General features: G+C 59.8%; 42 protein-coding genes and 5 pseudogenes (2 of these 47 only partly in view). 40 read left to right on the top strand and 7 right to left on the bottom strand.

What is annotated here, in order from left to right:
* The 7 genes and pseudogenes from ccoO to ccoS all read left to right on the top strand — a co-directional run.
* Window positions 1-499 carry the 3' portion of a cytochrome-c oxidase, cbb3-type subunit II gene (ccoO, locus tag ACVILL_RS03960; protein WP_456727947.1) on the top strand. It extends 236 nt beyond the left edge of the window, so 499 of the gene's 735 nt are visible here — the last part of the coding sequence; its start codon lies off the left edge, out of view; the stop codon is at window positions 497-499.
* A gap of 11 nt (window positions 500-510) precedes the next feature.
* Entirely contained in the window at window positions 511-675 is a 165-nt protein-coding gene (locus ACVILL_RS03955) for a cbb3-type cytochrome c oxidase subunit 3 (RefSeq protein WP_456727946.1), read from the top strand.
* 6 nt (window positions 676-681) lie between these two features.
* Window positions 682-1,554, top strand: coding sequence for a cytochrome-c oxidase, cbb3-type subunit III (gene ccoP / locus ACVILL_RS03950; protein WP_456727945.1), 873 nt, complete (start codon window positions 682-684; stop codon window positions 1,552-1,554).
* A gap of 74 nt (window positions 1,555-1,628) precedes the next feature.
* A complete protein-coding gene (gene ccoG / locus ACVILL_RS03945; protein ID WP_456727944.1) occupies window positions 1,629-3,098 on the top strand; it encodes a cytochrome c oxidase accessory protein CcoG in 1,470 nt (489 codons plus the stop codon).
* Between the two features lie 22 nt (window positions 3,099-3,120).
* Window positions 3,121-3,621 carry a FixH family protein gene (locus ACVILL_RS03940; protein WP_456727943.1) on the top strand — a complete coding sequence of 167 codons (501 nt, stop codon included), beginning with the start codon at window positions 3,121-3,123 and terminating at the stop codon, window positions 3,619-3,621.
* Window positions 3,622-3,633: 12 nt separating this feature from the next.
* A complete protein-coding gene (locus ACVILL_RS03935; RefSeq protein WP_456734156.1) occupies window positions 3,634-5,820 on the top strand; it encodes a heavy metal translocating P-type ATPase in 2,187 nt (728 codons plus the stop codon).
* Window positions 5,820-5,978: pseudogene (ccoS, locus tag ACVILL_RS03930) on the top strand (cbb3-type cytochrome oxidase assembly protein CcoS); the annotation flags it as partial. The gene ACVILL_RS03935 and the pseudogene ccoS, both read left to right, overlap by 1 nt.
* Window positions 5,979-6,109: 131 nt before the next feature.
* Here ccoS and ACVILL_RS03925 read toward each other — a convergent pair.
* Window positions 6,110-6,321: pseudogene (locus ACVILL_RS03925) on the bottom strand (transposase domain-containing protein); the annotation flags it as partial.
* A 252-nt stretch (window positions 6,322-6,573) separates the two neighbouring features.
* On the opposite strand from ACVILL_RS03925, the pseudogene ACVILL_RS03920 reads away from it, so the two are divergent.
* Window positions 6,574-7,741: pseudogene (locus ACVILL_RS03920) on the top strand (IS110 family RNA-guided transposase).
* Between the two features lie 627 nt (window positions 7,742-8,368).
* Here ACVILL_RS03920 and ACVILL_RS03915 read toward each other — a convergent pair.
* Entirely contained in the window at window positions 8,369-8,728 is a 360-nt protein-coding gene (locus ACVILL_RS03915; protein WP_456727942.1) for a hypothetical protein, read from the bottom strand.
* Window positions 8,729-8,803: 75 nt separating this feature from the next.
* Here ACVILL_RS03915 and ACVILL_RS03910 point away from each other — a divergent pair, with 75 nt between their 5' ends.
* From ACVILL_RS03910 to ACVILL_RS03895, 4 genes are all read left to right on the top strand, one after another.
* Window positions 8,804-11,320: a Ulp1 family isopeptidase gene (locus tag ACVILL_RS03910; protein ID WP_456727941.1), complete on the top strand. Its 2,517-nt coding sequence runs from the start codon at window positions 8,804-8,806 to the stop codon at window positions 11,318-11,320.
* Window positions 11,321-11,874: 554 nt separating this feature from the next.
* Window positions 11,875-13,389, top strand: coding sequence for an IS21 family transposase (gene istA, locus ACVILL_RS03905; RefSeq protein ID WP_456727940.1), 1,515 nt, complete (start codon window positions 11,875-11,877; stop codon window positions 13,387-13,389).
* Window positions 13,386-14,198 carry an IS21-like element helper ATPase IstB gene (gene istB / locus ACVILL_RS03900; RefSeq protein ID WP_456727939.1) on the top strand — a complete coding sequence of 271 codons (813 nt, stop codon included), beginning with the start codon at window positions 13,386-13,388 and terminating at the stop codon, window positions 14,196-14,198. Before istA ends, istB begins: the two co-directional genes overlap by 4 nt.
* A 367-nt stretch (window positions 14,199-14,565) precedes the next feature.
* A complete protein-coding gene (locus ACVILL_RS03895) occupies window positions 14,566-14,751 on the top strand; it encodes a hypothetical protein (RefSeq protein WP_076829490.1) in 186 nt (61 codons plus the stop codon).
* A 655-nt stretch (window positions 14,752-15,406) separates the two neighbouring features.
* Here the strand turns inward: ACVILL_RS03895 and ACVILL_RS03890 are convergent.
* Entirely contained in the window at window positions 15,407-15,958 is a 552-nt protein-coding gene (locus ACVILL_RS03890) for a MarR family winged helix-turn-helix transcriptional regulator (protein ID WP_456727938.1), read from the bottom strand.
* Between the two features lie 683 nt (window positions 15,959-16,641).
* On the opposite strand from ACVILL_RS03890, the gene noeE reads away from it, so the two are divergent.
* The 19 genes and pseudogenes from noeE (at window position 16,642) to ACVILL_RS03795 (ending at window position 40,254) form a co-directional block, all read left to right on the top strand.
* Window positions 16,642-17,901, top strand: coding sequence for a nodulation protein NoeE (noeE, locus tag ACVILL_RS03885; protein WP_456727937.1), 1,260 nt, complete (start codon window positions 16,642-16,644; stop codon window positions 17,899-17,901).
* 265 nt (window positions 17,902-18,166) lie between these two features.
* The gene (gene cysD, locus ACVILL_RS03880; RefSeq protein WP_456727936.1) at window positions 18,167-19,066 is read left to right on the top strand and encodes a sulfate adenylyltransferase subunit CysD; all 900 of its coding nucleotides are present in this window, start codon (window positions 18,167-18,169) and stop codon (window positions 19,064-19,066) included.
* Window positions 19,066-21,018, top strand: coding sequence for a sulfate adenylyltransferase subunit CysN (cysN, locus tag ACVILL_RS03875; protein ID WP_456727935.1), 1,953 nt, complete (start codon window positions 19,066-19,068; stop codon window positions 21,016-21,018). Before cysD ends, cysN begins: the two co-directional genes overlap by 1 nt.
* Window positions 21,019-21,059: 41 nt before the next feature.
* Window positions 21,060-21,257, top strand: coding sequence for a hypothetical protein (locus tag ACVILL_RS03870; RefSeq protein ID WP_076829230.1), 198 nt, complete (start codon window positions 21,060-21,062; stop codon window positions 21,255-21,257).
* Between the two features lie 476 nt (window positions 21,258-21,733).
* The gene (locus tag ACVILL_RS03865; RefSeq protein ID WP_456727934.1) at window positions 21,734-22,789 is read left to right on the top strand and encodes a HoxN/HupN/NixA family nickel/cobalt transporter; all 1,056 of its coding nucleotides are present in this window, start codon (window positions 21,734-21,736) and stop codon (window positions 22,787-22,789) included.
* Between the two features lie 1,370 nt (window positions 22,790-24,159).
* The gene (locus tag ACVILL_RS03860) at window positions 24,160-25,749 is read left to right on the top strand and encodes an FAD-dependent oxidoreductase (protein WP_456727933.1); all 1,590 of its coding nucleotides are present in this window, start codon (window positions 24,160-24,162) and stop codon (window positions 25,747-25,749) included.
* The gene (locus ACVILL_RS03855; protein ID WP_456727932.1) at window positions 25,749-26,072 is read left to right on the top strand and encodes a hypothetical protein; all 324 of its coding nucleotides are present in this window, start codon (window positions 25,749-25,751) and stop codon (window positions 26,070-26,072) included. Before ACVILL_RS03860 ends, ACVILL_RS03855 begins: the two co-directional genes overlap by 1 nt.
* 64 nt (window positions 26,073-26,136) lie before the next feature.
* Entirely contained in the window at window positions 26,137-27,408 is a 1,272-nt protein-coding gene (locus tag ACVILL_RS03850; protein WP_456727931.1) for an MFS transporter, read from the top strand.
* Window positions 27,395-27,787, top strand: a complete 393-nt coding sequence (gene queD, locus ACVILL_RS03845) for a 6-carboxytetrahydropterin synthase QueD (protein WP_456727930.1) — start codon at window positions 27,395-27,397, stop codon at window positions 27,785-27,787. Before ACVILL_RS03850 ends, queD begins: the two co-directional genes overlap by 14 nt.
* Before the next feature lie 664 nt (window positions 27,788-28,451).
* A pseudogene (locus ACVILL_RS03840) lies at window positions 28,452-29,980 on the top strand (S10 family peptidase).
* Between the two features lie 146 nt (window positions 29,981-30,126).
* A complete protein-coding gene (locus ACVILL_RS03835; protein WP_456727929.1) occupies window positions 30,127-30,261 on the top strand; it encodes a hypothetical protein in 135 nt (44 codons plus the stop codon).
* A complete protein-coding gene (locus tag ACVILL_RS03830) occupies window positions 30,258-30,551 on the top strand; it encodes a hypothetical protein (RefSeq protein WP_456727928.1) in 294 nt (97 codons plus the stop codon). Before ACVILL_RS03835 ends, ACVILL_RS03830 begins: the two co-directional genes overlap by 4 nt.
* 626 nt (window positions 30,552-31,177) lie before the next feature.
* Entirely contained in the window at window positions 31,178-31,312 is a 135-nt protein-coding gene (locus ACVILL_RS03825) for a hypothetical protein (protein WP_456727927.1), read from the top strand.
* Window positions 31,313-32,289: 977 nt separating this feature from the next.
* A complete protein-coding gene (locus tag ACVILL_RS03820; RefSeq protein ID WP_456727926.1) occupies window positions 32,290-34,701 on the top strand; it encodes a 2-aminoethylphosphonate--pyruvate transaminase in 2,412 nt (803 codons plus the stop codon).
* Window positions 34,702-34,732: 31 nt separating this feature from the next.
* Window positions 34,733-35,791 (top strand): dhydrorhizobitoxine desaturase, encoded by a 1,059-nt coding sequence (rtxC, locus tag ACVILL_RS03815; RefSeq protein WP_456727925.1) that lies wholly within the window; start codon window positions 34,733-34,735, stop codon window positions 35,789-35,791.
* Complete coding sequence (locus ACVILL_RS03810; protein WP_456727924.1) at window positions 35,788-36,618, top strand: gamma-glutamyl-gamma-aminobutyrate hydrolase family protein; 831 nt, start codon at window positions 35,788-35,790, stop codon at window positions 36,616-36,618. The genes rtxC and ACVILL_RS03810 overlap by 4 nt, the downstream gene beginning before the upstream one ends.
* A 149-nt stretch (window positions 36,619-36,767) precedes the next feature.
* Window positions 36,768-37,637 carry an EamA family transporter gene (locus ACVILL_RS03805; RefSeq protein ID WP_456727923.1) on the top strand — a complete coding sequence of 290 codons (870 nt, stop codon included), beginning with the start codon at window positions 36,768-36,770 and terminating at the stop codon, window positions 37,635-37,637.
* The gene (locus tag ACVILL_RS03800; RefSeq protein ID WP_456727922.1) at window positions 37,634-38,923 is read left to right on the top strand and encodes an ATP-grasp domain-containing protein; all 1,290 of its coding nucleotides are present in this window, start codon (window positions 37,634-37,636) and stop codon (window positions 38,921-38,923) included. Before ACVILL_RS03805 ends, ACVILL_RS03800 begins: the two co-directional genes overlap by 4 nt.
* Entirely contained in the window at window positions 38,920-40,254 is a 1,335-nt protein-coding gene (locus tag ACVILL_RS03795) for a glutamine synthetase family protein (protein WP_456727921.1), read from the top strand. The genes ACVILL_RS03800 and ACVILL_RS03795 overlap by 4 nt, the downstream gene beginning before the upstream one ends.
* Window positions 40,255-40,474: 220 nt before the next feature.
* On the opposite strand, the gene ACVILL_RS03790 is transcribed toward ACVILL_RS03795, so the two are convergent.
* Window positions 40,475-40,771, bottom strand: a complete 297-nt coding sequence (locus ACVILL_RS03790; RefSeq protein WP_456727920.1) for a hypothetical protein — start codon at window positions 40,769-40,771, stop codon at window positions 40,475-40,477.
* Window positions 40,772-42,632: 1,861 nt separating this feature from the next.
* Between ACVILL_RS03790 and ACVILL_RS03785 the strand changes: the two genes are divergently transcribed.
* From ACVILL_RS03785 to ACVILL_RS03770, 4 genes are all read left to right on the top strand, one after another.
* A complete protein-coding gene (locus tag ACVILL_RS03785) occupies window positions 42,633-43,826 on the top strand; it encodes a DUF932 domain-containing protein (protein WP_456727919.1) in 1,194 nt (397 codons plus the stop codon).
* A gap of 592 nt (window positions 43,827-44,418) precedes the next feature.
* Window positions 44,419-45,480: a DUF7146 domain-containing protein gene (locus tag ACVILL_RS03780; protein ID WP_456727918.1), complete on the top strand. Its 1,062-nt coding sequence runs from the start codon at window positions 44,419-44,421 to the stop codon at window positions 45,478-45,480.
* 376 nt (window positions 45,481-45,856) lie between these two features.
* Window positions 45,857-46,780 (top strand): DUF2493 domain-containing protein, encoded by a 924-nt coding sequence (locus ACVILL_RS03775; protein WP_456727917.1) that lies wholly within the window; start codon window positions 45,857-45,859, stop codon window positions 46,778-46,780.
* A 947-nt stretch (window positions 46,781-47,727) separates the two neighbouring features.
* Window positions 47,728-48,051 (top strand): DUF736 domain-containing protein, encoded by a 324-nt coding sequence (locus ACVILL_RS03770; protein WP_456727916.1) that lies wholly within the window; start codon window positions 47,728-47,730, stop codon window positions 48,049-48,051.
* A 138-nt stretch (window positions 48,052-48,189) separates the two neighbouring features.
* On the opposite strand, the gene ACVILL_RS03765 is transcribed toward ACVILL_RS03770, so the two are convergent.
* Window positions 48,190-49,515, bottom strand: coding sequence for a DUF3422 family protein (locus ACVILL_RS03765; protein WP_456727915.1), 1,326 nt, complete (start codon window positions 49,513-49,515; stop codon window positions 48,190-48,192).
* A 1,585-nt stretch (window positions 49,516-51,100) separates the two neighbouring features.
* Window positions 51,101-51,763, bottom strand: coding sequence for an effector protein NopP (locus tag ACVILL_RS03760; protein ID WP_456727914.1), 663 nt, complete (start codon window positions 51,761-51,763; stop codon window positions 51,101-51,103).
* A gap of 571 nt (window positions 51,764-52,334) precedes the next feature.
* Between ACVILL_RS03760 and ACVILL_RS03755 the strand changes: the two genes are divergently transcribed.
* The 3 genes from ACVILL_RS03755 (at window position 52,335) to ACVILL_RS03745 (ending at window position 55,770) form a co-directional block, all read left to right on the top strand.
* Window positions 52,335-52,535: a hypothetical protein gene (locus ACVILL_RS03755; protein WP_128970862.1), complete on the top strand. Its 201-nt coding sequence runs from the start codon at window positions 52,335-52,337 to the stop codon at window positions 52,533-52,535.
* 225 nt (window positions 52,536-52,760) lie between these two features.
* Window positions 52,761-53,027 (top strand): DUF3551 domain-containing protein, encoded by a 267-nt coding sequence (locus tag ACVILL_RS03750; RefSeq protein ID WP_456727913.1) that lies wholly within the window; start codon window positions 52,761-52,763, stop codon window positions 53,025-53,027.
* A gap of 781 nt (window positions 53,028-53,808) precedes the next feature.
* Window positions 53,809-55,770 carry a putative bifunctional diguanylate cyclase/phosphodiesterase gene (locus ACVILL_RS03745; protein WP_456727912.1) on the top strand — a complete coding sequence of 654 codons (1,962 nt, stop codon included), beginning with the start codon at window positions 53,809-53,811 and terminating at the stop codon, window positions 55,768-55,770.
* A gap of 322 nt (window positions 55,771-56,092) precedes the next feature.
* On the opposite strand, the pseudogene ACVILL_RS03740 reads toward ACVILL_RS03745, so the two are convergent.
* A pseudogene (locus ACVILL_RS03740) lies at window positions 56,093-56,525 on the bottom strand (IS701 family transposase); the annotation flags it as partial.
* Between the two features lie 202 nt (window positions 56,526-56,727).
* On the opposite strand from ACVILL_RS03740, the gene ACVILL_RS03735 reads away from it, so the two are divergent.
* A complete protein-coding gene (locus ACVILL_RS03735) occupies window positions 56,728-57,294 on the top strand; it encodes a hypothetical protein (protein WP_456727911.1) in 567 nt (188 codons plus the stop codon).
* On the top strand, window positions 57,291-57,671 hold the 5' portion of the coding sequence (locus ACVILL_RS03730) for a hypothetical protein (protein ID WP_456727910.1). It continues 222 nt past the right edge of the window; 381 of the gene's 603 nt are visible here — the first part of the coding sequence; it begins with the start codon at window positions 57,291-57,293; its stop codon lies off the right edge, out of view. The genes ACVILL_RS03735 and ACVILL_RS03730 overlap by 4 nt, the downstream gene beginning before the upstream one ends.

Genomic DNA, 57,671 nt, shown 5'->3' with positions numbered 1-57,671 from the left:
GCGTGACGAGGTCGAGCGCTACGGACATTACTCGCTGGCCGCCGAGAGCATGTATGATCACCCGTTTCAATGGGGCTCGAAGCGTACCGGCCCGGACCTCGCACGCGTCGGCGCGAAATATTCCGATGAATGGCACGTCACGCATCTGACCAATCCCCGGGCCATCGTCCCGCGGTCGGTCATGCCCGGATACCCGACGCTGGCGCACACCGAGCTCGACCTGACCGACATGGCCGCACATCTGCGCACCAGCCGGGCGGTCGGTGTCCCCTATACCGAAGATCAGATCAAAAACGCGGTCACTGACTTGAAGACCCAGCTCGATCCTGACAGCGCGGACCTCGCCTCGTTCCAGAAACGCTATCCGAAGGCGGCTGTGCGCAATTTCGACGGAACCGTTGGCAATCCGACCGAACTCGATGCGCTCATCGCCTACCTGCAGATGCTCGGTACACTGATCGATTTCAAGATCTACGACGAAAAAGCCAATCTGCGCTGAAGGATCTTGTGATGAAGGCCGTCATTTCCATCGAGAACCTGGCGTCAAGCGTCGTCGTGACCCTCTGGACACCGTTGTTCGTCGGCATCTTCATGGCCGTTGTTGTTTATGCGCTGTGGCCCAGCAACAAGCGGCGTTTTGACTCTGCGGCGCGCATGCCGCTGTGCCGGGATTGACAGACCATGACTGACCGCAATGACTTCGATCGAATCTCCGGCCGCTCCACGACGGGACACGAATGGGATGGCATAAAGGAGCTCAACACGCCGCTGCCGCGCTGGTGGATCTCGACCTTCTACGCCACCATTCTTTGGGCGATCGCCTATTGGGTCGTCTATCCGGCTTGGCCGCTCCTCTCTAGCTACACGACCGGCGTATTTCATTATTCGGCCCGAGCGAGCGTCGCCAACGATCTTGCCGGGCTCGAGAGGCTGCGGGGCGAGAAGATGGCGGTTCTCGGCAAAGTGTCTCTGACAGAGATCGAGACGGACCCGGCCCTGCTGGCACTGGCCCGTGCCCGGGGCAAGACGGTGTTCGCAGACAATTGCGCGCCATGCCATGGCAGCGGCGGCGCAGGTGCCAAGGGTTATCCCAATCTCAACGACGATGACTGGTTGTGGGGCGGATCGCTCGATCAGATCCAGCAGACCATCCAGTTCGGCGCACGGTCCGGGCATGCCCAGGCCCATGAGGGGCAAATGCTGGCGTTCGGCCGCGACGGCATCCTCAGGAAAGATGAGATCGCAACGGTAGCGAATTACGTGCGATCGCTGTCTGGCCTGTCAACAGTCGCCAATTTCGATGCCGCGGCCGGCGCAAGGATCTTTGCCGACAATTGTGCGGCCTGCCATGGCGAGAACGCCAAAGGCAACCAGGAGCTTGGCGCGCCGAATCTGACGGACCACATTTGGTTGTACGGCTCGGACGAGGAGACGCTAATCGAGACGATCAGCTATGGCCGCGCGGGCATCATGCCGGCCTGGAGCGGGCGGTTCGATCCCATCACGATCAAGGCGCTTGCGGTCTATGTGCACTCGCTCGGTGGTGGACAATAGATGAGATGAGCCGAGAAGCCACCGGCCCATCGACGAGGCTAAGTCAGTCACCCGTGCCAGATGTAAGGTCGGCCATGAAGCTAGCCCTGGACAAGACTGGTTCGCGCGATGACCCGCCGATCGGCGAAGATGGGCCTCTCTATACGGCTCATAAGAAGGTCCATCCGCAGAGCGTCTGCGGCACTTTCCGCACCATCAAATGGCGGCTGATGGTGGTGTGTCTCGGCATCTACTATTTGCTGCCGTTCGTGCGTTGGCGTCGTGGCTTAGGCGCCCCCGACCAGGCGGTGTTGCTCGATTTTCCGAACCGGCGGTTCTACTTTTTCTTCATCGAGCTGTGGCCGCAGGAGCTTTATTACGTCACCGGGCTGCTCGTGCTTGCCGCGCTGGCACTATTCTTGATGAACGCTCTGGGCGGACGTATTTGGTGCGGCTATCTCTGTCCGCAAACGGCATGGACCGATCTGTTCTATGCGGTAGAGCGTTGGGTCGAGGGCGACCGTCGCGACCGGCTGAGGGCCGCTGCACGCCCGATGACAGTGGAGCGGGCGGCAAAGCGCGTGCTAAAGCACGTGGTCTGGTTGATGATCGCTTGGTGGACCGGTGGTGCCTGGGTGCTCTACTTTGTCGACGCGCATACATTGGTGCGCGATCTGGCGACATTCCAGGCGCCCGCGATCGCCTATATCTGGATCGGGATCCTGACCGCTACGACATACTTGTTGGCCGGCTACATGCGCGAACAGGTTTGCGTGTATATGTGCCCTTGGCCGCGTATCCAGGCCGCGCTCACCGACGAGTGGGCACTCAATGTCACCTACAAATACGATCGCGGCGAACAGCGCTGCTCATTGAAGAAGTCATTCGATCTGCGCGCGCGGGGCGAAAAGATCGGAGACTGCATCGACTGCAATCAATGCGCGGCGGTCTGTCCGACCGGCGTCGATATTCGCAACGGCGCCCAGCTCGCCTGCATCCAGTGCGGGCTATGCATCGACGCCTGCGATGCCGTCATGAAGAAGATCGGGCGCGCAGGTCGCCTAATCGGTTACGACAACGACATCAATATCAGGCGCCGCATGGAAGGCAAGTCGGAGCTCTTCAAGCCGGTACGCCCGCGGACGATCGTATATGCGTCTTTGATCTCGGTCGTCTGTGCGATGATGCTTTATGGGTTGTTGTCCAGAACACTGCTCGACGTCAACGTGCTGCACGATCGTAATCCGATGGCGGTCAGGCTGAGCGATGGTTCGATTCGCAACGGCTACACGGTACGCGTGCTTAACAAGCTCGCCTTCGACCGCGTCATTGCAATCGACATCGATGGGCCACCTCAAACGTCCGTGCACGTCGTCGGCGTAGATTCTGTGACCGTGGAACGACCGACGATTGTCTTGGCTCGCGATACTACGACAGAATTGCGTTTATTGGTGACCGCCCCGGCCGACGACACGTCGGAACGGTCGATGCCGGTCACATTTCGGGTCACCGACATTGGCCTCGGTGAGGTCGCCTCCGCAACGGACCACTTCGTGTTCCCCTAAGATTACCGACGGGATCTTGCCAATGACCGCATCAATTCCAGTCGCGCGGCCCATCACCGGACGCTTTGTCCTGATCGCCATGCTCGCTTTCTTTTCGGTCGTGATTGGCGCCAATTTGATCATGATGCGTTTTGCCATCACGACGCTGCCGGGAACAGAGGTTGACAGCGCCTACAGCGCGAGCCTCGCCTATCAGCGTGAAATCCTGGCGGCGCGGGAGCAGAACGAGCGAAGCTGGCAGGTGCAGGTACATGTCCAACGGCAGTCCGATGGCCGGGCGGTGCTTGCGATCGAGGCACGCGATCGCGCAGGCGCGCCTCTCGTAGGAATGAATTTCCTGGCCCGGCTCGAGCGGCCGGTGGACCGCCGGGCCGATCGCGCGATCAATGTGGCGGAGGGCAGTGCTGGAACCTACCGCGGGGACGTCGAGGGGGTCGCTATCGGGCAGTGGGATCTCGTGATCGAAGGCGGCACTGACGGCCGCCGCATGTTTTTTTCGAAAAATCGCATCGTCTTGGACTGAGGGCATATGAGCATGCAGGATGACGTCGACTTTTCGCACTATTTGAAGAGGACAGGAACGGGCTTCATCCAACTCGACCTCGCGGTAGAAGGGATCAATTGCGCGGGCTGCATGGGCAAGATCGAGCGCAATCTATCGAGCATTCCGGACGTGATCTCGGCGCGCGTGAATCTCACCGACAACCGACTGGCGCTGGAATGGAAAGCAGGCGCGCTCGATCCAGCGCTGTTCATCAAGCGGCTCGCTGAACTGGGCTATCGGGCATATCCCTTTCAGCGGGACGACGCGGAGACACTGGAATCGGAGCGGGCGCGGGACTTGCTGCGGCGGCTGGGCGTGGCTGCTTTTGCCGCGATGAACGTGATGATGCTCTCGATCCCGGTATGGTCCGGCAATGTCTCGGACATGCTGCCCGAGCAGCGCGACTTCTTTCACTGGCTCTCCGCGCTGATCGTGCTGCCGGCCGCGGCTTATTCGGCGCAGCCGTTCCTCTCCTCAGCCTTTACCGCGCTACGGGCTCGCCGGGCCAATATGGACGTGCCGATCAGCATCGGCATCTTGCTCGCGTTGGCGACTTCGCTGATCGAGACTGTCGCTCATGCCGAGCATGCATATTTTGACGCGGCGATCATGTTGATCGCCTTCCTGCTCGCAGGCCGCTATCTCGACCAGAACATGAGACGGCGCACCCGCGCCTTCGCCGGGAATCTTGCCGCGCTCAAGGCGGAGACCGCCGCGAAGTTCATAGGCCCGACGGAGATCAGAACAGTTCCGGCATCAACGATCAAACCGGGGGACGTCGTGCTGGTGCGACCCGGCGAATGCTGTACCGTCGATGGCGACGTGATCGAGGGCCGCTCTGAGGTCGATCAAAGCCTCATTACGGGTGAGACCTCGCCCGCGCTCGTGGCGCCCGGCAGCGCAGTGTTCGCCGGTACATTGGTGCGATCGGGCACCTTGCGCGTCCGCGCGGTGGCTACCTCGGAGGACACGCTGCTCGCCGAGATTTCTCGGCTACTTGATCATGCCCTGCAGGCGCGCTCGCGCTACCTGCGCCTGGCCGAGCGCGCGTCGCGGCTCTATGCACCGATCGTCCATGCAACTGCCTTCCTGACGTTGCTCGGTTGGCTTGCCTCTGGCGCAACCTTCCATGATGCGATCGTCACGGCGGTCGCCGTCTTGATTATCACCTGCCCTTGCGCGCTGGGTTTGGCTATACCCGCGGTACAGACGGTAGCCTCCGGCGCGCTGTTCCGGTCCGGGGTGCTGCTCAACGCCGGGGATGCGATTGAGCGTATAGCGGAAGTGAACCGGGTGGTCTTCGACAAGACCGGAACGCTGACATTGCCGGAGCTCGATGTCGCCAATTTCGCCAGCATTCCCGACGATGTCGTCCAATTGGCGGGCCGGCTTGCATTATCGAGCCGCCATCCGGTCGCCGCTGCCGTGGCGCGAGCTGCCGGCGCAAGCGAGCCGCTGGCCGATATCGAAGAGGAGCCGGGGCAGGGTGTTAGGGGGTACTATCAAGGATCGGAGATCCGGCTCGGCCGCCCGTCCTTCTGTTTCGCTGACATCCTCGTTGAGGAGACTCTTTGCCGTGATCCAGAGGCTTCTATCGTCGCCTTTAGTCACGGCGACAGCAAGCATGTCTTCGCCGTCCGCCAACGCATGCGGCCAGACGCGCCCGAGGTCGTCGCAGCCCTCGCGAGCCTTGGGATAGAAGTAGAGATCGTGTCGGGAGATCGCGAGGCAGCAGTTCGGCGCACGGCCGCGACGCTCGGCATTCAAAATTGGCGCGCCGGCGTCTCACCGACGGATAAGGTCGCCCGGGTCGAAAGCCTGACAGGTGAGGGATACAAGGTACTGATGGTCGGCGATGGCTTGAACGATGCACCCGCGCTTGCAACGGCTCATGCCTCGATGTCGCCTGTTACGGCCACTCACATGAGCCAGGCGGTCGCTGATGCGGTCTTTCTCGGTGAGCGTCTTCGGCCCGTGATGACGGCAGTTATGACCTCGCGCGAGGCGCTGCGGCTGATGCGGCAGAACCTATGGCTCGCTGTCGTCTACAATGTCCTGGCGGTGCCGGTTGCGATCGCCGGTCTGGTGACGCCGCTGATTGCCGCCGCGGCGATGTCAGGTTCGTCGGTGCTGGTCATGCTCAATGCGCTGCGGGCGCGAAGGAGCGACGCAACCTGATGGAGGTCCTACTCTATCTGGTTCCACTCGCTCTTGCACTGGGCTTCGTTGGCCTGCTCGGCTTTCTGTGGTCGCTAAACAGTGGTCAGTATGACGATCTCGATGGCGCGGCTTGGCGCGCCCTCGCCGATGACGAGCCCGACGAGGCGCCGGTCCAAATAGTGCAGATGGGCCAGCGTGATTGCGACGGTCTCCGCTCTGAGGAGAAGTGCTATCTTGGCCGTTCCGGTGGTCCGCGGCGCAGCTGAGAGACGCACGGTTGCAAAGACATGCAGTGACAACTTGTTGATCAGGGCAATTCGTGCAGACGCGATGCGGGAAGATTGGCGATACGGGCGAGGACGTGGTCGAACCAAGCCTTGGGGGTGACCTCTTGAGGCGACAGGTCGTGATCGCCGTCAACATGATGGCGGCCCGGTTGGCGCAGCGCTGGCTGCCGGCGAAGGTCCAGTTCCACCTTCCCAAAACGATGCCTCTCAATGCACGCTCTGCACAATTGTTAAAGGGCATGATGTTTTCAGCGCTCAAACCCGGTGGAGAGGACTGGTCGTCCGGATTAGTCTGTCGAAGCCGGGATAGGGGCGCTGGAGCACGAAACGGTGGCGGGCCGCCATGACCATGAGCTGTGAGCTCGCTTTGTTACTTGGCCGCCCCCTACGACTTGCCCGGCCGCGCTGCGAGCGCAGATCCGTAGATGTCGTGCAAGCCACTGGCTCCTAAGACAAAGGAGAACCAAGCATGCAAATCGTTGGTATGGACATCCATCGATCGTTCGCCCAGGTGGCGATCCTGGAGGACGGAACAATAATCCGACAGCTCCGCGTAGATCTCATCCACGATCGGCTTGTCGCCTTCGCCAAGACACTCAGCCTCGAGGATGAGGTAGTCATCGAGGTGACGGGCAACAGCGCGGCGGTCGAACGTCTTCTGCGCCCGCACGTTAAGCGCGTGGCGGTCGCCAATCCGAGGCTCGTTCGGGCGATCGCCTATGCGCGGGTCAAAACGGACAAGGTCGATGCTGCGACCCTGGCAAAGTTGCATGCTGCCGGCTTCTTGCCGGAGGTCTGGGTTGCTAACGAGGGCACCTACAGCCGCCGGCGCCAGATGGCCGAGCGCGCTGGCGTCCTGGCGCAGATCATCCGGATTAAAGGACGCATGAAGGCTATCCTGCATGCCAACCTCATTCCGCCCTACAAGGGCTATCTCTTCGGCAAGCGCGGACAGCATTGGCTGGACAGTCTGCCTCTTCCTCCGGAGGAGCGTGCAATGCTCCGCGTCTGATCGCGGAATTCGAACGCGTGACGAAGCAACTGGCGGGATCGACAAAGTCGTGGCCCAGCAGGCTCTGGACGATCCACGGGCTCTCAAGCTGATGACGATCCCCGGCGTGAGTTCGGTTGTCGCATCGAGTGTACTGGCCTCCATCGGCGACATCGCACGCTTCCCGTCGCCGGATAAGCTCAGCAGCTATTTCGGGTTGACTCCGCGGGTTCGGCAGTCAGGCGAGCACTCGGCATGGCCGGATCTCGATGCAGGGCAACCGTGACGCCCGCAAGATGCTGGTTGAGGCGGCGTGGTCAGCCAAGACGGCGCCGGGTCCGTTGCGAGTATTCTTTAACCGCACGCAGAAAAAGCACGGGGCCGGGGGTCGCAGCCGTCGCGACGGCGCGCAAGCTCGCAGTCATGATCTGGCACGTCCTGACGACCGGGAAGGACTACGCTTACGCGCGGCCAGCGTTCACCGCGATGAAACTTCGGAAGGTGGCTCTGAAGGCTGGGGCTCCCCGTGCCTACGGGCCGGGACTATTGGATCAAAGAAATCCGCGAACGGGAAGCTGGTTACGTCGCACGCGTCGAGCAAGCCTACGAACGCATGGTGGCTGCCTGGAAGGAAAAACCAAAAAAAGTTGCCACGAACTGAAGGTAAGGACTTCTCAACACCATCCGTGGTCAAGCAGATCCTGCCTCCGTCGAGGACGCGGGCGAAATCGTGCCAGCGCCTGAGCATGTAATTCAGAGGTGTCACGACCTCGAAGGGCAGTGCGCTCTCCAACAATCGCTCAGCCGCATGCCAGTCTTCCTTCGCTTTCTTGTCCTCGCTCAGTCTCTGCAGTTCCGTTATCTCACCCCGATCAATGCGCTGCCAAATTGTTATCCGCTTACCGATGAACCTCTTAGCCAACCCATGCGACGGTAACCGGCGTCGAGATACGGCACGACAGGGAAGTCGTCCGGTAACACTTTTAGTGAGGCAATGCGCTCCTCGATGTCACGAGCAATACCCTCACTTTGGATAGCTGATGAGAGAGCGAATGAAGGAGGAAGGAATCGCGGAAAGGCTCCTGTGGCGCCGCCGTATGCCGCTTTTGCAACGAGAGCAATGACGAGTCCTCGGCTCCCATGCCCCGGAAGCTTCATTGACCGCGAGAAAGGTAGGTCCTGAAACCCATGAAGCTTGCGACGATTGAGAGCCGCGGGGGGATTTTCACTCTGCGGGTGTGGCGATGCATTGTTCCACAAGCGACGGCCTCGTCAGCTTCTGGAAAGCCTATCCAGATAAGATCAGCTCAATTGATTTCTTGGACGTGAGGCTGGCGTGGACCCGTATAATTCCGATCCATCCAATGTAACCGCTTGGTCCCAGGTGCAGCACGCCGTCTTGGAAGAGCACCAGGGCGGCCATGCCGGGCAAGCGGGCTTTGAGCAGCACTTGGCCGAGGCGCGCCCACCGGATCCGGGTCCTGTCTCCGGTGGCGGCCGCAACCACCATCCCCATCTCTCTGCAGAACATCGGGGCACTATCGATAAGGCGATTGCCCAATATGCGGATCAGAAAAAGCCAAACCCGAAGACGGTTAAGCGCTATACTCAGGCGCTTCGCCGACTTGGAAATCATCTTGGCGCTCATCGCCTAACGATTGTTCTGGGGGACCACGAGTCCTTGGTCCGTCACGTCAAGACTTACTTCCCAAAGGACGAGGACATGAAGAAGGGGTTGAATATCCTTCGTTCGTATCATGATCCGAGCTATGGAGCTTCTGGCGGGCGGCCGCGCACGATCCCCTCAGCGGAAGACGCGCCCCTCTCAGAGCGGCTTAATGCCAGCGGCATGACGTCGGGCAGCGCTGCTCGTCATGATCGTAGTCTTCGCAGATTTTCCAATGCGCTTAAACTTGCGGGCTACTCGATATCCGGGCTAGACCACGCTGCGCGCATTGAATTTGCTCAGAAGTTGTTCCCGAAGGACGAGCATCTATTGTTCGCGTTACGCAAGGTCGGCGATGCCGAGCACGTTTCCGGAGCGCGTGCGTCTCGGAAACCCCGCGGTCATGCTGTCCCGTCCCCCACATTGCATCTTTATCCCGATGACGCCCACATCATTGATAGCCTGGAAAAGGCAGAGCTGAGCCTGCTCAAACCCGAGGATACGAGCCGGAGAAAAGTTGTTCAAGATCTGGCCGGCAACCAACGAAGATTCGGTGCTTGGCTCCAAAGGAACGGGCGAGGGAGCATAGTGAGCCGGCTCACCGGCACCAGTGAGCAGCAAAAGTCGTTGAACGACGATCACACGGACTTTAAAAAAGCCAGTCGAAACGCTGACATGGGCTTCGATCGTCTTCGGAGCTACCTATGGCTCGTCAAGGCGAACGCAGCGCTGGGCGTCTCCCCTGAGCAGGCGGGTGGGGAGCCGCGGCGTGAGGAGTCGAGCTCAACGTGGTCGCCGCACCTGCCTCACGATTTTGAGTGGCCGACGCCGGAAGCGGTACCAGAGGGGTCGTCGGCGATCTACCGAGGCCTCGACTCTTTCGTTGACCTGCCATACACGTCGCCGGAAGTGAGAGACGATGCTCAGTCAGCGCCGGTGGGTGGGGCTGCCGCCAGACCGCCGCTCTTCACCGGACCATCGGACGCGCCGGTTCAGTCGGCAGACACCTTCCGCGGTCTTCAGTCTTTCGTTGATCTGCCGTACACGCCGCAGCAGATGCTTGACGATGCTCAGTCAGCGCCGGCGGGCGTGGCTGCCGCCAAACCGCCGCTCTTCACCGGACCATCGGACGGGCTAGCTCAGTCGGCAGACACCTTCCGCGGTCTTCAGTCTTTCGTTGATCTGCCGTACACGCCGCAGCAGATGCTTGACGATGCTCAGTCAGCGCCGGCGGGCGTGGCTGCCGCCAAACCGCCACTCTTCACCGGACCATCGGACGGGCCAGCTCAGTCGGCAGACACCTTCCGCGGTCTTCAGTCTTTCGTTGATCTGCCGTACACGCCGCAGCAGATGCTTGACGATGCTCAGTCAGCGCCGGCGGGCGTGGCTGCCGCCAAACCGCCGCTCTTCACCGGACCATCGGACGGGCCAGCTCAGTCGGCAGACACCTTCCGCGGTCTTCAGTCTTTCGTTGATCTGCCGTACACGCCGCAGCAGGTGCTTGACGATGCTCAGTCAGCGCCGGTGGGTGGGATCGCCGCCAAGCCGCCGCTCTTCACCGCACCATCGGACGCGCCAGCTCAATCGGGAGATACCTTCCGCGGTCTTCAGTCTTTCGTTGACCTGCCCTACACGCCGCAGCAGATGCGCGACGATGCTCAGTCAGCGCCGGTGCTCAGCCCTGCCGATAAACCCGCGTTCCTCGTCGGGCGGCCGGGCGTACGTCAGGCGCTTGAGGACATCGGACACCGAGTCGACGCGGATTGGCAGGATGGGCGTCAGCCGGTGCCGGATTTCTTTCGCAATGTTCGGGATAACATCGGGGTCCCGCCGCCCCAGTCCAGCGGCCCAACCCAGGTCTCCGTCAATGGTGAGACCCGCTCGATCCCATTGGGGCCGCTAGGACGCCGCGGTGCGCAGGTCATCCATCATCCTCGCCCGTCTCCCGTCCCGGGTGCTCAGATCGGCCCCTCGGCTACCGTTGCCTCTTCCGGCCAGCGTAGCGAAGCCGTGCTGGGCCCCACGCAGTGGCTGGGTGACGAGCATATCCACCGGGACTATGAGCTCCTGGCGCAGGAGTTGCTGCAGAACAATCCGGATCTCGCCGCCCGGACTCGGTTCGTGGATCCCCTGATAGCCCAAATGTTGCGATCCCCCTCCAAGGAGGTAGCCGAACGAGCATTAGGGTGGGTTCGTCATGATACTGCCGACTTCCTGTTTCTGCCGGTAAGCGATGCCAGCAATACGGATAGACATCAGCGCGGCAGTCACTGGTCGCTGCTGTTGGTTGATCGCCGCAATTGGGGCGGACCGGCCGCCTATCACTATGACTCCACCCAGGGATACAATGACAGGCCGGCAGCGGAACTCGCAGGACGGCTCGACGCTAACCTGCAACAGGCCCCGATAAGACAGCAGCAGAACGGTTATGACTGCGGCGTCTTTGTCGTGGACGGCACCCGTGAACTTGTAAGACGATTGGCAGCAAGACGGCCGGACCTGGACCTCACCGATCTTGTCATCAGTCGACCGGCACTGCGGGACAGACTAGGCGCTGGTGTCGGCTTCAGCTGAACAGGGCGCGCGCCTGTAAATGCGCTTCGCGCCGATCGAAAATCCGCAATCGGTGTGTTCGCAAAGCATCATAGTGTCTCACTTGAAGAGCTGAGTACGCAGACGACGAGACCACCTGATCGACGCATGAACGCGGGCACGGCGAGCTCCATGGATGGCATTGCGCGAAGGCAGGCGACCTGCTGATCGGCGGGCCTGTCGGCTCGGCGCAGGTCTGACAGTCTAGACAGCGCAGCGCGCCAAGCCTAGTAGGCCGACCGTGGTAGAGATTGCTACGATGTTTCACGGTCCTCGAGCGTTGAGCCTGCACGCTCAATACAAATCACGAACATGCCTGATTCGGAGTTTGTTCAAGCTTTGCGGCGCGGCAATCAGGATGGAAGTGGAGCGTCAATCAGGATGAGAGAGCTTCGCCGGGCTCGTGACGCAGGGAGGGCGTAGCCCGACCTGAGTTACGAGCCCGGCGACGGCGCGATCCACAGGGGACCGCGCCGTCTGGTGATCGCGGCCGGCTGGTTATGCAAGTGGTTCTTCCGCCAAGAGGAATCACTCGCGTGCCCGGCCGACACATCAATGATCACCAGATGAGGCTCTACATGAAGTACCGTCAGACCGATAGCCCGCCAGGGGCCGCTGCCAAGGCGTCGTTCAGTCCGTCAACCGCGTATCGGATCGAGAAGGATCCCCGCCTGCCATCGCAGAAGAAGGGTGAGCGCGGCCGTCGCCGGCCGGACCCGTTGGCCGATGTGTTTGAGACAGAGGTGGTGCCAATGCTCAAGGCCGCCCCCGGCGTGCGGCCGGTTGCGATCTTCGAGGAGATGTTGCGGCGCCATCCTGAGCTCGGAGCTGGAATCCGCCGCACGCTGGAGCGCCGGATCCGCGCCTGGCGGGCGATCCACGGCGAGGAGCAGGAGGTCATCTTCCGCCAGACCCACGAACCGGGCCAGGTCGGCCTGTCCGACTTCACCGACATGGGCGAGCTTGGGGTCACCATCGCTGGCGTGCCGCTCGATCATCGCCTCTATCACTTCCGGTTGGCCTATTGCGGGTTTGAGCACGCCCATGTCGTGCTTGGTGGCGAGAGCTTCGTCGCTTTGGCCGAAGGGCTGCAGAATGCCCTGTGGTCGCTCGGTGGGGCACCGCGGGAGCATCGGACCGACAGCCTGTCGGCCGCCTTCTGCAATCTCGATCGCAATGCGAGGGACGATCTGACCCGGCGGTACGAGGACCTCTGCGCCCATTACGGCATGCGGCCTTCCCGCAACAATCGCGGCATCGCCCACGAGAACGGGGCGATCGAGAGCTCGCATGGCCATCTCAAGCGGACGATCGCCGATGCGCTGCTGTTGCGCGGCACTGCCGACTTCGATGATCTCGCCGCCTACCGCGGCTTCATCGACGAGATCGTCAGCCGCCGCAATGCCCGCAACGCCAAGCGGATCGACCACGAGCGCGCCACCCTGCAGGCGTTGCCAGATCGCCGCACCTCGGACTACGAGGAGGTGATTGTCCGCGTGACGTCAAGCGGCGGCTTCACCTTGCGCAAGGTGTTCTACACCGTGCCGTCACGCCTGATCGGCCACCAGCTGCGGGTGCGCCTTTACGATGATCGTCTCGACGTGTTCGTCGGCGGCACTCATCTCGTCACCCTGCCGCGTGGGCGGCCGCATCCCAACGGCAAGCACGACCAGGTCGTCGATTATCGGCACGTGATCCATTCCTTGCGGCGCAAGCCGATGGCGCTGCTCAATCTGGTCTACCGTGATCGGCTGTTCCCGCGCGAGGCCTATCGTCGAACCTTCGACTCCTTGCGCGAACGGCTGCCGGACAAGAAAGCCTGCCGGCTCATGGTCGATCTGCTCGCGCTGGCGCATGAGCGCGGTTGCGAGGCCGACCTCGCCGGTCAGCTCGCGGCTGACCTTAACGCTGGCCAACTGCCCGACCTCGGACGGCTGCGCGCCCACTTCGCGCCCGATCCTGCCTGCGTGCCGCAGGTCATGGTGCAGCTTGCCCCGCTCGCCAGCTATGAGTGCCTCATCGGCGCCGGCCAGATCGGAGACGCCGCATGAACACGGCCAACACAGTCGACACTGGGCGCCTCAATCTGTTGCTCAACGAGCTGCGGCTACCCGCCATCAAGGTGCTATGGCCACAGTTCGCCGAACAGTCCGACAAGGAAGGTTGGCCGGCGGCCCGCTTCCTCGCCACCATCGCCGAGCATGAGATCGCCGAACGCGGCCGCCGTCGCGTCGAGCGCCATCTCGTCGAGGCGCGGCTGCCCGCCGGAAAGACCTTCGACAACTTCGACTTCGAGGCCGTGCCGATGATCTCCAAGGCGCAGGTGACTGCGCTCGCCGCCGGCGACAGCTGGTTGGGCAAAGGTGCCAATCTGCTCCTGTTCGGCCCGCCCGGCGGCGGAAAGAGCCACTTGGCGGCAGCCATCGGTCTCGCCCTGATCGAGAACGGATGGCGCGTCCTCTTCACCCGCACCACCGATCTCGTCCAGAAGCTCCAGGTGGCGCGGCGCGAGCTCAACCTCGAGGCCGCCATCAATCGTCTCGATCGCTTCGATCTCATGATCCTTGACGACCTCGCATACGTCACCAAGGATCAGGCCGAGACCAGCGTGCTGTTCGAGCTCATCAGCGCACGCTACGAGCGGCGTTCAATGCTGATCACTGCCAATCAGCCATTTGGCGAATGGAACAGGGTCTTCCCGGACCCCGCCATGACCCTCGCCGCCATCGATCGCCTCGTCCACCATGCCACCATCGTCGAGATGAACGTCGAGAGCTATCGCAGGCGCACCGCGCTCGAACGAAAGCGCGGTCCAGGACGGCCGCCTTCGCACGCGACACCCAAAACTGTCGCTGATTGACGCTCCGCGACAATCAGAGTTCAACAAAACTCTTGCGCGCGACAATCATCGCGGCAATCATCACCACGCCGCGACACCGACTCGCCATCCTGATCGTCGCGCGCTTCCCACCCAGATTGTCGCGCTATAAAGCTTACCGTGCCTGCTTGCTCACGTCCTTCCAGCAACATGTTGGTCTGCGGGCATAGCTTCGAATAACCAAGCGAAGCCTCTCAGGACGGCATCTGTTACTAGGTTTACAATAGTTGAGGTGCTTTGTCTTCTGAACACATATGATGGCGCGAGTTCCTATGATTGCCTCTTTTTTACAATCGTCGCTCCGAAAAAACTATGCTACAAGCCGCTCCTCTCAAAAGGAGCATTCACTGTGAAAAAAGCAACCAAGAAACGCGTTAAGCGGCGCGAGTGGACCAAGGCAGATATCAAGGAGCTCAAGGTCCATTCGAAGGCTCGGACCCCCGTCATAAAAATCGCAAAAATGACCAAACGCAGCGTCGGTGCGTTGCGCCAGAAGGCGCTAAATCTCGGAATAGGGCTCGGACATCAGCGATAGCTTACTTAGCAGGCTGGTGGCCGGCACAGTAGGGCGGCTCGCAGGCCGCCCTTTACGGCCGTTGAAACTTGTTTTGCAGGGCCTGCCAATTGCTGTGGATAGAGCTTTTCACGCGCTTGCTTTGTCACTGCAGTGCTTCGTCATCTTCGAGGTTAAAGGAGTACGACCGCGAAGGCCGCTTTGCTCTCACCGATCGAGAGCGAAGACAATCGGACGATCGGTCCTGCTTCGAATGTTTCCAGGCTGGAAAGGTTTCGATGGTCGCTCGTTCCCATTAAGGGTTCGAAGAATGTGAGGGATCGCTGTTAAGGGCCACGATTGTCCTCGGTGACGGCGAGAAGGGGAGCTCCAACTAGCAAGCCGCATCGCTGCAAGTCTTGACACCTGCGCCTCCGCTGTCGAAGCTCATGCTAGGCTAAAGCTTTGGCGTAAGCGGTGGCTGCGGACCTTGTTGATGAACTTGAGCTGCCAAGCGATAAGGCGCGCTCAGCAGCAACTGAAAAAGCGCTCTGCTGGCAGACGGCGGTGGAGCGATTGCGTGCTGAACCCATCATCACCTGCACGCCTTCGGCGGTGTGAAGGGACCATAACCACCTTCGACCGCGCCGCCTCACGAAATCTTCGAAGGCCGGGAGAGTCGGATGGTTAGCCAGCTTCATTTCTGACGATTGCTCGTTTTGGTCTTCCGGATGCCAGAGCGGGCCTTCTCCAAGCGGTGCCTCACTGCGGCCAGCCCGGTAATGAACTCGCTTGATCCGGCGCGACCGAATTCGTCAAAAGCCTGCACATCCAGCGCCTCCTCTCGAGGCGTCAACCTTGCGAGATGCTTGCGCGTTTTGGCGGTCAGCGACATCTCAACTACTCGCGCATCGGCTGTGGATGGCTTGCGCCGCAAGAATCCCTTTTTCTCCAAGATTTTTGAGTGGGTCGTGACGAAGGAAGGATCGACGTGCATCAAGCGTGACACCAGGTTGACGGACACACCTTTTTCTCTGCCCAGATAGTCCACTGCCATCAGGATCATCCACTGTGGCCCAGTGATGCCAAGCACATCGGCACGAAATTTGGCGAGTTCTTCGAGGCAGGCATTGATCGATCTGATCTCCCACATGAACGGCCGGAATATCTCCTGTCCGTCAGTGGAGATACGATAAGGCGCGGTTGCTGGACTAGGTAAATCCGGCGGCATCGTGGGCCAGGGTTCCATCCTTTACAGACTTCCATTAGCGCGGATTAGAAATCGGGACAACGCCGCAAGAACAAGCAAGTCAGATAGTTGGTACAGTTCGGACAGATGGGAGGCTTGCGACGGGCAGGTTGGTAGACGTGCAAAACGCTCATTGTGTTGGCCGAGCAGCGGCAGGCAGTTGCGCCGGGACCGATATCGCGCGCTGAAAAGATTTGATCCGACCTGCCATTTGAGATGCCCTCATTCTTTGTCCCGCTCGCCGGCCTGTCCGCTCTATTTGTCGAACTTCTCCGGTGTACGCCGAGCACCGGGGAAGTGCATGTTGCATTTACGTCTTCAATGGGCTGGCAAGCAGCATCGCGTCGACTGTATCTGATATCGCCCCATGCCCCGCGGTCGTTGCCCGGTAAACTTCCGTATAGTTCATTCCATCTTTCCCATATGCGAAGCAGACCTTCGTGCAGTTGCGCTGGTCCTTGACTTCGCCCTAACTGTGGAGCAATCGGGGTCGATCGCAGCTGTCAAACGCTTCTGCGATCCCCGCCCAACCGATTGAACTTAACGGCTCTCAAATCATGAGTGGCAGGCGAAATCCTCGTAGCAGTAACGCTTGGTATGCGAGCGGACGCCTCAACTGAGGCTACGGCCGGCTTTATTTCGCTCAATCGAACGCGGCTCGCTCTTCAAGAGGGACCAGAATTATGAGTAGTGCTTCTGGCCGTTCGCCTGCGGTCTGCTTTCTCCTCGGACTTCCACGAGCCGGGACGACACTCCTGGCGCACCTGCTCCAACGCCATCCAGACGTCCTGGCTCCGCCTGAACCTTGGTTGATGTTGGCACTTGAAGCTTTTGGAAGGGTGGATCAACGCCACCCGGCAGGACCCTCGTTGATTGAGGTCGCAACCTCCGAATTCCTGGGGCGCATCGATCGGACGATTGCCATCCGGGCTTTCGCCGATGCAGCATACGGTCAGTACCTGACAGCAGCAGGCAAGCGGATCATCATAGACAAAACGCCACGCTATTGGACGGCGCTCGAATTCCTTGAACGTGTCTATCCAGAAGCGCCACACATCCTTTTGCTGCGCAATCCTTATGCCATCGCGGCTTCACTGAAATCCACGTGGGGCGTCCCGCTTCGGGCCGAGAGCTCCTATTCGGTCAGCGTCTCCAGCCTCGCCGATCTCATGCTCCGGCTGCCCGATGTCATCATATCTTCACTTGCCGATTTGGTTCTGGGCTTTCCCAGGCTGGCAGCGCACCGCACGCGCGCGCAGACACAGCTGGTGCGATATGAACTCCTGGTGGCGCATCCGGATCAAGAGATTCGGCGCCTGCTATTGGGACTCGGCTGTGATCCGGCGGCCGCCGCATATGCGAGCATGGGACAAGTAGATTATCTTCGATCCAGCAGCTTCGGAGATCGAAAGATCCTGGAACGAAACGCGGTCGATCAACGCTCTCTCAAGACATGGCAATCCCAACTAAGCGTCGAAGAGATGCAAACCGTGACCGACCTGGTCGGCACCAAGCTTTTGACAGAACTCGGCTATGAGGGGGAACTGCTGCTTGCACAGCAAGCCGGAGTTGTCGATAGGGGACCTCATCTAACTGAACTCTATCGACAGATATTCCGAACCTGGTGGGATTTGCGAGCTGGCAAGGCGGCAGCATCGTCCGGGCCATCTCAATCCCAGCAAGTCCACACTGCTCGGCAGCTTCCAGAGAACTTTCGTGCCACGTGCGACATGTCCGTGATGCAGGCGCAAGACTTGTCCGCCCCCGGCTTTGCCGAAAATTTGCTGCTGGCCGATCCAATGAAAGCGCAGCTGCAACAGGCACTGTTGGCGTCAGAAGCTGATCGAGCTGCAGGGCTCGATGCTATTCGGACTCGCGACGCGGCTATCGAGATATTGCGAGGCGAGGTCGCTCGGCTTGAGCAGATCGTCAATATGGCTTAGGGTGATGGATGCTTGCGATCAAAACACGCTGGCTGATTTAGCCAGACTCCCTACCACTCAACGAGTTGATCTGCGCCAATAACGTGTGAGGCAGGCGCCGGCGGCACCACGGTGGAATGCGACATGCCCCGAGAGTGTCAGTCAGTCCGCTGCCCAACCGGCAGTTGATCGCTTGGATAGCGACGCGCACCGGCGAGCTCGCAGCCGACATTCCTCCTCTGGGCCGGGGCTGCAGAACCGGGATCCTGCATCGAAAAGAACACATATGCTGCCAAAACATCTGCGCCGGCTTGAAGCTGAATCGATCGAAATCATGCGTGAGGTGGCCGCCGAGTTCAAAAGGCCGGTCATGCTTTACTCGATCGGAAAAGACTCGAGCGTTTTGCTGCACATCGCAATCAAGGCGTTCTATCCGGCAAAATTGCCTTTCCCCCTGCTTCACGTCGACACGACCTGGAAGTTCCGCGAGATGATCAGCTTTCGGGACGCGACGGCCAAGCGGCTCGGCGTCGAGCTGATCGTCCATGTGAATGAGGAGGGCATTGCACGCGGCATCAATCCGATCGACTCCGGCTCGGCGCTTCATACCCAGGTGATGAAGACCGACGCCCTGAAGCAGGCGCTCGAGCTTTACGGATTTGATGCCGCGCTTGGCGGAGCCAGGCGTGACGAGGAAAAGAGCCGCGCCAAGGAACGGATACTGTCCTTCCGTTCGGCCGGACACGTATGGGACCCCCGCAACCAGCGGCCGGAGCTCTGGAGCCTGTTCAACACGCGGATACGCCAGGGCGAAAGCATGCGCGTGTTTGCGATGTCAAACTGGACCGAGCTCGACGTATGGGAATATATCATGCTCGAAAAAATCCCGGTCGTCCCGCTTTACTTCGCAAAGCAAAGACCGACGGTGCGCCGAAACGGCGCGGCGATCATGGTCGACGACAGGCGATTGCCGCTCAACTGCGATGAGACGCCGCAAATGCGCATGATCCGTTTTCGCACGCTGGGATGTTATCCCTTGAGCGGGGCCATTGAATCCGATGCGACGACGATCGAAGACGTCGTCGCAGAAATGCAGACTGCGTCGGTGTCGGAGCGTCAGGGACGCCTGATTGATGCCGATGAAGCCGCTTCTATGGAGAAGAAGAAGCGGGAAGGTTACTTCTGATGACTTCCATAGCAATATCGAAACCTGTCCACCCTAGTGCAAGGGACCAGCTGCGATTCATAACGTGCGGCTCGGTGGACGATGGAAAATCGACCCTGATCGGCCGGTTGCTGCACGACAGCAAGATGATCTACCAAGATCAGCTTGCGGCAGTGAAACGCGACAGCATCAGGCACGGCAGCGCTGACATCGACTTCGCGCTGCTCGTGGATGGGCTCGAGGCCGAACGGGAGCAGGGCATCACGATCGACGTCGCCTACCGCTTCTTCACGACGCCGCGGCGCTCTTTCATGGTGGCTGACACTCCCGGTCACGAGCAGTACACCCGCAACATGGCAACCGGTGCCTCGAATGCGCAGCTCGCAATCATCCTGATCGATGCCCGCAAGGGTGTGTTGGTTCAGACCCGCCGCCACTCCTTTATCTGTTCGCTGCTTGGCATTCGCCATGTTGTGCTGGCAGTGAACAAGATCGACCTTGTCGCATACAGCAAGGTTGCTTTCGATCGGATCGTCGCCGGCTATCTGGCCTTTGCCACCGGCCTTGGCTTTAGCTCGATTGTTCCGATCCCGATCTCTGCCCGCCATGGCGACAACGTCGTTGACCGGTCCGCTCATACCAAGTGGTATCATGGTCCATGCCTGTTGGAGCATTTGGAGAGCGTCGATATCCAGTTCGACACCGCAAGCCAGGCTTTCCGCTTTCCAGTCCAATGGGTGAACCGGCCCGACCCGGATTTTCGCGGCTACGCCGGATCGGTGGCTGCCGGCAGGATCTCGGCCGGCGACGAGATCGTTGTCGCCGCATCCGGACGGACCAGCCGAATCAAGCGGATCGTGACCCATGACGGCGACCTTGCCGACGCCGAAGCCGGCGATGCCGTCACCATTACGCTGGAAGACGAGATCGATATCGGCCGTGGCGATCTTCTGTCGCGGCCAGCCGAACGACCCAGCGTCGCCGACCAATTCGCCGCTTATCTAATCTGGATGGACAACGAGCCGCTCGCTCCCGGACGAAATTACATCCTGCGGATTGGCTCGCAGACGGTTGCCGGCGGCATTACCGCAATCAGGCATCGGATCGATGTCAACACATGTGAGCACCTGGCGGCCGAGACGCTTTCTCTCAATGAGATCGCGTTCTGCAATGTTGCGACTGCACTGCCCGCCGCATTCGATCCTTACGACGTCAACCGGAAAACCGGTTCATTTATCGTCATTGATCGTTGCACCAATCGCACGGTCGGTGCCGGCATGATTGCGTTTCCGCTGCGGCGGGCCAGCAATGTTCCCTGGCAGACGCTTTCGGTGGGCAGGGGTGAGCGCGCCGCGCTCAAGGATCAGAAGCCTTGCGTCGTCTGGTTCACCGGTCTGTCGGGCGCGGGGAAGTCGACGATCGCCAACATGGTTGATCAGAAGCTGTTCGCAATGTCGCGGCATGCCATGCTGCTGGATGGTGACGACCTCCGAAACGGATTGAACGCGGACCTAGGCTTCTCGAAGCCTGAGCGGGTGGAGAACATTCGGCGCGTCGGACACGTCGCCAAGTTGATGCTGGACAGCGGATTGATCGTGATCTGCTCGTTCATCTCCCCTCACAGGTCCGAACGAGACATGGTTCGCAGCCTGATCGGCAAGGACGAGTTCATCGAAGTCTTTGTCGATACGCCAATCGAGGAATGCGCAAGGCGGGATCCAAAGGGTCTCTACTCAAAGGCAAAAGCCGGTGAGATCAAGAACTTCACAGGCATCGATGCGTCCTACGAAGCTCCGATAAGGCCGGAAATTCATCTCAGGACGATGGAGCAGGCCCCAGAGCAAGCCGCGGAAGTCGTCGTCGACGCCGTGATGGCGCGCACTCCTCTGCGACGAGCAGCGATAAACCTGTCGCTTCGTCGTCGCGGATGCCGCTCACCAGCCTACTGGTCTGGCAAAGGCGACTCGGGTTAAGTGGGAGCATCGATCGGATTCGTCGATGCTGAAGGATTAAGATGGTTGCATCCACTCGTCGATTGCCTGCTTCCGGCTATGTGCTCGAAGTCGACGGTCAATTGAAAACCGAATTCGCGACAAGAGACGGAGCCTGGGCAGGAGCGCAAGAGCTCAAGAAGCGCCGTCCCATGCTCCAGGTCAGAGTCTATGACGCCATGACGAAGGACAGAGAGGAAGTCAGCCTTCCAGTCGCCTGAGTGTTTCAACCGACCTTTTTTCTGCGTGCGCGGCTAGCGCCGCGCCAGGTTCTCGTGCAGCGGAGCCGCGATGTCCTGGCGCCTCGATCTCGTCCGCAATCCGGGATTGAGAGGCAAAGCTACCTCTTTTTCCTGAGCCACTGTGTCTCACGATCTTCGCCAACGAGTCGCGCGACGTCGGCTGACGGCGGGACAGAAGCCGCACGAAGCGGCCCAGCACGTTAGCCCAGCAGAGCGGCACAAAACCTGCATCGCGAGGGGGCACCAGCCCTGAGATAGGAAATGCCACTCAACTCCACTGCCGTTGCGACCAGCGCGATTGTCCATTTCGTGCCGCGAATGGTGATGATCATCGAATGCTGTATCCGTCGGTTCGTCTTCAGCCTGAACGAACCGGCTTTGACGCGCGCGGCACTTATGAAGCGAGGGACGTTCGTGGTCGAACTCATCCTTGGATGCGCTGCCGAGGCAAGATCATGTTCGCATATCTAAAGCTTGCCATAGACGACGCATCGGTTGCCTCGCGTAGTCGGATCATCTCGCTCTATGCCTTCTGGTTGGCCATCAATTGCTTCGCCTGGACTTGGGCCATCGTGGCGCTGTCAGAGCGGCCGACGCTGCTGGCGACAGCGTTGCTGGCCTATGTGCTCGGCCTTCGGCACGCCGTCGATGCCGATCATATCGCGACCATCGACAATGTCGTTCGAAAGCTGATGCAGGATGGTAGACACCCCCTCGCGGTCGGACTTTTCTTCGCCCTTGGTCATTCCTTGTCGGTTGCAGTGGCGGTCGCCGCGATCGCAGCTGCGGCGCTCGCGCTGCAAAGCGGTTTCCAGGAGTTCCGGGCGGTTGGCAGCATCATCGGCACCGGTGCATCGGCCTTCTTCTTGCTGACGATTGCCGCCATCAACCTTGTGATCCTACGGGATGTCTGGCGGAGCTTTCAGCGTGCGCGGCGTGGCGAACACATCGGAGAGCATGAGTTCGATCTGCTTCTGTCCGGTCGTGGCTTGCTGTCCCGGCTCTTGCGCCCGCTGTTTCGCATGGTGACGGCGAGCTGGCAGATGTTCGCGATCGGTCTGTTGTTCGGCCTCGGATTCGATACCGCGACGGAAATCAGCCTTTTCACCGTCGCAGCCGGGCAGGCTTCGGGAGGGCTGGACTTCAGTACGGTAATGATATTTCCGGCTCTCTTCACCGCCGGCATGATGCTCGTTGATACGACCGACAGCGTCTTGATGGTCGGCGCGTATGGCTGGGCTTTCCTCAATCCGATCCGCAAGATCTGGTACAATCTGACCATTACGGCCATCTCAGTCGTCGTGGCGCTGCTGATCGGCGGCATCGAGGCACTCGGCCTGCTCGCCAACAAATTGGCGCTTGAAGGCACCTTCTGGAGCGCGGTGGACGATCTCAACGGGAGCTTGGCCAATTTCGGCTATCTCGTGGTCGGCATCTTCCTGGCCAGTTGGGCGCTGTCATTTGCGATCTATCGCTGGCAAGGACTCGAAAAGCCGCTCAAGCCGGGGTGAACTCATATAACCAAATGAGCTTCGGCACGCGGAAGCCTCCAAGCTTATGCGCGATCTGATGCGCGAAAGCATCTCGGTCGACGAGTCTCCGCTCGGCATGGGGACCTCCTGCATGATTCATCCCTCTAGTCTCAGACTTGACAGTTTTGTGGGAATAGGATTGTCGCTACAAGCGGGGCTGAACTGAGCCACGCCAGGTCCGGCGGAGGCCATTTGGCTCAACGAATGCCACAGCTGTCCCTCATCGTTGATAGCAGACATTATGTCTGGTGGCTCCCGAGCTGCAGGGGCACCGGTACAAACGACATCAGGCGGATGCGCGTTCCAAAGCCCAGCAAGGTAGATGGTTGGGTCGTGACGGTCGCCATAAAGAAAAATGGCTATGACAAACGGCTTCAAGCACACAAGCTGCGTGACTGGCGTCGCCGGCGCGACCGAAGCCGTGGCTGTCCAAGAAGGCGGGCATGCCAATGCCGCAATCCTCAGCGGTCCGATGCAAGAGGGCAACTGCGACGGTCCGCGTTCGGCCGACGCGACTATCGTTGCACGTGATGGACAAGATCGAGCTAATTATCGCGCGTTTTCGGCGTCATTAGCTCCGTGCGTCTGACATCGAACAATGTCGGGTTCAATACCACCGGCCCAAGCGACATCGAAATGGCCGATTGCAGGCGTTCAAAACTGCATTTGCGCTCCATGGCCAAGCGCGGTTAGTCCCGGTGCTCTACTGGTTTGCTTTGTCCGCAATCGCTGGCGGGGTGGCTTGGTTCTGCGACCAGAACCAGAAACCTCCGAAAATTGAGCTCGAAAATCGCCAATAAAAGAGCGGCAACACCTCCGAGGACATCAGTCATCGTCTGGCCTGCCGCACATCTGGGCTAGTCCGCTTCTCCGCCTTTCGATGTCGTGCAATGTTGGCATCGCTCTTGCTGGTGCACAACAGACTCAGTCGAATGCTTAAGAAGTCGCTCAATGGGCTCGTGCCGCGTGATCAACTGCTTCGTTTTCCGTCGAACGGCTTTACATGTCCGTCAAGCGCCTCAAGGAACGAAACGTCCGCGTCTTCGACGCGTCGAGCTCTGATCGACGGCTCGCTAATCGTCGCTAGAGGTGACCGGACGTTGGTTCATCAACTCAGGCGTACTGACCAGCTCCTGCATTTGAAGCGACCGCGGATCGGCCTGCCTACCTCAGGACTGCGGATAGATAGCTATTTTTTTATCGACGACGATCGACGCGGTACACGACCAATGTGGGAATGGGACAATCGAAGACGATCTCGGAGGCGCACCGCGGCAGCGCCGCCAGTCTGCGCTGCAGCGTGCGCACTTTCTCGGAACTGATCGCACGAGCCGGAGGGGTGAACGCCGGTGCAGAATGAATCTGTGATCAGGCGGCGGGATCTGCTGGCGCTGATCGGCACCATCGCCGGCAGTTCGGCGATGTATCACGCGATGACGAGCCTCGGCTTCGCATCCGAGTCCGCCTACAAGGGGCCGCTCAAGCTCGCGGGCGATGTCAAGGGCGCTTCCGTGCTGATTCTTGGCGCTGGGCTTGCCGGCATGACGGCGGCGCTGGAGCTGCGCAAGGCCGGCTACAAGGTCCAGATCCTCGAATTCAACAGCCGCGCCGGCGGCCGCAACTGGTCGATCCGCGGCGGGGACAACTTTACCGAGCTCGGCGGCTTCAAGCAGACCTGCCAGTTCGAGCAGGGGCTCTATCTCAATCCCGGTCCGTGGCGGATTCCTGGTCACCACCGCGCGCTGCTCGATTATTGCCGCCGGCTCAATGTGACGCTGGAACCCTTCATCCAGCTCAACCACAATGCCTATCTGCACGCGACGCGCGCATTCGACAGCAAGCCGCGGCGCTTTCGCAGCATCAAGGCCGATTTCCAGGGCGGCGTGGCGGAGCTGCTGGCGAAGGTCAGCCAGCAGGGCAGGCTCGACGATTTCGTCACCACGGAAGATCAGGAGATTCTGCTGCAGGCGCTGCGCGACTGGGGCGCGCTGGATCGCGACTACAAGTACAACGCCAACCTCGTCTCCGCCGAGTTCCGCGGTTATGCCCGCGATCCCGGCGGCGGCTTGATGGGCGATCCGTTGCCCAGCGATCCGGTCTCGCTGCAGGAGCTGTTGCGATCGCGGATGTGGCGCTATTTGCAGAGCTATGCGCGCTATGATTTTCAGACCACGATGCTCCAGCCGGTCGGCGGCATGGACATGATCGGCAAGGCGTTCGCGCGCGAGGTCGGCGATCTCATCCGCACTAACGCTAAGGTGACGCAGATCCAGCAGAGCAGCTCCCGCGTCACTGTTAGCTATGTCGACACGACCAGTCCATCCGTCGTGCAGCAGGCGACCGCCGATTGGTGCATCTGCACCATCCCGTTGTCGATCCTGAGCCAGTTGCCGATCGATGTCGGCCGGCCGATGAAAAATGCGATCGATTCCGTGCCCTACGTCGCCTCGGTGAAAATCGGGCTGCAGTTCAAACGCCGGTTCTGGGAAGAGGACGAGGCGATCTATGGCGGTATCAGTTACACCGACCTGCCGATCCAGCAGATCGCCTATCCGAATACTGGCTTCAACAGTGGCGGCCGCGGCATCCTGCTCGGCGCTTACATCCATGGGGGCGCCAATTCGTTCGAGTTCACCGCCATGACACCGGCCGAGCGGGTCGCCAGCGCGGTCGAGTTCGGTGCCGCAATCCATCCGCAATACAGGAACGAATTCGAGCACGGCGTCGCGGTGGCCTGGCATCGCGTGCCGTTCACGCTCGGCTGCGCCGGCCAGTGGACCGAGGCCGCCCGCGCACAGCACTACCGCAATCTGTGCCAGATCGACGGCCGCATCGCGCTGGCAGGCGAGCACGCCTCGCAGCTGCCATGGCAGGAGGGAGCGATCCTGTCGGCGCTCGACGCCATTACCCGATTGCACGAACGCGTGGTGAAGACGTGATGATGCGGGCAGGAACAGTTGTCGCTGCTGCGCTGGCCTTGCCGACGGCAAGCGCGACCCTTGGAGAGGATAACGCCACGGGCAAGTGCAGCTTCTCCTCGGACCGTGGATTTCTAACCAGCGATGACGCTGTCGACCTCCCTGAGGAGCTGGAGACGCGCTGGGTCGGCGATGGCTGCGACTGGCGTCCGTCAGGGAGCCTTGCTTGTCAATGTGACGTCGACAGTGCCGTCTACTGGGAAGGCAACTGGGCGCAACAAGATGAAGGGCAGGCGCGGTGTGCATTCATCGAGTATGGCCTGATCCGAACTGATAACGGCTAGCCGCTGTCTTTTCAAACCGTTCTCTTAAGGCACGTGCGCAATCGATTTCGGGAGGAATAGGCAGATGGGAAATCGTTACGTGCCACTCATTGGGATGGTTGCGTTGGCTAGTCAGCAGTATCTGGCGATCGCGTTCATCTATTCGGCCATTCCTGTGATCCTTCGGGGCAACGGTGCCAGCCTGGAACTAGTCGGCCTCTACGGCACCGCTTTCTTTGCATTCACCGTTAACTTCCTTTGGGCCCCGGTGGTGGATCGATGGAGCCTCAATCGTCTCGGGCTGAGACGTTCGTGGATCCTGTTGACCCAATTCGCCAGTACCATTGTGCTGGCAGCAATGGCATTCTTGAACCCGAAGACCGATTTTGTGTCGCTTTTTCTTGTCTCCCTGGTACTTGCGACCATCGCCGCCACGCAGCGGATCGCGACTTTGGGCTATATAGCCGAAGCTCTCGATTCCAGCGAACGGCCGCTCGGCGCAGCGCTGCTGGGTTGGGGCCGGGCCATCGGCCATGTCATCGGCGGCGCCGTCTGCCTCCAATTGATCGAGATGGTCGGCTGGCGTCCAGCGTTGTTGGGTTTGGCGATGCTGCTAGCCGTTTTCGCTGGTTGGGTGTTCGCTATTTCTGAACCGCTCCAACGCAGCGACCGATGCAGCTCGACGCAGCGCCTCTCGATCTCCGCGATCTTTCGCTACCATGGCCTGTGGACGACGGCCGCATTGATCGCGCCGGCGGTTATCGGGATCGCTGTGGCGTTCGCGACGGTTCAGTTACGGCTCGTTGACCTCGGCTTCGCCGCGGCAGACATTGGATGGATCGGAGCGCTTTCGAACGTATTGACGTACACGCTGGTAGCGCCGCTGACCAGCGCCATCATCGGCCGAATGGCACCGCAGCGAGGCTTGATCGGGGGCTGCGCAGTCATGGCGATAAGTTTCGGCGCACTTGCGATGGTTGATCGCTACGTCAGCGTTCGCGTAAGCGCCGTCGTGAGCGTCGGCATCGTGTTCGCGGCACTCGCTGTTCAACATGTCACGTTCACGAACTGGTTTCTCGGGCTCGCCCGGCCGGGCAAGGCGGGCACAGATGTCACGTTTCTGACTTCGGTAATGTCGGCGTCAGCGTTGGTGGGCTTCGCGGCGAGTGGGTTTGCCGTGGCAAGATTAGGTTACGCGGTCACGCTGATACTGCCGGGCCTCGGCTCTGCTCTCTCGGCCTTGCTCGGCCTGGCATTGCTCCGTCAATCTGATAAGGAAGGGCCGGCGAGAGTTAGCAGGCCCTTCTCTGCGGAGCAAATCGTTGGCGCGAGGGACTTACGGAATGAACGACGATGATGGAGTGATCACGCTCATTGGCCGCACCTATAGTTTTGAATCAGCTCATCGCCTTCCCAATCTCCCCGATGGCCATAAATGCAAGAACCTACACGGCCACAACTACCGTATGGAAGTGGTGATGCGCGGACAGGTAGACGCGAGAGGATTCGTGAGGGATTTCGCTGAAATGGATGCCGAGCTGGAGCCGCTGCTGAAGCTCGTCGATCACCGACTGATCAACGATGTCGACGGACTGGAGAACCCAACCGCCGAGATCATCGCCCGTTGGTTCTTTGATCGCATTCCCAATTGCGCGAGTGTGCGGATTTATGAGACTGCCGATTGTTGGGCGGAGGTTGCGGCTTGTGGCGGCAGTCCAAAACGCGCGCCGAGGTAGTCGAGGGCGCTGAAACGCCAATGCAAGAGCACTATGGATGCCGAGCAATGTGGCCGGTGCTCGGCGGCGTCCGCGCTTGCCTAGGCATGGAACTCGACCGATATTCCTCAGCTGCTGCTGATCCCCATTGGCCTGCCACGGTGGAAGAGTTCCCGCGCCCGGTCATCGGGCCGCTCATCCGGTCGAGATGCAGGTAGTCTGGGTCGCTGCTGACTTGTCTGGGATCGCGGCCGTCCACGCAACATTGCCCTGATGGCGTGACGCGGCGCCGACATCCCACTCGTAAATCAGCGAGCTGATTGGCATCCAACGGCCGGATACTGCGATTGCTCTTGAGCACACAGATCGACAATGCGCTTCACTGATGTCGCGTTACTCTCGAACTATTCTCGAAGCAGTTGCTCTGCCCATCGTCAATCTAGAGCCACAGCCTCGCTTTGTGCGCAATGTCCACGGGCATGACCATCGCCCTCTGGAGGCGCTTTGCTAAACCGTGACGCGTACTTCGTGGAAGTGTGTGGAATGACGAGTTTTTGCGCCTCGGGCGAGGGTGACGACTACTCGATCCGGTAGCTTTGTCGTTCAGCCGCATGAGCTAGTGGTTAGGGCCGTTTTGACAGACACGCCTCGCGCACCAAGGGCCGCGCCGGGCAGGGGAAACGCGATGAAATTGACCGCTCCGGGTCTCACCTCTCTTGCGCTGATCCTGTTTGCCTCTGGGGCGATGGGGAGCGCTTGGGCCAACAATCCGTCGCCCGCCCAGGTCACAATACCGGCCGGCCAGAAGGGTGGTGGCGGGCAAAACCTGGGCATGTCGTCGCTGACCGAGCAGCATCGCCTGCCGCCGGACTCCAGCACCAGGCACACGCTTGAGCTGCCTGGGCGGACGCTTTCTTTCGTCGCGACCGTCGGTTCCATCCGCCTGTTCGACGATAAGGGTGAGCCGCAGGCCGATATCGTCTATACCTCCTATCAGCTTGAAGGCGCTGATCTCGGCACGCGCCCGGTGACATTCTTCTTCAACGGCGGACCAGGCTCATCATCGGCTTGGCTGCAGCTTGGCAATGCCGGACCGTGGCGGCTGCCGATCAATGCTGACGAGGTCACGCCATCGACCTTTCCCGAGGCGAGTCCAAACGCGGAAACGTGGCTCGATTTCACTGATCTGGTGTTTCTTGATCCTGTAGGCACCGGCTATAGCCGTTTCGCGGCGACCGGCGATGACGCGCGCAAGTGGCTCTATTCCGTTGAGGGCGACGTCAACGCGCTCGCGCTGGTGATCCGTCGCTGGCTCGAAAAGCATGACCGGCTGTTGTCGCCGAAGTACATCGCGGGTGAAAGTTATGGCGGCATTCGTGGGCCAAAGGTCGTCGACCAGTTGCAGATGCGGCAGGGCATAGGCGTCAGGGCCTGATCATGGTCTCGCCAGTGTTCGACTACAGCGCCGGCAGGGCGTGCTGCAGTACGTCGCCACGCTGCCCAGCTATGTCGCGACCCTGCGTGAAGCCGAAGGTTCGGTAAACCGAGCCGATCTCGCCGACGTGGAAGCTTATGCGCGCGGCGAGTTTCTGGTCGATCTCATCAAGGGCCAGGCCGACAAGGAAGCAACTACGCGTCTGGCCAACAAGGTCGCGGTGCTGACCGGCATCGACCAAGCGGTCAGCAGACGGCTCGCCGGCCCGTTTCGAAGTCGCCGAATTCCGCCGTGAGTTCGACCGCAAGAATGGCAAGTTAATCGGCGGGTATGATGCCTCTGTGCGTGGCCTCGATCCATATCCGGATTCCGATTTCCAGCTTTCAGGCGATCCCTCAAGCGATACGCTGGTGGCGCCTCTGACCAGCGCCACTGTCGATCTCCTTACGCGCAAGCTTGGCTGGCGGTCGGAGGGCTCCTATGAACTGGCCAATCGCAAGGTCAGGGAGGCCTGGGATTTCGGCCGCAGCCCTCCGGAGTCAGTTTCGGAGCTGCGCAAGATCATGGCGACGGACCGGAACATGAAATTGCTGGTGGCGCACGGGCTATTTGACCTCGCCACGCCATATTTCGGATCACAGATCGTGCTCGATCAACTGCCGCCATTTGCCTCCACACCGCGCGTCAAACTTGTTGTGTTTCCGGGCGGCCACATGTTCTATTCACGAGATGCCTCGCGCCACGCGTTTCGAGCAGAGGTCGAAGCGCTGATGAAATAAGGCCGATACCAGGCCTGGTCAGGAGCAAGGCCGCCTTCGTACAAACATAATGTCGTTGATGCTACGGGACAGAGCACAAGGGGCGGTCTCTCGCCGATCAAGGCGTGAATTGTCGTAGTCCGGCCGCTAGACGACGCATTCCAAAAATGGCTGTGAACAAAATTCGGCTTGATCAGGCAAGCAGTAAGCTGGCCGACGCCATCTTCTGCGCGCTCACACGCTGGGCGGGCGTGACGCGCTTCTCGGAATTGGCAGAGCGTCTTCCTGGAGAGCCGAAATGAATTTGAGCCCGTGCCTTGCGGCACACTTCGGTGAAGTGATCGTGAGGGGCTGGCTTATGAAGCAAGGTTTTATTCGCCGCAACTACCAGGCGAGCTTCGATGTGTCCTTTCGACCACCCAAAACCGGCATGCATTCTTTAATGGCTCTTACGGGCCATGACTCGATCTTCTCAGAGAGTCTGGTGCCGAAATCCCCCGGTTTACTGCGCTTCGGAAAGAAGACGCGGGTGCTTGGAGGAGCCACCCGCGCTAAGTTTGCTTCGCCAGCTTGGCCGCCTTGGGGGGCGTGAAGATAAACAGCCAAGCCGATGAGGTTCTCAGCAATTCATGTGCCAAGCGGGTCACGATGCAAGAGTAGACACAAACAGAGGCGGTACTCGACAGAGCGCAGCGGCCAGGCAGACACGACGGAAAATCGTGCGGCCGGTTGCTGACAGACCGCGCACGACTTGCGATCCAAACGTGCGGCACTCAGGAGGTTTAATCAACAAGCGACGTCCTCAGCGACCCGCGTTCTGGACCATCATCGTTCTGTCAGAAAAGCCTGCCGTCGAACCCGCGCGATCTGATTACTCTTTGTTGGACATGCGCTCATCGTTCCGTTCCAAAGTCTAGTTTCCGCACGCTCCATCGAGAGTCCTGGAAACCCGATCCCCGCGGCAAGTGTCTCGAGCGGAAAGAGGGTGAGCTTTCACCACGCGGGTGGCATAATCCGCGCAACATTGCACGAGATGACGGTACCGCACCCGGAGTTTCGCGAACACAATCGAATGGTCTTAGGAACTCGCAAACACCGCGTCGTCAATGCTAGGTCACCTGCGAGGACCACCCCAAGCTGACGCAAAGAGCTGCAAGTTGCTCGATAGCGTCACCTTGGCTTGCTGGCCGCCGTTCGCGCATCAACGAGCATCGGAGCATGAGCGATCATCTGATCGGAAGGAGCGACGCGAGAAAGCAGCGGGCGTCCTCCATTGTCTTCCAGCTGCGTCATTGTTTGTCCGACAGCCTGCAAAAGGACCGGCTGGACCGCCATGACCCAACCATAAGCTGAGCGGGAGGCCTCCCACCGCGCCGGCCGGGCACGGGTTGAATTATGTGATCGGGCTCAAGGTCAAAGAACTGCAGAACCGGGCGCGACCTGTCTAACGGACACGCAGGCGCAAACAGACCCCGTGTATCTGTTTGCCGATGTGGCAAAGCGCCGCGCACGCAACAGCGGGCGGAGCAGGCTAGCTCACCTGTCCGTGGCCATCGAGCTCAGGTGATTTCCGACAGCGTCATTGAACTCCAGGCGACTACGGAGCTCGTCCGAGAATCTCCGCACAGGTCGTCTTGTCTCCCGAACGTGGACGCGTACGTCAGGAAAAATTCACACGAGAAAATTCCGGAGAGGGTTGAAACGCACCTAACGTCAAGTTGTACGATCTGAAAAATAGACGGCGAGGGTCGTCAAAACCTCCAACGAGCGACAGTGTGCGAATGTCTCAAGTCTTAGGCTCACGCAGGAAGCGGCAATCATCAAATGCGCCGTGCCGGGATCCGGGCCGGCCGCCACGGTCCGACGCGCACTGCTGATCCGATTTCAATATTGCCGGAGTGGCGCGCGTAAGCCGTCCGGTTGGACTGTCGACGCGCGGCGACAAGCCGACACTCGCGCTCAAATCTGCGGGATGCGTATGGCCGGATCAGAGTGGCGCGTCGCGCCAGATGGGGCTCGCGGGGCGGTCATAATGCGAACTGTTGGGAGATCTGAAGGACATCGCTCAAGAGCCTTGCGGGACATCACTTCGCATCTGCGACTGGATGTGCAGGTTGTCCCTGGGCAGCTTCTTCGACTGCCGATCCGAAGCGCACCCGGGCTCTATCGCGCAGGGCTCAAAGCTCTTGAACGGCGCTCGCCGTCTCTTTGCTGGGGCGGTTTTGCTCCAGATGCATCGATGAATACAACTGAGGGGGAATAGTGTGACAAGACAGCGTTCTTTGCTGACGCCTGGTCCATTGTCGTTATCGCTGGATGTCAGGAGCCAAATGCAGCTTGACCTTGCATCGCGCGATTGCGAGTTCAAGGAAGTGACCGCCCGCATGCGGCGGCTGATCCTCAATTTGCTGGCAAATGCCGACGACTATTCGGTGGTCCCGATTCAGGGAGGCGGCTCTTTTGCGATGGAAGCCGCTCTGTCAACATTCGTGTCTTCAGCCCACAAACCACTCGTTTGCATAAACGGCATCTATGGCGAGCGCATATACAAGATGCTGCGGCTATGGGGTGTCGAAGCGCAGACGCTTGCCAAGCGGGCGACCGACCCTTTGGATCCTCAGGAGATCGGCGAGCATCTGAACCGAAATCCCGGCGTTACGCACCTGTGTTTCGTTCATTGCGAGACCACGACCGGCATCGTCAATCCGCTGGATGCGATCGTGGAGGAGGCGAGGCGGCGTGGCGTGAAGACGATCGTCGACGGGATGAGTTCTTTTGGCGGCATCGATATTGACCTGAGCAAGGGTGGCCCTGACGTCCTAGTCACGTCGAGCAACAAGTGCATAGAGGGGCCTCCGGGCGTAGCGTTTGTCATCGCCTCTCGCGAACTGTTGGAGAAGGCGGTTCAAGAGCCGAGGTCATTTGTGCTCGACGTGAGAGACCAATGGCTCTCGCTGGAACGCACAGGTGAATGGCGTTCGACACCTCCCACCCATATCGTTCAGGCAACGACCAGGGCATTGGAGATCCTGGAGGAAGAGAGCATTCCTGCCCGTCGCCGCAGGTATGAGAAGGTCAGGGACGATCTCCTCAAGGAACTCGAGGGAGTGGTCTCCCCGCTGCTAGCCGCCAACGTGCAGTCGCCGGTCTGCGTTGCGTTCGTTGCGCCGTCGGGGATGGCGGATCAGGCAGCATTTGACGGGCTGTACCGCCACCTGGCGAGCCACAACCTTTACATCTACTCCAAGCTGCACATTGCGACGCGGAGTTTCCGGATCGGCTGCATCGGGGAAATTCAATCCGGTTGGATTCAGCAGTTGGGTTGCGCCTTCCGGACATACTTCCGCCCTGGACAGGGTGCGGCAGCGCGACCAATATCCGCCCAGGAGACATCCCAGGCCCTCGTCAAGGTGCCGCCTCGCGTGGCAGCGGGCGCGCAGGTGCCATGGTCCCCCGAGACTGCCGTTCTGCACGCGGGTTACCGTCGCGACCCGGTGACGAAGGCTGTGGCCGTGCCGATATATCAGAACACGGCTTATGAACTCGATGGCGATCTGAACCACATTGCCGATGTCTACAACGTAAAGGCTGATGGGTTCACCTATACAAGGATCATCAATCCGACGACCCGCGCGCTGGAAAGAAGGTATGCGGCGGTCGATACGGGAAGGGATTCGCTCGCCGTCGCATCAGGGCAAGCGGCAACCTTCCTTGCCATCGTCAACCTGGCAAGCGGGCAGGTCGGGGATAATGTCGTCGCCTCGCCATATCTGTATGGCAATACCTGGAACCTGCTCCATAACACGCTGAAGCGTCTTGGCATCAGCGTCAGGACGGCGGATCCTCGAAGGCCCGAGACGTTCGAACGTGCCATCGATGATCGCACGATATGCCTGTTCGGAGAGGTGATTTCGAACCCCTGTCTGATTCCGCTTCCGGTCAAGCAGCTGGCGGAGATCGGTCGGAAGTACGGCGTTCCCCTGGTGGTGGATAATACGACGACGCCACTGGTATGCCGGCCGTCAGATCTCGGTGCTGCGATCACGACGTACTCCGCGACGAAATACATATGCGGCCATGGCACCACACTGGGCGGACTGATTGTCGACAACGGCAAGTTCAGCTACCGCGGAGCCTCCCGCTTTCCGTTGTTCAACGGTCCTGACGAGGCGCATGGCGGGATCATCTGGCGCAGCGCGCTGCAAGATGTCGACGATCTTGGAAAGAGCGAGTTTCTGCTGAAGGCCCGCATGACTTGGTTGCGCGATACGGGGGCTGCGATCGCTCCGTTTGCGAGCTTCCAACTGATCCAGGGGCTTGAGACGCTGCCGCTTCGCATGAAGCAGCACTGCGCCAACGCCAGGGTCGTCGCAGACGCTCTCAAGAAGCATCCAAAGGTACGCCGTGTCTTCTATCCGGGGCTTTTCGAAGGAGCGGATCGGGAAACCGTCGATCAGACGCTCAACCCGGCATACGGGCACGGCGCAATGGTCATGTTCGAGGTGGAGGACGAGCTGGCCGGACGCAAGTTCATCCAAAACGTCGACTTGATGTATCACGTTTCGAATGTGGGAGATGCCCGCACGCTGGTGACGCATCCCGTTTCCACGACACACACAACCGTTCCACGGGAAAAGCGCGAGGCCGCCGGCATATTCGGCGGTTCGATCCGGCTTTGCGTCGGCATCGAGGACGTCGACGACATTGTCCGCGATCTGCACAAGGCGCTCTCCGCAATCTGACAACCTGGAAAGTGATCAGGAAGGGATTCCCATGAATCAGCCAGAAGCTTGGAAACTGAAGTCGTCACGCTATGAGGCCGTTCCATTCAGCCGCGAGATCAATAAGCAGCTCTCCGAGCTGAGGCCCGATAACATAACGGGTGCTGCCTATATCGCGAAAGACTACACCGTGATCGCGGCGTGCACGCTCGCGACCGTGTCGGTCTCATGGTGGTTGTATCCACTCGCGGTTCTTTTGATCGGCGCCTACCAGCGCGGATTGACGACGATCGCGCACGATGCGGCTCACCGCACGCTCGCGAAGAACACCACCTGGAACTACGTCCTCGGGATTCTGTTCGCTGCCTATCCGCTGTTCCAGCGCCACTGGGCCTACCGGATCTCACACGTCTATTTGCATCATCCATACCTCGGCGACCCGGACAAGGATCCTGACCTGAAGTTCTTCCTGGCCAACGGTGTTTACGACGTGCAGCCGCCTGAGCGATACGCGTTCAACCTGATCTGGAAGCCGATATTTGGCGGTGCGACGGTGTCGTACCTGAAGTATCTCTGGACCAACCGGTTTTCGATTAGAGATGCCGAGGACGAGAGCCGCTCGGGCATACTTATCGACAAATATGGCTTCTATCTCTTCTGGATCTGCATCCTGGGCGGATCATATGCCCTTGGGCTGCTCCACATCGTGATCCTGTTCTGGATCGTGCCCTATCTCACCACGTTCCAGGTGCTTGGCTGGTTTGTTGAACTCGCCGAGCACTCACCGATGTGCGAGACCGAGACGCAGAACGTCTATCTGACAAGGAATCGCAAAGGGAATTTCCTGGAGCGGGCTATCCTTGGGCAAAACCTGGATGAATATCACCTCGAGCATCACCTCTCGCCCGGCATCCCGTTCTGGCTGTTGCACAAAGCCCAGAAAATCAGGATGCAAGATCCGGCTTACGCAAAGGTTGCCGCAAGCTGGGGAGGGCTCTTCGTCAAGGGGCCGCAAGGTCAGCCGAGCGTCATCACTCAGTTGAAGGAGCGAAACCGGCGTCTGTATGAGCAATCTATGCGCGGTGCCAACACGAGCGGACAACCCGCGTGACGTTGCAACGGCCAGACAAAGCCCGCGCCGTGGTCGGCATCACCTCGAACCGTCTGTTGGTCGATGGTGTGCATCGCGATTGGTTGCGGCGCAAGTACGTCAAGGCCCTGCTTCATCATGCGGGCGTGGCGTGCGTCATATTGCCGACGATCGACGCTGAAGATGCGCCGGTTGAGACCGCACGGGCGTTCATGCGGACTCTCGACGGGCTCGTGTTGACAGGAGACGAATCCAACGTCGATCCTGCCGTTCTGAGGGCGCCTGCGTCCTGTCCGGCACCTGATCAGCAAGACATCGAGAATGGAATCCGTGATCGTCCCCGGGACAGGCTATCCGGGGCAGCGATCAGGAACGCCATTGCGCAGGGAATGCCGATCCTGGGCATTTGCCGCGGTCTGCAGGAGCTCAACGTCCATTTCGGCGGCACGCTTCGCTCATCCCTTAGCGAGTGGAGTCTGGGAAGTGGCCAGATGCACGCCGAGAAGACAGACCGCCCGAGAGATCGCCAGTACGATGTCGCGCATAGTATCAGGGTATGTCCGGAAGGTGCGCTCTTTCCGATCGCGCGCACCGTCGAAGCACAGGTCAACTCCCTTCACAATCAAGGCATAGAGGTGCTGGCCAGTGCGCTAAGACGGGAGGCGTGGGCGCCTGACGGCCTGGTCGAAGCGGTTTCGGTCGTGGGCGCGCCGACGCTGCAGATCGCCGTGCAATGGCACCCCGAATGGCACGCCTCAACCGATCTGCTGAGCAAGCGACTATTCACGGCATTCGGAGAGGCGTGTCTCGCGTACGCCGAACAAAGAAGCACGAGAGGTGGACAGTGACATTTCAAACCAAACGCGGTCCGCCCAGATCCAAAGGGGAGTTCGCCGGAACCGACGCGCCGGCATGGTTCGGGGTGCGCGCTGCGCCGCGACAGCCTCGGACCAACGGCGGGCGATCGACAAGCCGCTTCGCTCTGGGAGTTCTCTTTGTGGCGCTTTACGTCGTCCTGAGCGCGGCCGGCGAGGTGTATGCGGCATCGTATTTTCAGCAGGCAGACCTGTTCGTTGCGCTGTTGGTGTCCTTTGCCGCCGTATGTCTGTCGTTCAATCTGCTGGCTGGTCACGGGACGGGCAGGGCACGAGTGACGAAGCCAGCGCTCGTGGCTTTTGTGTCGCTCAATCTCGTGACCGCGATCAGCTGGATAGGATTGTTTGTCGGCCTGAAATACACCGAACCTGCGATCGTCGTCGCGTTCATGGTGGCGCTAGGACCCGCCGCAACAGTGTGGTTGAACGCGGTGATCAGGCGGAAGGGTATCCCGCCAGCATCCGACATCGTCGTGAGCGCCACGATTGCGATGATTGGCGGCTACATGATCTGGATCTCGGTCAGCGGCAATGCGGGCGTGCAGTGGGGGCCTCGATCGTCCTTGGGCATCGTCCTCGCAATCGTGGCCGGCCTGTCGCTGGCGCTTACAAATATACTGGTCAAACTGCTGTTCGACCACGGATTTTCCGGCCGACAGGTGTTGGCGCACCGGTTCTATGGAACGATTCTCCTGCTGCTGGGACTGGTCGACAATTCCTCCATGGTGCTTGAGATCTCGCAGCATTGGCCTGCGATCGCGGCGATCGGGCTATCCACGATCATTGTTCCTTTGCTCTTGATCCAGGAGGGTATCCGACGAGTCGAGCCTTTCACCGTCAACATGGTGCTGTCCACCGCCCCTGTCATCACGTTCCTGTTCCAGTACTTCGATTCTCGCATCGTGCCTTCGCTACATACGTTCGTTGGAAATGTTCTCATCACGATTGTCGCTGTCGGAAACGTCTACTCGCAGTATCGGAGGACCGCATGAACGAACGCAAATGTGTAATCGTCGACGCATATTCGACTGGCCGATTTCTACCTGAAGAGTTCAAGCGGTACGGAATTGGAACGGTGCACGTGATGTCGGCTGCACAGATCCCAGCCATCTTCCAGTCGCACTTCAACGCGGACCTGTATGATGAAGTCATTCGTCCCCGCGAATGCATGGCGCGCGACGAGATCCTTGAATTTCATCTTCAGGCGCTCCACGGCAGGGAGCTGGAGTTCGTTATTGCGGGGTCCGAGACCGGGGTTGAGCTCGCCGACTCCATCTCGGAGCGACTGGGCCTGCCCTCGAATGGGACGGCTTTGTCAGCCGCCCGGCGTGATAAATCGCGGATGTCCGAAGCGTTGGCCGCAGCAGGCGTGCGATCGATCAGGCAGGTCGTGTCTGACAATGCCGTTGAGATCGCTAGCTGGAAACGTCAAGAGAACTTCGATGAGATCGTGATCAAGCCACTAAATAGCACAGGCACGGAGGACGTGTTCTTCTGCTCGGCTGATGCGGATGTCGAGCGCGCTCTGACTGCCATCGTCGGAAAGACGAACCGGGTCGGAGCGTTCAATGAACTGGCGCTTGCACAGGAGAAAATAAACGGTCAGCAATATACCGTAAATGCCGTCTCGATCGATGGAGAAGCGTTCATCACCGAGGCCTGGACTTATGAGACCGTTCCCGTCGAGGGCGCATCGTCGGTCTGCTCACGCGAGTGGTTGCTCGGATCCAGGGAGCCCATCGTTCTGGAGCTGTCCGATTATCTTGTGCGCGCGTTGCAGGCGCTGCAGATCGTGAACGGACCAGCGCATGCGGAGATCATCGTCGATGATCGCGGACCGGTTTTGGTCGACTTCGGAGCGAGACTGCAAGGAACCATGTCGGCAAAGGCCAGGACCATGGCGTTGGGTGACAATCATATGTCGCTGACGGCCTGGCGATACGCAAATCCCAAGGAATTTGGTGAGTGTATGAGGTTGCGTGGGGCCTACAAGCGACAGGCTCATGCACTGTGCGTCTCGTTGATTTCCGATATGAGCGGTGTCGTTGCTGGTTACTCCGGATTGGATGCAATCCGTAACCTCTCGAGCTTTGCGGATGCCATCGCATTCGTTCCCATAGGCCAAAAGCTGGTCCCGACGATCGACCTGGTGTCCACACCAGGCATCGTGTACCTCGTCAATAACGACTTGGTACAGCTTGAGGATGACTATCGCCAATTGCGTGCGCTGCGGATGAACCAGGTGTTCGATCTGATGGCGCAGGAAGGCGGCGAATGACCGACATCCGTGTGGCGCGCACGAACTCGGCTCGTGCGGCGATGATTGGCGTGAGCGACTTTGACGGTATCCTTCGAGGTAAGCACGTCCTGGGTGAAGATCTCTCGGATGGAGACAAGATCGTCAAGTTCTCTGAAGCGGTGCTGGCCTGGGATTGTGCGGACCGGGTCATTCCCGAAGGATACACGCAAAAGCCACTCTCAGCATTCGGAGATGCCGATCTGCGTGTTCTGTCTGGCACCGGCCGTTTGGTGTCTTATCTCGGCGATCAGGATCTCTACCTTGCCGAGTTTATGGGCGCACATGAGGACATCTGCCCGCGAGGTATCCTGCGCAAAGTCCTGAAAAGGGCAGCTGATCACGGATACGGCTGCACGGCCGGGTTCGAGTTCGAGTTCATGCTGTTCAATGAGAACGCTGACACAATTGAGGACAAACCGTTCGGCCAATGGGCTCCGTTCACGCGAGGGCCTTTCGGTTACTCGATTGCGCGCTCTGTCGCGCACCAGGAACTGTTCGGCGAGATATTGGCGCTTTGTGAGAAGGCCAGAATACCTCTCAGCGGCTTGCACTTCGAGACAGGGCCGGGCGTGATTGAAGCATCACTTCATCATTGTGATGCCCTGGAAGCTGCGGATCGAGCGATCATCTTCAAGGCAATGATAAAAGCCTGGGCGCAGACGAAAGGCATGATGGCAACATTCATGGCCAAGGTTTGTGAGGATTGGCCCGGCCAGTCGGGCCATATTCACATCTCGGTGTTCTCGGACGGCCAGAATGCGTTTTACGATAGTAACGCGTTTGGCAACGTCTCAAAGATCATGAGGCAATTTGTCGGCGGACAACTGAATTACATGAATGAGTTCTGTGTCCTCGCCGCGCCGAACTTCAATAGCTACAAGAGATTGGTCCCCGGCTACTGGGCGCCGGTCTGCCCAAGCTGGGGAATTGACAACCGCTCCTGCGCGGTGCGGGCCATTCCGGGAGAGCCGTCTTCACATCGCCTCGAGTACAGGCTGGCTGGTGCAGACATGAACCCATATCTCGCTCTCTCATGTGCTATCGGTTCGGGTGTGCTGGGCGTCGAGACCGATGCGGACTTGCCGGCTTCGATCGTTGGTGACGCAAGCATGGAAACGTGTCCTCGCTCCGGAAGGCTGCCTCAAAGCCTGGCAGAGGCAACATATCGGTTTGCACAGTCGCCGGCGGCCAATGATGTGTTCGGAGAAAGGTTTGTCGAGGCCTTTTCCTGCTCCCGGCGCTGGGAGTGGGAGGCTGTTCAACATCGGGTAACTGACTTTGAACGTCGGCGGTACTTCGAGATCATCTAGCTGTTCGCACTATTGAGGATTGCCGCCGTTGCGCCGCGGTTGGTCAGGGCCTGGGCGTCCGTCCGGGACAGCCGCGGAAGTTCACGCCTGGACCCTTCCTTCTTTCGCCGTCTTGCTGGAGGCAGGCGACCATCACAATCTAGCTATCCATGTTGCGGCGCGTCCGCTGAACCTCCGGCCGCAGGGCGCGACCGGAGGTTGATCCCAACAGGGCTTCGCGTCAGTGCCGCTTGCTGCTTATCGGCGTGGTGTTATTCGCAGGGTCGTCAACTGCCTCATTGTCGGACGCGTTGCCGTCGGCTGCATTCTTTGCGCCCTTGGTCGACTTCCTGCCCGCTTTTGCGCCAGCGGCCCTGAGCTTAGGCGACGAGTCCTCATCATCGCTTATCCCGCTCTGTACGCTTGATCCTTCGCCTTTGCGAGCCTTGGCATCTGCGGCAAGGCTTTGCGCAATGACTGGGTAAGCAAGGAAAGCCGCAAGGCCGCATGCCAGTACAGAGGTCTTCACCAATTTCATTCACGTCTCCTGGATCGAGTTGCTTGACGGAGCGAGTTTGGCTCGACGCCGCGCCGCCCGCCTGCGCCGCTTGCGTCGCGTTAAGCGTACGTGCAGCGCGGCTTCATCTAATCTCTCTTGTGTGGTCATCGTTTAGGAGATTTGGGGTAAATTCGCGAAGTTGTTGTCTTACCTGTGGCGATACGACATTCGTATCGTCGTACCCTGCTCACGACTGGATGGACGAGTGCAAGATCTGCGCTGCTGAAGTGGCCGGAGTCCCCGGCGGGGGAGATAGACGCGCGCGACTGGCGGCTTTGAAGTTCTCACGTCTGGAGTCGTTCTAACGGCAGGCACCGCTTTCGTCGTCGAGCTTGTCAGCATCCTGTAAGCTAAGCTGGGCAGTCTACCGCACCCCGAAAGCCAGCTTTGGCGGTTCTCAACGGGAGATTAGGTATGGAGTCTATCGAGCGAGCTTTGTCTGCACGCTATGCCAACAATCACCGAAAATGAAGAAATCCAAGGTATGGAAGCCTTTCCATCAGCCGATCCAACGGATTTCGCCAGCAAACAGTCGCGGCGCGAAGATTCGGATCATCGAATGCGGGCGACAATTCGCTGGGCAGTATGTCGCAGGAGTTTCGTGCGGTGCTGGCCAGGATTGAACGTCGCCGGGAGTCTCGCTCGTCCTTATCGTGAGTCTGCGTTGCGCGGCGGTCCTCGCTTTGTGCGAGAGCCGTCGCAGAGCCGCCCTACCGACGGCCTTACGGGGATCGTCGACCGCAACGGATTTAGATAGCTCGGGCGGTATTGCCTCCTCGGCGGATATTCACGGATATCGGTAGTGGTGCCTTGAGTGGTTGGACGTCAGCAGGCAGGGAGCATCGGCGGAGCGGTTGCCGCTTGGGTTGCCCGACGATTGTCACTTTGTGCGGCATGATAGCGCCTGTGAACCGATCACTCCGGGTCAACAAGCCGCCGCGTCATTTCCCATCGAGCCTGTGCGTCATCAAGGGGCCCAGACCTGGGGCGTCGCCACGAGAGCGTCGACACTTTCGATAACTTCATCGAGAGCCGAGACGACACCAGCGACAGCGCGGGTTTCACTGCTTCAGAGGAGGACCTGCGTCGCCGGCGCGCCACCCTCGAGTTGACTCGACCGGTGCCGCCCCGAGACAGAGTACGCAGCGACGACTCAACGGTACGCGAAGTCGCCCACGCATTCGCAATGCAGCGCGGCCATCAAGCCGAGCCGTCTGTCGTGGGACCGTTCCGCGAACTCGGCTTTCAGAATCAAGAAGCCGCCGGATCTTCGTCTTCCGCCGAGACTTCACGCCATCACCAGCGACTGGATCGCGCAACAACAGGGCCAATGAATGGCTCCGAGCATCTGGACTTCGGCCCTGTTGTCGGGCCGAACTGGGTCCATCGCGATCAACCGGCCCCTGCTTCCCTGATTCTTCAGTTACGTCAGCACGGCTCACTACCGAGTTCGAACCAGCGACAGACGACCATCAAGATCAATAGTGTGGCCTATACAGTCGTGCGGGGGCCGGAGGGGCACGGGACATTCGCCTTTTCCGTAATCGGTATGTTCCGCCGCCGCAATCTGGCATCGTCACGCCGTGTGCATCCATGGACCGTAGGTCCCGGGTTCATTGCCGTCTCCCTCCGGGAGCGGGCTGTCGGCTCACGCTGAAACCCCGGCTTGCGCCGGGTTTTCACCCTTCGGGCTTCCATCCCTGACGGTAGCTGCGGCGGCGCGGAATGTCTTGGGCCTCGGGGCGGCCGTAAAAAGGGAGAGGCAGAGTGGGGTGGCCTTGGCCATGACGGGTTGAGGGTCGGAGGAGAGTCTTCCGCGCCCGTCATGGAGATTGCTGCCATGAATACGCAGATTGTTGATGCCGGCCGCGTTGCGAGCGGCGGATACAAAGTGGATGTGAGTCGCGGCGAGCGCGTCGGTCGGGTGTCCTCGGAGTGGTTTTCCCGCCCGGCAGATCAGCGTTACCTGTCGCTCGATGGGCTGGCCCGCACGGTGCACGATCGGGCGAACCGCAGCCGGACGCGCGTGGTCGAAAGCGCGCTCATCCATGTCAACGCAAGCCGTGCCGACCCCGAGCGGCTGGCCTTGATGTTGCCCGGCTCCGACACCCCGGTGGCGCCGACGCATTGGAGCTTCGGTCAGCTCGCAAGCCAGGTTGGCGCTCCGGCCGCTTACCTGCGGCAGCTCCCTGCGTCACTCGCGGCCATCAACCTGCAATATGGCTTGAACGCCAATCGTCTCGAGCAGATCAAAACGCTCGAGACCGAGGATAGCCGTGTGGAGCTTCGCGCCGTCACCGGCCCCGATTATGGCCGGATCTACGACCACGAGCTGGTCGAGGCCGTCCAGCGCATTGCCGGCAATGGCACAGGCGATACAAGGTGGAAGGTGCCCGGTGTACTCGACTGGTCGAGCGGCATCTACGATCCCCGTGTCGACATTTCCAAGGCCACGACGACCCTGTATGCATCAGACAGGGACGTTTTCATCTTTCTGGTCGATGATCTGAATCCGATCGAAGCCGGTCGTCTTCGTGACGGCTCGCCCGACCTCTATTTCCGAGGCTTCTATTGTTGGAACTCGGAAGTTGGCGCGAAGGCCCTCGGCATGGCGAGCTTCTATCTTCGTGCGGTTTGCCAGAATCGCAATCTGTGGGGCGTGGAAGATTTCGAGGAGATCACAATCCGCCATTCCAAATACGCAGCCGCACGCTTTGCTCACGAGGCAGCCCCGGCGTTGTCGAACTTCGCCAACTCTTCACCCATGCCTTTCGTCACTGGCATCAAGGCCGCTCGCGAGCGGATCGTGGCACGCAGTGACGAGGATCGCACCGAGTTCTTGCGCCGCCGCGGCTTCTCCAAGGCCGAGACAGGCAAGGTGATAGACGCGGTGCTGGTGGAGGAGGGCCGCCCGCCTGAAAGCATCTTCGACTTCGTGCAGGGCATCACCGCCGTCGCGCGTGACAAGCCGCATCAAGATGTCCGCCTGGACATGGAGACCAAGGCCAAGAAGTTGCTCGACCGGGCGGCGTAATGTCAGCCAGGCCGGAGATCCTGGTCTCCGGCCTGGTACGCCTACCCTTCGTTCAGGGGTGATGGGCGCTGCTCTCTCGCCGTCATGTCCATCGCGGACTGACAGGTCCGGGCAGTTTAGAATTCTTGCGGGATCGAGACCCGCGCATGGGATTGCGACGGCTACATCGGAATCTCTGGCTTCTCGCGTCGACACGATCGGCTGATTCATACAATCGCTGCCACGAACCCACTTCCGTGCGTTCAGCTTCGTGTTCGCCCCAACGTCTTGGCTCAGGGGCAGTCAACATAACCGCCTCTGCCACCGCCGGCGGCCATTTGAGCTTCATCCGATCCGCCATGTGACGGCGCGACCTGGTTTTTTCCGATAGCGCGGCACACGCCAACGAACGCCATTTGCCGCCGAAAGCCAGAGCGAGAGCTGGACAGGCTTGTCCGCGAACGGGTTGGAGGCCGAGAGAGAGGCTCCCGGCCGCCCGGTTCGGAGAAGCTGACATGGCAAGCGCCGTTTGGAAGATCAAGCCGTCGCCGTCGCGCGACATCCTCTTAAGCAAACTCAACTTGAGCCCTTTCGTTGAGCGGGAGGGCGCGTGATGGTCTTTGATGTCTCAGAATTGGTACGCCGCCTCGCACGCGAGGCCGAGGGCGTATGCCGACACTATCTGTCCAATGGCAAGCGGGTGGGGCGGTACTGGGTGGTTGGCGACGTTCGCAATACGCCAGGACGCTCGTTGTTCGTACGGCTCCAGGAATCGACAAAGGGGCCCGCCGGAAAGTGGACCGATGCCGCCACCGGAGAACATGGGGACCTGCTCGACATCATCCGCGAAAGTATGGCTTTACGCGATTTTCGCAAGGTGACCGAGGAGGCGAGACGCTTTCTAACGCTACCTCGTTGCGAGCAGCAAGCCGCCCCGAAAGCCGACGGTCCAGCGGCGCGAGCCGGTTCGCCGCAAGCCGCCCGTCGCCTGTTTGCAATGTCCAGCTCCATCGACGGTACGGTGGTCGAAGCTTATTTGCGGCGTCGCGGAATAGTCAGTATCCACCATAGCGGCAGCTTGCGCTTCCATCCACGTTGCTACTATCGACCGGACGAGCATTTGCCGATGGAAACATGGCCAGCGATGATAGCCAGCGTCACGAATCTTGATGGGCGGATATGCGGCGTGCATCGCACCTGGCTCGATCCGGACGGCTTTGATCGCATCCGGCTCGGCAAGGCTCCCATCGACACCCCACGGCGCGCCATGGGCGACTTGCTCGGTAACGCTGTTCGTTTCGGCCTGGTGGATGATGTGCTCGCTGCCGGCGAGGGCATCGAGACCATGCTGTCGCTGCGCTGCGTCCTGCCGACCTTGCCGATGGCTGCTGCGCTTTCGGCCAATCATCTCTCAGCCATGTTGCTGCCGGCTGGCTTGCGTCGGCTCTATATCGCCCGTGACGCCGATGCCGCCGGAGACGCCGTACAAGCCATCCTTACCCGGCGCGCGGAGGACGCCGGCGTTGAAGCGATCTCGCTGTTGCCTCGGCTCGGCGACTTCAATGAAGATCTGCATGTCTTCGGCCTTGAGGTTCTCCGGGCAGCGTTGCGGCTTCAACTTGTTCCTGACGATGCCGCCCGCTTCCTGCGCTCGTCCACGATCGAGGCCGGGTAGTCGCGGCAACTCGACCGATGGCGAAAGATCGGTCATAGCCGAACCCAATTGGCGGAGAGGACGCGACCTTCGGCCTTCTAGCGGGCGATCGGACGGCAAGCGGCCCGGGCCGGCAATGGCTGCGTCCGGCCATTTTCCGCCACGCGCAGGCAATGAGAAGACACGATCGCGATTTGGCGAGCGCGCTTTGCATCGCGAAGCAAAATAGCCGGTCTTCGCCATCCTCCGCTGCCGCTTCGGCCCTTCGCTTCCGCCCACGCCCTGCGGGCCTGGGCGGACAAGCCGCTCCGGGTTCTGGCCCGTTCCGCCCGCCGTCTGAGTGATCGCCACGAAGGCCGCGATGGGCGCGGCCGCTCCGCCAAAAGGATCTCTTGCGATGACCGACCACGACGACATCGAACCGACGCATGCCCCGTCTCCGAGCGAACACGTCCTCACCGAATTGCAGCTCTTCGGCTATCGCCCCTTCGACGACCAGCCAGATCCAAGACCTCTTCCCGAGAGCCGGATGATCGCCGGTACCATCGTCGATATGTTCGACGTGCTGGTCGCCACGCTGAGCAATACGCGGCTTGAACCCGATCTCAGCGAACTCCTCTGGTCAACCGTCAACCTGTTCCACCGGGCCGTCGATCGTATCGAACGCCAGCTCGACGACAATGAACAAGCGCAGCACAAAAGCCAGCGGGAGCAGAATGGGTCAGAGGTGCGATCGGTCGAGCTCGAGCGTCTGACGGCGGAGGGCATCACCCTGATCGAGCGCCGAAATTGCCTGGAACTCTTCCGCGACCAGGCGATGGAGCAGTTTGAGGTTCACACCGGCTCGTCCTGGCGTCCTCGGTCGGGCTCGCTGGTGAGCCACCGCACGCTCACGGCAGCCATGATCGACTCCCGCGACTTCATCGCCGCCAAGCGCCGCTTCCAGACCGAGGTCATGTTGCCGTCAGGACCGAAGATCGCACTCACCGGTGGGCTCGACTTCAACGACCACCGCCTCATCTGGGATCGCCTCGACAAGGTTCACGCCAAGCATCCCGACATGGTCCTGCTCCATGGCGGCTCACCCAAAGGGGCCGAACTGATCGCTTCCAAATGGGCGACGAGCCGCAAGGTGACCCAGATCGCATTCAAGCCCGACTGGACGAAGCACGCCAAGGCAGCACCCTTCAAGCGCAATGATGCCATGCTTGGACTCTTGCCGATCGGCGTCATGCATTTTCCGGGTACGGGAATCCAGGACAACCTCGCCGACAAGGCGAGGCGTTTCGGCATCCCCGTCTGGAAATTCGGCGGCGCGTGAGCGCCGTCTTTTCCAAACTATCGAGCGGAGCTGGACGCCTGTCACTCCGGCGCGTCCAGCTTTGGCTCCAAAGTCGCGGCTTGTGACGGTGGTGGAAGACGCCTTCCCAATCCATCCGAATGAAGCCGCCACCATGCTCGCGCCTGGTCTTGTTCTTACCACACCACGCATTGGCTTGTTATGCCGGGCGGCCTTAGTGCGGTCAGTGGCGGCCTGGCCTTTTCCGTCGCACCTGGTGCTCACGCTTGCGCGGATCGGGCTGCTGACGCGTTTTGCGTTGGCGGCGCGACATGGACGCAGGTGACTGTTCCTGCTTGCGAAGACCCGCCTGTTGGAGCCGGCTGAACTGGTGGGGCAACAGTCTCAACCTTTCTCATGGCCGCAACGCGCGAATGATGATCCATTGCCACCTTCCTCATCGAACAGGTTGCGCAGGATTGCCATATTGAACGGGGGGCAGTGAGTGGAGTGAGAGATATCGCGGCCCTCTTCGGAACGCTTCGAACATGCTGCGCCGATCTCGGCCCGGCCCACCTCGTGGCTTGGCACGGTCAGTCGTTCTCGATTGTTCTCTCATCACGACATCGCCCTTTGCGGCAGGTTGTTTCTCATTGTTCGCCGAATCGTTCCAACCTCTTGTGCAGCCCAACCGAGATTTGCCAAGTCTTCTCCCGAGCCTGCGATCCAGCCCGCGGACGCACGTGGCCTCTTAGATGGCTTGATCTGGCCGAAGACCGGCTCCGCCTCGATCGTCTGAGCCGCAACGCCGTTGATGCGACTTTCTTCCCCTGGGCTTCGCCCATTCCTCGCGAGCCAAGAAAGTCGCCACAACGGCGTCCTCCGCTGCGCTCCGGCCCGCAAGGGGTGCGTCGCCGATCGTCCTCGGCCTTTAGATCGCCATCGAGGCCGCGGTGGTCGCGGGCTCGAAACACAACAGGAGAAGTGACATGGCTAACATCGGTTCTTTCAAGAAGGTGGGCAACGATTTCCAGGGCGAGATTGTCACCCTGAGCCTGCAAGCCAAGGGCGTCCGTATCGTCGCCGAGACCAACCGCTCCAACGACAACGCTCCGAGCCACCGCATCTACGTGGGCCGGGCCGAGATCGGGGCCGGCTGGTCCAAGCGCTCCAACGAGGGTCGCGACTATCTGAGCCTCAAGCTCGACGATCCGAGCTTCACCGCTCCGATCTTCGCCAACCTCTTCGCCGACGAGGAAGGCGATGGCTTCAGCCTGATCTGGTCCCGTCCCAGCCGTCGCAACGGCGACTGACCCGATCCACGATGCCTCGCCCGGCTGGTCCGGGCGGGGCATCACCCTGCGCAGGGGGGCGGCCGCGATCTTGCGGCAGCGTCGCACCACGACCATGCGAGCTTCGCCGGACGGACGTACCAATCCCCTCAAGGAACTCTAGTCGTAAGTACCCGAGGGCGCGTCGTCGTGCTTGAGGTGTCGCTTTCGGACATTGTAACTCACCAGCCAGATGACGCCGACCGCGATCGGCACGAAGGTTGCGGTCAGGAACGAGGGCTCTACTCGCAGTCCGACATCATGCGCCCCCTTGGCAAGATAGCTAAACAGGCTGACCACATAATATCCGATGGCCGCGACCGACAATCCTTCGACCGTGCACTGCAGCCGAAGTTGCTGTCTCGCGCGCTCGTTGATGGCCTGCAACAGGTCACGATTCTGTCGTTCGATTTCGACGTCGACCCGAGTTCGCAACAGATCGGCGGCACGCGCGAGCTTGACCGAGAGAGTCGCCTGACGATCCTCCACGGTCGCGCAGGTTCGCATCGCCGGCGCCATGCGGCGCGCCAGAAACGACGACCAGGTTGGATAGCCCGAGACATCGTTGCCCTCAATGATGGACAGTCGCGATTGGACCAGCTCGTTATAGGCCCTGCTGGCGCCGAAGCGAAACAGGCTGCCGGTCGCGCCTCTTTCGAAAGATGCGGCCAGCGCCGTCAGCTCGGCAAGCAGATGGTTGTTGAACTGCAGCCCTTCACCGCTTTGCATTTTCTCGAGTGCCTCAACAAGACGCCGGTCGATGCGATCGACGGATGGTGCAAGCTCAAGGGCCGTCGACAGGCCAAGAAGCGCCAATGGACGGTAGGTCTCGATTTCCAGGAGCCGTTGCACCAACGCTCCGAGATCGTGCGACGTCAACCCGAGGTCGCAGACGAGGATTTTCGTGAAGCCTTTTTCGTCTACGCGGAAGTCTGAGGCCGCTACGCCTGCGCCGCTCTTTGTGGCAACCATGGCCAGGCTGTTCTTGTCAAAAATCTGTTCGGCCCGCCTGGTCGGCGAGGCGTCCTGCTCCACTTCTAGCCTGATCGCGACCAGCAACTGTCCGGTCTGACGCAACGCGCGGATCAGCGATCGGACGGTACCATCAACTTTGTCAAATTGGTCTGCGGCAGAACGATCTGCGTTAGTCCAGATCCAGGTGAATGTTGTGAATTCCGAATGCTGCTCCCAGCGTAGCGTAGCGGGACCAATGACAATCTGATGAAGTTTCGCCGATTGCTCAGGCGGCGTAAGATTGCGCTCGAGGCAAAAATCGATAAAGCGGCAGCGATCGCTCGTGGCCGCTTCGCCCTGTGCAAGAAAAGCGAAGTGGATCACGCTGAAGGGCGAAACCAGGCGCGTGAAAGGGCGCGCGTGCACTTCGCCGAGCACAGCGTCGCGTTGCGGATGTCGCGTGAAGGTTCGCAGATCCAGTTCATCAATCATGTATTTACGCCTTGCTTCAGGGCGAGCAGGCAACCGTCAGCCTTGACGCGGGAGGCAATGGCGGTGCTGGGGGTTCCGTGGCCAGGTTGCTGATCGAGCCATGTCGACGATCATTACCGAGGCCGCATTGATCGCGGGAAAGGGGTTTCGCGGGAGGAGGTTAGGCCAGGCAGATTGACTTGGAACAGCCTCATCCAGCTTTCGAATGAAGCAATTATGGGCATCTGCCGGGTACGGTCCGGTGTCGATGACGAAATGCCGGCGTCGCGGCTCAATAAGTGTAGCGGTGCGCCGGCAAGCCGTTCCGCGACCTTGACGGTGGCCCACCGCACCGTCCGACGAATGCTTGGATCTACACGGACATGGTTGTCTGTCTCCGAATCCCACCGACATCGCCCACCACCGAAGGGGGGCCGCGTGAAAGTGAACATGCGCCGGCCCTCTTCTGAACGCAATTTTCCGGTCGCATGACCGATGCCGCGCGAGGTCGTGGCAAGCAGCAACGTCTTGCGTTCTCCCAGCGTGGTGCAGACAAACGACCTCGGGTGCGGCAACCGCATTGTCGATTGACGGATCGAGGCCCAAACGCGACTCCCATCTTGTTGCCGTCGTTAAACTTCCTGGCGCAGAGAGCCGGTGCAGGATTTGGGCCAGCACTATTCAAGGGGCGCTCCCGCGTCGTTTTTACGCAATGTGGCTTTCGAAGACAGTCGGAGGCGGGTTTCAGACATGAAGCGCGCTTGTATTCCGACAGAATGCGCACGTGGCACAGGCCGCAGGGAATTGCGTGTTTTCGGCCAGGTGATCGCTCGCCCGGCCGCTGCCATTGTTTGAGTGGCCACGCTCTGGCCGGATTTGTCGATGCGGAGCCCTGCGAGTGACCGCGCCCGGACCCGCGGGGCAACGGTTCGGCGATGGGCTGATAACGTCACGTCGAGTGAGGTTGACTGGATCACGCAGCTGGAGCTCTCGCCGTCCTCGTCTTTGATGCGTCACTCAGAGCAGCGCAAGCATCGCGGCTTGAATGTCGCAGGGAGGCAGATACGTGGCGATTGTTGTGAGCGATCGACCAAATCGCGGCGGACCACAGATACGGCCGGCGACCATCGTGAGCGGGGCGTGGGGCCGAGGGCGTGATCGCGGAATCATAAATCTGCGCCTGGCAGCACAAAGAGCCAATCACCACTGAATTCGTTGGGCCGGCTTCTCAGCGGGACTCGGCGTCGCCGCGTTGTCCTTGATGTCAGCTCTGTTTGGATCGAGCGCACGAAACGACCTCTTCGATCGATGGATCTGCCCGAAGGACGGCTGTGCCTCGACCGACCAATGCGAAGTCATCGGCCTACAACCTGTGCTAGAGGTTGGCCGGCTAAGCGTCCGACCAAGAACGTTTCGTAATCAAGAACGACTTCCGGAGGAAGAGTCCCGACGAAGTCTGATACACGTTGGCTTCTCTGCAGCCGCGCCCACAATTTGGGTCGGTGTTCGTCAAAGTTCGCAAGAAGCCAATGACCTTCAGCAATGGGTCTATGGCAGCCACCTCTGGAAGCAGAATGGCTGCTGCCGGGAGCATTGGACAAACTGCCTATTGTTCGGCGAGGAGCTCGTCGAGCGCTTCAGTGAGTTTGTCAACATCAACGTTATTGTCGCACGAATCGGTCGAGATGCTTGTTACACTCTCGGCATCGCTGTCCTTGGTGTCCCGAGCTTTAGAAAGATACAGTGCAGGTTTATCTGCGCGTTGCCATTCACCGTCACCATTCTTAGTCCACTTTTCGGGATGCTGGGCAGGGTCAAGAACCATGTTCGCTTGATCCACCTCAACAAAACCCATCGCCGCGAGACGGGATTGCGCTTCTAGGCTGACTGGAGTGGAATTGATCAATGGTCGTTCGCCATCGAGCCGAAGCTGATGTTCCAGCAGAATATCACCTGCGTTGTCGACGAGCGGATGAGTAACCCGAAGAACTGTGGTGGACGTGATGTCAGTTCGCCCGGGAAACAATTCCCGCCACTTTTCGCCTTCGAACACCTCACTCATGCGAAATCCGGATTCTGTTCTTAGAAGCCCGACGCTTTCGTTGCCCAACTCATAGCTAAAATATCGGGCGTCGTCGGTATGTCTTCTGGCTGTACCGGTGCCCTCAGCCAGACTTGCTGTGCGCGCAGCTTTTGAGGATACGAAAGGCGAGTACTCTTGTGGGTTCGCCGCGATATGCTTGATTTCAGCGCCATGAAAATCCTTCATCTTTTGCTTGTATTGAAATCTTGTGATCTCAATCACAGGAGTTCGGCGAACTAAGGAGTACGACGGTGCTACCGCCGAAGACGAACTAGCGTTCGAATTCGGTGTCGACTGAATGCCTGCAAGCACGTCCGCAAACCTCTGGGTATCTGTATCAGGTTGCATGTCACTGTTTGCTGAGTGCCTGATTTCATCAACATCCTGTGCATGCGAGAGAGATTCGATACTCGACGTGCTGATAGTCCGGTTATGCATCGCAAGTCGTGCTCTTGTCGGCGACATTTTTGTCGCATGGAGTTCAGGCTGAAGAATGTTAGACAGCCAAGCTGTCAAAAAGCTGACGCGCGGGTGCCGGGCGACTGGTCCGCGCTTTCGCGCAAACCGTCGGCGGCATCAGCGGTGCAAGTGGAAGCCCGGTGACTTGCATCGGTGCTCGTCCTATGCTCGTTATACTATTGCGCTAAGCCCTACAGGAGTGAACGAAAGCGTAGACGGGCCCTGAGGTTCACTCAACCTGATATCTATCCCGATACACGCTGACACAATCATTGTCGAGGGATTGAGGGCATTTCGTATGGTCGATTCCGAATTGGCTGCCCTGTTGCGAGCGGTTCTCGACGAAGTGTGCGAAGATGTATCGCGTCACGAGAATGGCGCTCGAACTCATGTCGCCTGCAGACTCCTGGAAGCCGCCAGCCGCGGAGAGACGTCGGTCGATGCTCTCAGGAAAATTGGCCGAGCGGCGTTGGCCAGTGCACCTACGATGTGGCGTTAGGACGCAATCGGCTGGGGAGACTTGCGCAGAGTTCCATGAAGGCGTCCGCTCGGCAGGTAAGCGATCACAGGTGCGGTTCGTACGTTTCGTGCAGACATCGCGCTTTGACTCATTGCCCGTCGGGCTAGACTACGCTGGTCGCTGCGCGGTCTGTTGACGCAAACAGGTTGTTCTGAGGTTGATCGTGCTATCGGAAAGAATCCATGGCGGGAGTCAAAAGACCGTATGCGGTTCCTTCCGTTCATAGTTGTTGTCACCTTTTCCGTCCTGGTCGGCCTCGCATCGGGAGCGACCGCAGCCGCACGAAACCGCGCGAAGCGCATAGCGCCGCCCCCGTCAGACCTTTACTGTCTGCAAGGGCGCAGCTGGGGCTATCCAGGCAATTGCCAGTTCTCAACCTATAGACAGTGCCAGGCCACTGCATCGGGCACGTACGCACATTGCGCTATCAATCCCACCTATGCTTTCGAGCATGGGTGGCGCCCGCGCTGATGGCGGTCCTTTTCCAATCTGCGTCAACTCAGCCGCGCCAAGGGCGCGACGGTCGTCGGCTGCTCGATTGCAGCGCGCATTGTGCCGAGCGCGGAGAGGATATCATCAACGATACCTTGCGCCGCTTCCTGTGGCTGCGACGTGATCCGACCAGTAGCCCGGAGGATTGATCGCCGCATGGCCATCGAAACTCAGGGCTGAGATCTCGCGTGCTGGCGGCAACTTATTTTTATTGATTGGCATGCCAGTCGTGAGGCCCGCCAAACACCAGCGCGGCAATCAGCGCAGATTGCGGTCCGCCGGCAGGTTGCGCCCTAGGGTAAGAGAGCTGCAATGCGATTTTGACACGCTGAAAATCGTTGGCTCCTTTGCCGAAAGATCGCCCCTTTTAGTGGCTGGCGTGCCGTGCAGCAGGACAGCGAACCGCGAGGCACGCAAAGAGAAAGTCGTCGGAGCACGCGCCCCCAACCGCGGAATGCGCGCGGCCGCCATCCCTTCGTCAGGCCCGATCGATCTCGCACCCAGCCGTTCTATTCGGCGGTGCTGAGGCTTTCCGCATGCGAGTAAGCTCTGATTTGCGATCCGATAAAACAATGGTTCTGTACGAAACGAACGGAGTTCGTCTTCAATTTTAACCGGTCCAAGCCTCAACAATGAATCCGGCGCGCCGTGAGGTGTCGCGAGGCGGTTGGTACAATCAAGAGTTTATCTTTTGTCAAAGATTTGCCGCGACCTTCCAGAGCTGGCGCCAACGCTACAACCAGTCCTGCAGGGTCCCGGAATGAGGGCATATCTGAACTCCTGGCTTTCGAAGCTCCTAGCCGGAGATTTGGCGGCATTTGGCGGGCCGGTCACCGATGAAGCGGTTGCAGGCTACATTCGTGCCGAGCAGATCTCCCTCGTGCTTGGCTATTCGCTGGGCATCATGCTGGCCAACGCCTGCAATGCGACCGTGCTCGCAATTGCGCTTTGGCATTCGCCCGACAGAAACTTTGCCCTGATCTGGGCGGCGATTGTCGTCTGCGGCGCGCTATCGATAGGCCTGAAAGCGCGTTCATCACGACTGATGACGAAGCCTCAGTTCGTGTCGCGCCAGGCCATGCACCGGCTGGTACGGAATGCGCTGGTTCTCGGAACCGCCTGGGCAATTGTGCCGGTGGCTTTCTTCGCGAACGCCTCCAATGGCGGGCAGCTCGTCATTACATGTCTCTGCTCTGGAATGCTTGCAGGTGGCGCATTCGCCTTCGCCACGATTCCGGTGGCGGCAGTTGCGTTCACGGCTCCGATCTTTGTGGGTACGGCAATTTGCCTCGGCAGAAACGACGATTTCGCCTATCTGCTCGTCGCTATCCTGGTCGTGGCCTATGGCTTCGTGCTCCTACGCGGCGTTTTCGCCCATTCCTTCGAATTTACCAGACGCGCCATTGCTCAACTGGAGGCCGAAAGGAGGGGCCGACGGGATACCCTGACCCAACTTCCGAACCGTTTTGCCTTCAATGAGAGCCTAGAAGATGCCCTCAACAGGCTCGCCCGCACGGGCGAGGAATTCGCGGTTCTTCTTCTCGACCTCGATCGCTTCAAGGACGTGAACGACAAATTCGGCCATCTCGCTGGCGATGAATTTCTCGTGCAGGCGGCGGTGAGACTACAGCGATGCGTACGGCAGACCGATACCGTTGCGCGCATCGGCGGTGATGAATTTGCGCTTGTTATGACCAATCTGACCAAGGTGGAGGACGCCTTGGAAGTCGCCGAGCGGTTTGTCGGCGCCTTCGCCGAACCATTCGCGATCGAAAAATGCGAGATCGCGGGGGCGACCAGCGTCGGAATCGCAGTGGCCCCGCGCGACGGCGACGTACCTCATGTGCTCCTGAGGAATGCCGACATTGCGCTCTATCGTGCCAAGCAAGCGGGGCCGGGAACGATCTGCTTCTTTGAGATCAACGACGACAAATCAGCGCACGATCGCAGGGCGCTGCAGCGGGATCTGGAGCTCGCAATCGACAGAGACGAACTGTTCCTCCTCTACCAACCGTTCTTTGATATTCACGCGAACCGGGTCACCGGCTTTGAGGCGTTGCTCCGCTGGCGGCATCCCGTCCGTGGAATAATTTCCCCGACCGAGTTCATCCCAATCGCCGAAGAAACCGGACTGATCCACGGAATCGGTGAGTGGGTGGTCCGACGCGCCTGCGCGACGCTATCGAACTGGCCGTCGGACCTCAGGGTCGCCGTGAATTTCTCGGCGGCTCAATTCCATAACACCAGCATCCTGCAGACAATCGTGCAGGCTCTCTCCCAAGCCAAAGTTGCTCCTCATCGTCTCGAAATCGAAATAACCGAGTCGATGCTGATCTCGAAGTACGCGCCGGCGTCATCGATCCTGACGTCACTCCTGCAATTGGGAGTGACGGTGGCACTTGACGATTTCGGAACGGGATATTCGTCGCTGACTTATTTGCTGAAACTGCCTTACACTCGCATCAAGATCGATCAGTCTTTCATACGGGACATGCTGAGGCGACCGGATAATGCGGCGATCGTAAAATCGATCATCGCACTGACGCGGGACCTGCGGATCGGCGTGGTCGCCGAAGGCGTCGAAACAACCGAGCAACTCGACTATTTGCGTCAAACAAATTGTGATGAAGTGCAAGGATATCTCATCGGTCGACCGGTCGCGGAGGATCACATTTTCGCTCTGCTCCATCAAGACAAGCAATGGTCGACGCCCGCCGCTTGAATGACGTGGTCGCTGCGTTATGCCGATAGTGGTGAACATCCGCATCCCGAGGTGGAGTAGACGCTTGGCCTGCTGTAGTATTCTCGAAGATTTGCGAAGCACTGCAGCGCCGGCCGCATCACCCCACGAATTGCTGTGCAAGCAGCGCTGATCAAGGCTCCCCCATTTTGACTGTGGATTAGTATTGTCTGATTAGAGCGATGCCACGAACATCACGCGGTCGACCCTTCCGGTGCAGAGGTCGTTGCAGACAACCTGATCATTCGCAAGCCATTCGGACTTGATGAACTCGCCAGCCGTTTCAAGTCAACTTCGTTGAAGGTCAACGAGGGATTCCGTGCAGATAGGCGATCATGGTCATCAGCGCGTGGCGATGAAGACCTTGCCAGGATCGTCCCTCGAAGGGATCAAGTTTGAGTTCTTCTTTCAGCTGCTGATGGGCCTGTTCGCAAATCCATCGTGCCTTGATGGTGGCGGCTAGTGTCCGCAGATCTGTCGCGGCGGGCAGGTTGGCGCGATAGTATTTTTGTCACCGGACGCGCGTTGCTGGTCGATGAGCCAAGCTTCGTCGCCTGGCAGATGCTGTTGACCCTTTTCCCATATTCGCTGAAGAGGTTCGTCGGCGGTGCGCACACGGACAGCAGCGAATCGGGCTTTCAACCGACCTTTGGTCCCGCTGCTCAACTCGCAGTTTTCCACTTGGTGGCCAGCATGTCTTCGGCCGCGATCGATAGAATACCTGGCATGTGGCGCCTATACGAACTCGGCTGGTCAGCAAGGGCAAGCTTGAAGTATCAACAATTTGAAGTCGCTAATGATAAAAGGTGCCACTATTAGTTGAAATAGGCCTCCCGTCGTTCATAGCGCCACAGGGCGGTACATTCTATTCTTGATCGAAACGACCGCTCTGTGGTTGACTGTCCGCAGTCCTAGGACAGCGGACGACGGCGAATTTACATGAAAAGTCAAGACCTTGTTATATTGTTGAAGCTCGTGAGCCTCGAGCAGGCCAAAAATGAGGACGATGCGCATCCCGGAGAGGTTGCCCATCACGATGACCCATACTCAGTGCGCGGGTTGGAATCGGCCCTGGGTATCAGCAAGACGGAGGTTAATGCCTCGATCAAGCGGAGCGTTTCGTCGGGACTTGCAGTCAAAGATCGGGAATCCGGTCAGGCCAAGCCCAACCGCCGCAATCTCTATAATTTCGTCGTGCACGGACTAAAGTTCGTTTTCCCGGCAAAACCGGGTGCGATGACCCGGGGCATCCCCACCGCCTTTGCGGCCGCCCCACTCAAGAACCTTCTGATCAGCGCTGGCGAGTACATCTACGTTTGGCCGTACGCCAAAGGCAAAGACATGGGGCAGGCGGTAGACCCGCTGTTCAAAAGCGTGCCACAAGCCATCCAAAAAGACGATCGCCTGTATGAGTATCTCGCCCTTATTGATGGTGTCAGGCTTGGAAATCAAAGGGAGGCTGGGCTCGCGGCCGAGCGTCTATCGGAAAGGCTTCTCAAGAAATGATCACCATCAAAGGCCAATTGCTTCACATGTTGGAAACGGTCGCGCAGTCTCTGGGAGACGAACTGCGCGAGCGGCTCGTGTTTGTCGGCGGTTGCACAACAGCCCTTTTCATTACTGATGAGATCGTGCTCGAAGGGGTTCGGGCAACCGATGACGTGGATCTCATCGTTGATCTCGTTGGACATGCGCAATGGGCTCAACTGCAAGACCAGTTGCGTCAGAAGGGGTTCGTGGAATCTCCCGAAGACGAGGTCATTTGCCGCATGAGGCTCGGCGACCTCCAAGTCGATTTCACGCCGGATGATCAAAGCATTCTCGGCTTTAGCAATCGCTGGTACGCCAAAGGCATCGAAACGGCGGTCACATGTCCCCTGAAT

This window comes from Bradyrhizobium sp. USDA 3364 (assembly GCF_054056355.1).
The sequence above is the reverse complement of the archived record's forward strand: the minus strand, read 5'-3'. Positions and strand labels throughout refer to the sequence as shown.

Bases quoted from the DNA above. Each gene is read 5' to 3' on its own strand.
- ACVILL_RS03955 (WP_456727946.1), top strand. From the start codon at position 511: ATGAAGGCCGTCATTTCCATCGAGAACCTGGCGTCAAGCGTCGTCGTG.
- ccoP (WP_456727945.1), top strand. From the start codon at position 682: ATGACTGACCGCAATGACTTCGATCGAATCTCCGGCCGCTCCACGACG.
- ccoG (WP_456727944.1), top strand. From the start codon at position 1,629: ATGAAGCTAGCCCTGGACAAGACTGGTTCGCGCGATGACCCGCCGATC.
- ACVILL_RS03940 (WP_456727943.1), top strand. From the start codon at position 3,121: ATGACCGCATCAATTCCAGTCGCGCGGCCCATCACCGGACGCTTTGTC.
- ACVILL_RS03935 (WP_456734156.1), top strand. From the start codon at position 3,634: ATGCAGGATGACGTCGACTTTTCGCACTATTTGAAGAGGACAGGAACG.
- ACVILL_RS03915 (WP_456727942.1), bottom strand. From the start codon at position 8,728: ATGAGCGCCAAGATGATTTCCAAGTCGGCGAAGCGCCTGAGTATAGCG.
- ACVILL_RS03910 (WP_456727941.1), top strand. From the start codon at position 8,804: ATGAAGAAGGGGTTGAATATCCTTCGTTCGTATCATGATCCGAGCTAT.
- istB (WP_456727939.1), top strand. From the start codon at position 13,386: ATGAACACGGCCAACACAGTCGACACTGGGCGCCTCAATCTGTTGCTC.
- ACVILL_RS03890 (WP_456727938.1), bottom strand. From the start codon at position 15,958: ATGGAACCCTGGCCCACGATGCCGCCGGATTTACCTAGTCCAGCAACC.
- noeE (WP_456727937.1), top strand. From the start codon at position 16,642: ATGAGTAGTGCTTCTGGCCGTTCGCCTGCGGTCTGCTTTCTCCTCGGA.
- cysD (WP_456727936.1), top strand. From the start codon at position 18,167: ATGCTGCCAAAACATCTGCGCCGGCTTGAAGCTGAATCGATCGAAATC.
- cysN (WP_456727935.1), top strand. From the start codon at position 19,066: ATGACTTCCATAGCAATATCGAAACCTGTCCACCCTAGTGCAAGGGAC.
- ACVILL_RS03870 (WP_076829230.1), top strand. From the start codon at position 21,060: ATGGTTGCATCCACTCGTCGATTGCCTGCTTCCGGCTATGTGCTCGAA.
- ACVILL_RS03865 (WP_456727934.1), top strand. From the start codon at position 21,734: ATGTTCGCATATCTAAAGCTTGCCATAGACGACGCATCGGTTGCCTCG.
- ACVILL_RS03855 (WP_456727932.1), top strand. From the start codon at position 25,749: ATGATGCGGGCAGGAACAGTTGTCGCTGCTGCGCTGGCCTTGCCGACG.
- ACVILL_RS03850 (WP_456727931.1), top strand. From the start codon at position 26,137: ATGGGAAATCGTTACGTGCCACTCATTGGGATGGTTGCGTTGGCTAGT.
- queD (WP_456727930.1), top strand. From the start codon at position 27,395: ATGAACGACGATGATGGAGTGATCACGCTCATTGGCCGCACCTATAGT.
- ACVILL_RS03835 (WP_456727929.1), top strand. From the start codon at position 30,127: ATGGCTGTGAACAAAATTCGGCTTGATCAGGCAAGCAGTAAGCTGGCC.
- ACVILL_RS03830 (WP_456727928.1), top strand. From the start codon at position 30,258: ATGAATTTGAGCCCGTGCCTTGCGGCACACTTCGGTGAAGTGATCGTG.
- ACVILL_RS03825 (WP_456727927.1), top strand. From the start codon at position 31,178: ATGAGCGATCATCTGATCGGAAGGAGCGACGCGAGAAAGCAGCGGGCG.
- ACVILL_RS03820 (WP_456727926.1), top strand. From the start codon at position 32,290: ATGCAGCTTGACCTTGCATCGCGCGATTGCGAGTTCAAGGAAGTGACC.
- rtxC (WP_456727925.1), top strand. From the start codon at position 34,733: ATGAATCAGCCAGAAGCTTGGAAACTGAAGTCGTCACGCTATGAGGCC.
- ACVILL_RS03800 (WP_456727922.1), top strand. From the start codon at position 37,634: ATGAACGAACGCAAATGTGTAATCGTCGACGCATATTCGACTGGCCGA.
- ACVILL_RS03795 (WP_456727921.1), top strand. From the start codon at position 38,920: ATGACCGACATCCGTGTGGCGCGCACGAACTCGGCTCGTGCGGCGATG.
- ACVILL_RS03790 (WP_456727920.1), bottom strand. From the start codon at position 40,771: ATGAAATTGGTGAAGACCTCTGTACTGGCATGCGGCCTTGCGGCTTTC.
- ACVILL_RS03785 (WP_456727919.1), top strand. From the start codon at position 42,633: ATGAATACGCAGATTGTTGATGCCGGCCGCGTTGCGAGCGGCGGATAC.
- ACVILL_RS03780 (WP_456727918.1), top strand. From the start codon at position 44,419: ATGGTCTTTGATGTCTCAGAATTGGTACGCCGCCTCGCACGCGAGGCC.
- ACVILL_RS03775 (WP_456727917.1), top strand. From the start codon at position 45,857: ATGACCGACCACGACGACATCGAACCGACGCATGCCCCGTCTCCGAGC.
- ACVILL_RS03770 (WP_456727916.1), top strand. From the start codon at position 47,728: ATGGCTAACATCGGTTCTTTCAAGAAGGTGGGCAACGATTTCCAGGGC.
- ACVILL_RS03765 (WP_456727915.1), bottom strand. From the start codon at position 49,515: ATGATTGATGAACTGGATCTGCGAACCTTCACGCGACATCCGCAACGC.
- ACVILL_RS03760 (WP_456727914.1), bottom strand. From the start codon at position 51,763: ATGAAGGATTTTCATGGCGCTGAAATCAAGCATATCGCGGCGAACCCA.
- ACVILL_RS03755 (WP_128970862.1), top strand. From the start codon at position 52,335: ATGGTCGATTCCGAATTGGCTGCCCTGTTGCGAGCGGTTCTCGACGAA.
- ACVILL_RS03750 (WP_456727913.1), top strand. From the start codon at position 52,761: ATGCGGTTCCTTCCGTTCATAGTTGTTGTCACCTTTTCCGTCCTGGTC.
- ACVILL_RS03745 (WP_456727912.1), top strand. From the start codon at position 53,809: ATGAGGGCATATCTGAACTCCTGGCTTTCGAAGCTCCTAGCCGGAGAT.
- ACVILL_RS03735 (WP_456727911.1), top strand. From the start codon at position 56,728: ATGAAAAGTCAAGACCTTGTTATATTGTTGAAGCTCGTGAGCCTCGAG.